Source organism: Ancylomarina longa (assembly GCF_003996985.1).
Taxonomy (GTDB): domain Bacteria; phylum Bacteroidota; class Bacteroidia; order Bacteroidales; family Marinifilaceae; genus Ancylomarina_A; species Ancylomarina_A longa.
The window spans coordinates 1-42,076 of record NZ_RJJX01000028.1 but is presented as its reverse complement, the minus strand read 5'-3'; the positions used below and the strand labels follow the sequence as shown (position 1 = coordinate 42,076).

33 protein-coding genes and 5 tRNA genes are annotated in these 42,076 nt (G+C 36.7%); 20 read left to right on the top strand and 18 right to left on the bottom strand.

Annotation, left to right across the window (positions count from 1 at the left end):
* Window positions 1-247 precede the first annotated feature (247 nt).
* From mutS to DLK05_RS14855, 3 genes are all read left to right on the top strand, one after another.
* Complete coding sequence (gene mutS / locus DLK05_RS14865; RefSeq protein WP_235832016.1) at window positions 248-2,863, top strand: DNA mismatch repair protein MutS; 2,616 nt, start codon at window positions 248-250, stop codon at window positions 2,861-2,863.
* 212 nt (window positions 2,864-3,075) lie between these two features.
* Window positions 3,076-3,148 (top strand) — tRNA-Gly (locus DLK05_RS14860).
* Between the two features lie 17 nt (window positions 3,149-3,165).
* Window positions 3,166-3,249 (top strand) — tRNA-Leu (locus DLK05_RS14855).
* Between the two features lie 168 nt (window positions 3,250-3,417).
* On the opposite strand, the gene DLK05_RS14850 is transcribed toward DLK05_RS14855, so the two are convergent.
* The 13 genes from DLK05_RS14850 to selD all read right to left on the bottom strand — a co-directional run bounded on the left by DLK05_RS14850 (window position 3,418) and on the right by selD (window position 16,310).
* A complete protein-coding gene (locus tag DLK05_RS14850; RefSeq protein WP_127344795.1) occupies window positions 3,418-4,062 on the bottom strand; it encodes an FmdE family protein in 645 nt (214 codons plus the stop codon).
* Between the two features lie 12 nt (window positions 4,063-4,074).
* The gene (locus tag DLK05_RS14845; RefSeq protein ID WP_127344794.1) at window positions 4,075-5,142 is read right to left on the bottom strand and encodes a hypothetical protein; all 1,068 of its coding nucleotides are present in this window, start codon (window positions 5,140-5,142) and stop codon (window positions 4,075-4,077) included.
* A 364-nt stretch (window positions 5,143-5,506) separates the two neighbouring features.
* Window positions 5,507-5,821, bottom strand: coding sequence for a 4Fe-4S dicluster domain-containing protein (locus DLK05_RS14840; RefSeq protein WP_127344793.1), 315 nt, complete (start codon window positions 5,819-5,821; stop codon window positions 5,507-5,509).
* Window positions 5,822-5,832: 11 nt separating this feature from the next.
* Window positions 5,833-6,366 carry a permease gene (locus DLK05_RS14835; protein ID WP_127344792.1) on the bottom strand — a complete coding sequence of 178 codons (534 nt, stop codon included), beginning with the start codon at window positions 6,364-6,366 and terminating at the stop codon, window positions 5,833-5,835.
* A gap of 5 nt (window positions 6,367-6,371) precedes the next feature.
* Complete coding sequence (locus tag DLK05_RS14830; RefSeq protein WP_209319902.1) at window positions 6,372-6,851, bottom strand: permease; 480 nt, start codon at window positions 6,849-6,851, stop codon at window positions 6,372-6,374.
* 6 nt (window positions 6,852-6,857) lie between these two features.
* Window positions 6,858-7,169 carry a hypothetical protein gene (locus DLK05_RS14825; RefSeq protein ID WP_127344791.1) on the bottom strand — a complete coding sequence of 104 codons (312 nt, stop codon included), beginning with the start codon at window positions 7,167-7,169 and terminating at the stop codon, window positions 6,858-6,860.
* Window positions 7,170-7,376: 207 nt separating this feature from the next.
* Window positions 7,377-7,676, bottom strand: coding sequence for an ArsR/SmtB family transcription factor (locus DLK05_RS14820; protein WP_127344790.1), 300 nt, complete (start codon window positions 7,674-7,676; stop codon window positions 7,377-7,379).
* 1,132 nt (window positions 7,677-8,808) lie between these two features.
* Complete coding sequence (gene merA, locus DLK05_RS14815) at window positions 8,809-10,449, bottom strand: mercury(II) reductase (protein WP_209319901.1); 1,641 nt, start codon at window positions 10,447-10,449, stop codon at window positions 8,809-8,811.
* Window positions 10,450-10,501: 52 nt separating this feature from the next.
* Window positions 10,502-11,107 carry a mercuric transport protein MerTP gene (merTP, locus tag DLK05_RS14810; RefSeq protein WP_127344789.1) on the bottom strand — a complete coding sequence of 202 codons (606 nt, stop codon included), beginning with the start codon at window positions 11,105-11,107 and terminating at the stop codon, window positions 10,502-10,504.
* Window positions 11,104-11,487, bottom strand: coding sequence for an ArsR/SmtB family transcription factor (locus DLK05_RS14805; protein WP_127344788.1), 384 nt, complete (start codon window positions 11,485-11,487; stop codon window positions 11,104-11,106). The genes merTP and DLK05_RS14805 overlap by 4 nt, the downstream gene beginning before the upstream one ends.
* A gap of 394 nt (window positions 11,488-11,881) precedes the next feature.
* Window positions 11,882-14,122, bottom strand: a complete 2,241-nt coding sequence (locus DLK05_RS14800; protein ID WP_127344787.1) for a TonB-dependent receptor domain-containing protein — start codon at window positions 14,120-14,122, stop codon at window positions 11,882-11,884.
* 796 nt (window positions 14,123-14,918) lie between these two features.
* A complete protein-coding gene (yedF, locus tag DLK05_RS14795; protein WP_127344786.1) occupies window positions 14,919-15,260 on the bottom strand; it encodes a sulfurtransferase-like selenium metabolism protein YedF in 342 nt (113 codons plus the stop codon).
* 9 nt (window positions 15,261-15,269) lie between these two features.
* Window positions 15,270-16,310 carry a selenide, water dikinase SelD gene (gene selD, locus DLK05_RS14790; protein ID WP_127344785.1) on the bottom strand — a complete coding sequence of 347 codons (1,041 nt, stop codon included), beginning with the start codon at window positions 16,308-16,310 and terminating at the stop codon, window positions 15,270-15,272.
* A 102-nt stretch (window positions 16,311-16,412) separates the two neighbouring features.
* On the opposite strand from selD, the gene DLK05_RS14785 reads away from it, so the two are divergent.
* Complete coding sequence (locus tag DLK05_RS14785) at window positions 16,413-17,186, top strand: histidine phosphatase family protein (protein ID WP_209319900.1); 774 nt, start codon at window positions 16,413-16,415, stop codon at window positions 17,184-17,186.
* Between the two features lie 22 nt (window positions 17,187-17,208).
* Here DLK05_RS14785 and DLK05_RS14780 read toward each other — a convergent pair whose 3' ends face one another.
* Both DLK05_RS14780 and DLK05_RS14775 read right to left on the bottom strand, forming a co-directional pair.
* Window positions 17,209-17,847, bottom strand: a complete 639-nt coding sequence (locus DLK05_RS14780) for an O-methyltransferase (RefSeq protein ID WP_438830186.1) — start codon at window positions 17,845-17,847, stop codon at window positions 17,209-17,211.
* A gap of 6 nt (window positions 17,848-17,853) precedes the next feature.
* Window positions 17,854-19,074, bottom strand: a complete 1,221-nt coding sequence (locus DLK05_RS14775) for a M16 family metallopeptidase (RefSeq protein ID WP_127344782.1) — start codon at window positions 19,072-19,074, stop codon at window positions 17,854-17,856.
* Between the two features lie 128 nt (window positions 19,075-19,202).
* Between DLK05_RS14775 and DLK05_RS14770 the strand changes: the two genes are divergently transcribed.
* Both DLK05_RS14770 and DLK05_RS14765 read left to right on the top strand, forming a co-directional pair.
* A tRNA-Phe gene (locus DLK05_RS14770) sits at window positions 19,203-19,275 on the top strand.
* Between the two features lie 30 nt (window positions 19,276-19,305).
* A tRNA-Phe gene (locus DLK05_RS14765) sits at window positions 19,306-19,378 on the top strand.
* Window positions 19,379-19,434: 56 nt separating this feature from the next.
* Here the strand turns inward: DLK05_RS14765 and DLK05_RS14760 are convergent.
* Complete coding sequence (locus DLK05_RS14760) at window positions 19,435-20,736, bottom strand: S41 family peptidase (protein WP_127344781.1); 1,302 nt, start codon at window positions 20,734-20,736, stop codon at window positions 19,435-19,437.
* A 246-nt stretch (window positions 20,737-20,982) separates the two neighbouring features.
* Between DLK05_RS14760 and DLK05_RS14755 the strand changes: the two genes are divergently transcribed.
* From DLK05_RS14755 to DLK05_RS14735, 5 genes are all read left to right on the top strand, one after another.
* Window positions 20,983-21,055 (top strand) — tRNA-Phe (locus DLK05_RS14755).
* A gap of 230 nt (window positions 21,056-21,285) precedes the next feature.
* Window positions 21,286-22,815 (top strand): 2,3-bisphosphoglycerate-independent phosphoglycerate mutase, encoded by a 1,530-nt coding sequence (gene gpmI / locus DLK05_RS14750; protein ID WP_127344780.1) that lies wholly within the window; start codon window positions 21,286-21,288, stop codon window positions 22,813-22,815.
* Between the two features lie 94 nt (window positions 22,816-22,909).
* A complete protein-coding gene (locus DLK05_RS14745; protein ID WP_127344779.1) occupies window positions 22,910-23,491 on the top strand; it encodes a DUF3109 family protein in 582 nt (193 codons plus the stop codon).
* 184 nt (window positions 23,492-23,675) lie between these two features.
* Window positions 23,676-25,049, top strand: a complete 1,374-nt coding sequence (locus DLK05_RS14740; RefSeq protein WP_127344778.1) for a dipeptidase — start codon at window positions 23,676-23,678, stop codon at window positions 25,047-25,049.
* A 287-nt stretch (window positions 25,050-25,336) separates the two neighbouring features.
* Window positions 25,337-26,056 carry a FadR/GntR family transcriptional regulator gene (locus tag DLK05_RS14735; protein WP_127344777.1) on the top strand — a complete coding sequence of 240 codons (720 nt, stop codon included), beginning with the start codon at window positions 25,337-25,339 and terminating at the stop codon, window positions 26,054-26,056.
* Window positions 26,057-26,123: 67 nt separating this feature from the next.
* On the opposite strand, the gene murQ is transcribed toward DLK05_RS14735, so the two are convergent.
* Together murQ and DLK05_RS14725 are read right to left on the bottom strand one after the other, a co-directional pair.
* A complete protein-coding gene (gene murQ, locus DLK05_RS14730) occupies window positions 26,124-26,942 on the bottom strand; it encodes an N-acetylmuramic acid 6-phosphate etherase (protein ID WP_127344776.1) in 819 nt (272 codons plus the stop codon).
* Window positions 26,943-26,952: 10 nt separating this feature from the next.
* Window positions 26,953-27,783: an ATPase gene (locus DLK05_RS14725; RefSeq protein ID WP_127344775.1), complete on the bottom strand. Its 831-nt coding sequence runs from the start codon at window positions 27,781-27,783 to the stop codon at window positions 26,953-26,955.
* 267 nt (window positions 27,784-28,050) lie between these two features.
* Between DLK05_RS14725 and nagB the strand changes: the two genes are divergently transcribed.
* From nagB to DLK05_RS14680, 9 genes are all read left to right on the top strand, one after another.
* Complete coding sequence (gene nagB, locus DLK05_RS14720) at window positions 28,051-30,033, top strand: glucosamine-6-phosphate deaminase (RefSeq protein WP_127344774.1); 1,983 nt, start codon at window positions 28,051-28,053, stop codon at window positions 30,031-30,033.
* Window positions 30,034-30,110: 77 nt separating this feature from the next.
* Complete coding sequence (locus DLK05_RS14715) at window positions 30,111-33,239, top strand: golvesin C-terminal-like domain-containing protein (RefSeq protein ID WP_127344773.1); 3,129 nt, start codon at window positions 30,111-30,113, stop codon at window positions 33,237-33,239.
* Between the two features lie 21 nt (window positions 33,240-33,260).
* Window positions 33,261-34,721, top strand: a complete 1,461-nt coding sequence (locus tag DLK05_RS14710; protein ID WP_127344772.1) for a glycosyltransferase family 2 protein — start codon at window positions 33,261-33,263, stop codon at window positions 34,719-34,721.
* Window positions 34,722-34,727: 6 nt separating this feature from the next.
* Window positions 34,728-35,615 carry an N-acetylmuramoyl-L-alanine amidase-like domain-containing protein gene (locus DLK05_RS14705; RefSeq protein WP_127344771.1) on the top strand — a complete coding sequence of 296 codons (888 nt, stop codon included), beginning with the start codon at window positions 34,728-34,730 and terminating at the stop codon, window positions 35,613-35,615.
* A gap of 61 nt (window positions 35,616-35,676) precedes the next feature.
* Window positions 35,677-36,678, top strand: a complete 1,002-nt coding sequence (locus tag DLK05_RS14700) for a DUF4922 domain-containing protein (protein ID WP_235832015.1) — start codon at window positions 35,677-35,679, stop codon at window positions 36,676-36,678.
* A gap of 307 nt (window positions 36,679-36,985) precedes the next feature.
* Window positions 36,986-37,897, top strand: coding sequence for a GNAT family N-acetyltransferase (locus DLK05_RS14695; RefSeq protein WP_127344770.1), 912 nt, complete (start codon window positions 36,986-36,988; stop codon window positions 37,895-37,897).
* A 70-nt stretch (window positions 37,898-37,967) separates the two neighbouring features.
* On the top strand, window positions 37,968-39,299 hold the full coding sequence (locus DLK05_RS14690; protein ID WP_127344769.1) for a SpoIID/LytB domain-containing protein: 1,332 nt from the start codon (window positions 37,968-37,970) through the stop codon (window positions 39,297-39,299).
* Window positions 39,300-39,431: 132 nt separating this feature from the next.
* Complete coding sequence (locus DLK05_RS14685; RefSeq protein WP_127344768.1) at window positions 39,432-40,745, top strand: MFS transporter; 1,314 nt, start codon at window positions 39,432-39,434, stop codon at window positions 40,743-40,745.
* Window positions 40,735-41,271, top strand: coding sequence for a GDSL-type esterase/lipase family protein (locus tag DLK05_RS14680; protein WP_127344767.1), 537 nt, complete (start codon window positions 40,735-40,737; stop codon window positions 41,269-41,271). The genes DLK05_RS14685 and DLK05_RS14680 overlap by 11 nt, the downstream gene beginning before the upstream one ends.
* Window positions 41,272-42,076: the final 805 nt, after the last annotated feature.

Genomic DNA, 42,076 nt, shown 5'->3' with positions numbered 1-42,076 from the left:
ATGGCTCGATGAACCTTTTGATCAACCAAAACCAAAGCCTATAATTGCAATCCAGGGGGTGCTATTTTAGAATATGACTTAAATACCACTGAAATGTGCGATTCTAGGTTGAGATAATGATAGTGGAAAAACGTTTAGGACAGGATTGGTCTATAATCTACAATCTATAATTTCAAATCTATTATAAAGGAATGAGTATATTTGTTCGTTGTAGATAGAAAATGAAGTAAATTAAAATATATTTCCCTTGGTAAATCATAAAAGAGCGGTTGAAACTCCCTTAATGAAGCAATATTATCAGATGAAAGAAAAACATCCTGATGCAATATTGCTTTTTCGGGTTGGTGATTTTTACGAGACATTTGAGAGAGACGCTATTCGAGCCTCAGAAATATTAGGAATAACACTTACAAAACGAGCGAATGGATCTGCATCTTATGTCGAGCTAGCTGGTTTTCCACATCATGCAGTAGATACTTATTTACCAAAGTTAGTCCGAGCTGGAATGCGTGTGGCAATTTGCGAGCAGTTAGAAGATCCGAAGAAGACTAAGAAATTGGTGAAACGAGGAATTATAGAATTGGTGACTCCTGGGGTTTCCTATAATGATAATGTGCTGGAATATCGTGAGAATAATTTTTTGGCCTGTATTCATTTAGAGAAAAAATCTGCAGGAATTGCGTTCTTAGATGCTTCAACAGGAGAATTTCTTACTGCAGAGGGAAGTTTTGAATACATCGATAAGCTACTTGGAAATTTTCAGCCTAAAGAGGTTTTATATCAGAAAGGAAAGGAAAAGTTATTTCATGAGTTGTTTGGAGGAAAGTTCTACACTTTCACCATGGACGATTGGGTTTTTACTGAAAGTGCTGCAAAAGATCGTTTATTGCGTCATTTCGAAACTACTTCGCTTAAAGGATTTGGTATTGAAAACTTGCGAAATGGTATTATTGCTTCGGGTGCGGTTTTGCAATATTTAGACTTTACCAAACATGGTCAGGCTGCTCATGTTACAAATCTATCAAGGATAGAAGAAGATTGTTATGTGTGGTTGGATAAATTTACGGTTCGTAATCTGGAACTTTTTGGCGTTATTAATGATGGTGCTAAAACGCTTTCGCAGATCATGGATAGAACCTTAAGTCCGATGGGAGCACGCTTATTGAAACGGTGGATTGCTCTACCGCTTAAAGATATTACCAGAATAAATAGCAGACTTGATGTTGTAAAATTCTTTTATAAAAAGGAAAAAGAATCCTTAACTATTGAAGATGAGATTCGACAGATTGGAGATTTGGAGAGGATTATCTCAAAGGTAGCAGTAGCAAGAGTAAGTCCGAGGGAAATAATACAATTAAAAAATGCATTGATTGCCATTGAGCCTATCCGGAATTTTTGTTTGGATAGTGGAAATGACGGCCTGATTAAAATAGGGGAACAGTTAAATCCCTGTTTGAATGTTCGTGAAAAAATAGAGAATGGAATTCAGGCCGATCCACCAAATATGGTGAGTAAAGGCGGAGTAATTGCGGATGGTGTTTCTGCTGATTTAGATGAATTGAGGAAAATTGCCTTTTCGGGGAAAGATTATCTGCTTCAGATGCAGGTTCGGGAAAGTGAAAGAACAGGAATTCCTTCTCTGAAAATTGGGTTCAATAATGTGTTTGGTTATTATATCGAAGTAAGAAATACTCATAAGGATAAGGTTCCGGAGGAATGGATTCGGAAGCAGACCTTGGTAAGTGCAGAGAGATATATTACTCAGGAATTGAAGGAGTATGAGGAGAAAATTTTGGGTGCCGAAGAGAAAATATTAGCTCTGGAGACTCGCTTGTATAATGAATTGGTTTTGGGTATTGCTGATTATATTACTTCTATTCAATTGAATGCATCATTAATAGCTCGTCTGGATTGTCTGTTAGCCTTTTCAAAATTGGCCAGGGAGAATAATTATACTTGCCCGGAGATGAACGACTCTCAGGTAATTAATATCAAGCAAGGAAGGCATCCGGTAATTGAAAAACAATTGGCAATTGATGAAAAATATATAGCCAACGATGTTTATCTCGATAATGATAATCAACAGGTTATTATTGTTACCGGACCGAATATGGCTGGAAAATCAGCTCTGCTTAGACAAACTGCTTTGATTGTTCTAATGGCTCAAATTGGGAGTTTTGTTCCTGCACAGGAAGCAAAGATTGGTTACGTAGATAAGATTTTTACCCGAGTAGGAGCATCTGATAATATATCTTTAGGCGAATCTACTTTTATGGTGGAGATGAATGAAGCAGCCAGCATCCTGAATAATTTATCCTCGAGAAGTTTGATATTACTGGACGAATTGGGAAGAGGAACCAGTACTTACGATGGAATATCCATAGCTTGGTCAATTGTGGAATACATTCATGAACATCCAAAATCTAAAGCCAAAACTCTTTTTGCAACTCATTATCATGAGCTGAATGAAATGGAAAAATCTTTTTCGAGGGTTAAAAACTTTAATGTTTCGGTGAAGGAGGTGAATAATAAAGTTATTTTTCTGAGGAAGCTAATTCCCGGTGGCTCCAATCATAGTTTTGGAATTCATGTAGCGCGAATGGCTGGAATGCCTAAATCTGTGGTGAAACGTGCAGATGAAATATTAATTCAATTAGAAGGAAAACAAGGTGCTGATGATTTAGCGAAGCCGGTTGGTGAAATTGCCCAGCAAAGGGAAGGTTATCAAATGAGTTTCTTTCAACTCGACGATCCTGTTTTATTGCAAATTAGAAATGAGATAAAGGACATGGACATCAATAATCTGACTCCTCTTGAAGCTTTGAATAAATTAAATGAGATCAAAAAGATCTCCGGAATTTAAAGAATAAAAAACATGATAATTTTTCATTACCCCATTTTTAAAGGCTTTTGTTAGCTAGTGCCTGAAATTCAGAGTATCAGAAAAGGAAGAATTGTAATGGCTCTTATGATGATTAAAAAAAAAACAGGTGAAAAGTTTTTTTTCTTTTGCAGAATCAAAAAATACGTATATATTTGCATCGCAATTGAGAGAACAACGGTTCTTTTGTTAATGCGAGAATAGCTCAGTTGGTAGAGCACAACCTTGCCAAGGTTGGGGTCGCGAGTTCGAGTCTCGTTTCTCGCTCAAATCCTTTTTAGGATGCCCAGGTGGTGGAATTGGTAGACACGCTGGACTTAAAATCCAGTGGCCATTAGGCCGTGCGGGTTCAAGTCCCGCCCCGGGTACAAAAGCCCTCATGAACAGCAATGTTTATGAGGGCTTTGTTTTTTTGGAGCAATTAACAAAATCTCCTGATCCTTGAATACGGATCAATTCGAAAAGTTGGTGCAGAAATAAAATAAATATTTGATCCCCAAGTTTTGTTTTTGATCCCATTCATCCTTAATGAATCTTTATTTATTTTTTGCTATCGGGTGATAAAATACATGTTCCGATGGTTCCTGATTAGAGCAGGGGATACAAGTTTTTTTACCATCTTTTACCCTTAAGTAGCGTTCAAAAGTATATTCGCCACATACTTCACATTTGGCTTTAGCAAAAGAGCCTTTCATCGGTTTATATACAAAATCAGGCAACATTTCGATGGTAAATAATTCGTCAATCGGTGCATTTAGTACCATATTAATGATGTTTTGACGAACTTCGGCAGGTATTTGTGAAGGTTCAATTCCTTTTTTGCGGTAGGTGAAGAACTCATGAGGAGCAAGCTTATCCTGAAAGTTGTTATTAAGAACAATGCGTACTGCACCCTTGTTAGGATAACAGAACGTAGCTGCTACTTTGCCGTAATGCAATTTCTCCATCATTCCCTTGCCGAAAGTGGCTGATGTGGCAGACATAATTCCATCCTGCATACATCCCTGAGGATGGCCTACACCCATTTCAGACAATACGTGCATTTCGTGATCTTTGCAACGTTCAATACCTAGTTTTTCCATTGCCACTGTTCCCATACGGTATCCAATAGGCATAAATGGACATTGATGGCCATGAAACTCATAAGCCCATTCAGGTACTTGAAATTTTTGTGTTTTCATAATACTAATTTTTTAAAATTTATATTCCATATTAAATAAAATTCGGTTTTGAGGTTTTACATTGTCATCGGGTAACCATCCTTGGTAATTCATTGAAAGTTTAACTCCTTTTACAGGAGCAAAAGAGAGGCCTCCCATTAATGTATTTCCATCACCCATTATATTTCCATTGGTATTTTCAGTAATGTTATATAACAATCTATCAAAGCGAGTAAATAGTTCTGTTTTCCTGGTTATATGATAGGCTGTATAGAGGGAGAATCCATAGCTTTTGAGGCCATCAGTATTGTCAAGATTTTTCATGTAGTTAAATTCGCTGCCAATACGAGATTTATCAGTTGGTTTATATCCGATAAATGCAGAAAGCAATTGCTCCGCAGCTGAATTATTTATTCCAGATTGTTTGTTGTGATAAAAAATTCTTGTCTGAATTTTCTGAGAAGGATTAATATCTATTCCGCCGGCAATTTTTACTTTCCCAAAAGAATCTTGTTTTACACGTGAACCTTCTCCATTGGTTATAGCAGCATCAACAGAAAAAAACTTATTGAATTTATAATAAGCTATAAACCCTAAATCGCTACTTGGTATATGCCAGTACAAATCTTGAAAGGTTTGAGCAACATAACGCAAGCCCCAAAAACGTTCCATGGTAATGTAATGATTTTGTAAAATGGCTCCACCTTCAAGTGTCAGTTTATCATTTACTTTCCACTGCAAACTGGCAAATTTCAGCCACATAGTATAATATGAACCTTCTTTTGAAGTATTCTCAATATTGAATTTATTACCGGCAGAATCGCTTACCGTAATTTTTCCAACAGAAGTTGACCTGCCACGATCAAGAATAATTTTCGCATTCCATTTTGCGTTAAATTGATATTGAAATCCTATATGTGCACGACTAAAACTATACTCATATTTATTTTCATCGAAGTTATAAGATGCTGTACCAAATATTTGTACAATAGGCTTGACTTTGTGAAAGTCAAAATTATAAACATTAGTACTGTCCTGCGCTTTAGATGGCAGACTGGATAATAAGAACAGCAATATTGTGGTGTTTAATATTCTTTTCATTTATTACTAATAAATTATTTTATTATAAAGTCTTGAAGTGTACACGCCTTTGCCAGCATATTGGTGATGATTCCGGATTTTACTATATTTTTATGCCAGACTTTAAGTTTTTTTATTGTCATTAATTTTTACATGATTCATTCCTTTTATCATGTACAACTATTTTAACCGAATGATAAGGGATTTCTAATATCCCGGAATATTATGCTGTCAGGGAAACGAGCAGTAATTCAGCAGGATTTAGTAAAACATTATTGCATCCCGAAATAGCATCTAACGAAATTTCAGATTAGTTGCCCCTTGTTTGGGCCGGATCGCTCTGTTCAATAGCTGCATGTTTTATAATTAAGTATAACTTTTGTAATTATGGATTTGTTGGGTTTAATTTTCCTTCGGCTTTCATCTGTTTGGTAACTTTTGCCCATAGGTGTTCCTTTTTGTACGAAGCCCGAAGCTCATTTTTATCGGGGAAAGAAATTGCTTCACCTTTACAAAGATTGGCGCAGGTTGTGCAGCCCACTACACAAGCTAATGGTTTACTAACAACAGGACCTTCTTTTGTCCAAGTATAAACTTGCTTACCGCAGTTCATACACATACCGCATTTAAAACATTTACTAAGATCGATGGTGGGAAACCAATTAATCTTCTCTCTGGGATAATCTGTTAACCATGCCATAATAATTCGTTTTATACTTCATTAATTTTGCAATTATTTCTTTCAAAATATTTTCCCATAATTATTCCAATAAGAATAAATACCGGGATCGTTATTAATATTCTTAGTAATGAAAATTTTAAACCTAGAAAGCCTATCTCGAAAGTAAGCATTGGGATTTTTGCAGTCGTAAAAGCACTTATGTATATGAAAACATTTACGGGTGAACAACCTTTTTTCCATAAAAGATAAGCAACCGGAAAAGCTGCATATAATGGTCCTGCTTGAATAAACGCCAAAAGCATAACTAATAGCATTCCTTTTATTCCCGAAGTATCGCCTATATGTTTTTGAATTCGTTCTTTTGGAATCCATACATCAAAAAGCCCAATCAAGATAAACATCATAGGAAGTAGTATGATCATTTCTTTGAAAAACATCCAAAAATTGGTTTTAAATATTTGAATGCCCGGGTTAAACTGGAAATAGAAAGAAGTTCCTGTAAAAATTACGAAAGCGATAATTACCGGAATATCTAATTTATATTTTTTAAATAATGCTTTCATAAATTTTAAATTAAATAGTAAATAAATGCCATTACTGCACCAACCAGAATAGCCCCGAAGAAACTAAGTGTGTTCCTGATCAAAGTTGTTTTCATGCCAAAGTATTTTGCCTCGATGGGAATGGTTAAAATTCCAATCATCATTAAGGTGGTAATAAACACAGCAATAACCGAATAGCTTACGCCTGATTTAACCAATATTCCTGCAAGTGGGTATGCAATAAAACCTGGGAGTAGGGAAATTGAACCAATAGCTGCTGCTGATATATAAGCTCCCAAACCAGCCCCTTTTCCTAGATATTCCATCAAAAATTCATTAGACACGAAAAATAAAACAATACTTATAATGATAATCACAGATAGAAGCGTGGGTAATATCTTCAGAAATTGCTTTAATCCTTTTTTAATTCCTTTTAGTGTTTTCTTTCGATCAGCAATAAAAGAAATGACAACAAGTGCCACCGTAAGTATCATCATAGATTTCATAGTGTCTTATTTTTCATGTTTTTGAATTTGTATACCCATTAGTTTCGCTCCATTTTCGGTTCTCATTGAAAAAGTAGCGGGTTCTGAAGCCAAACTTTGTTTTTCACTAAGCCTATATTCTTTTCCATTCACAGTAACATCAACCTGCCCGTACATTACAACAAATACCACATGTGCTATCATGTCACATTCGGAGATGGTCCCATTTTCAGGTAAATCGATAATTCGAATTTTAAAATCATCGGTTTTGTAAAGCACATTTTTTTGTCTTTCTGCATAGGGAAACCCGGCTATTTTGGTAAAATCTAAAATTTCCATGATCAATTTTTAGTTTTATTACAAACAAGAATTTTTTTATAAAGCTTTCTTTAAAGAAATATATTAATAAGTAACTGTTTTCATTTTATTACTTTTTCAGGCGATTTGTATTCCTTACATTTTGTTGTAAAATTTTTCACTTTCAAATTTAAAATAAACTTCAAGCATTCGCATTTCGCAGAAATACGAATAATATTTGCAAATTTTTTAAACCTTAAAGAGCTGTTCAAAAAGTTGTTTGGCTTCTATCCAATTTTTTTTATTAATACAGTATTTAATTTTGGGAGATTCAATTTCGCCTTGAATAAGACCTGCGTCTTTTAATTCTTTTAAATGTTGTGATAGTGTTGATTTGGCAATAGGCAGCACATCTGTTAAATCACTACTATAACAACATGCTTGTTTTGAAAGCAACTCAATCACATACATGCGAACCGGATGTCCTAATGCTTTAGCATATCTAGCAATTCTTTGCTGCTTTTCGGTTATACCTGTTTCTAAATTCATATCTATTCGTAATATTACGAACAAATGTATATGTTTCTTTGGAGAAATAGAAATTATTATAACAAATCTCAGGAGAAAACTAAGATTAGCACGAAAGGAATAGTTGAAAACTTAATGGTTTCTTGTACTGTTTGGACTTTTTAGAAATCTCCTAATGTATTGTGATTGTAATTTTTCGATTATTTCTTCTTTGACTTCCGAATTGAAGAATTTTAATCCATCACTCTCTAAACCAATTAGTCCAAATGCAAGTAAAGAATCAGGTATAGCAGTATTTTTAAGAGTTAGCTTGTATTGATTATCCTGTTTCAGGGAATCCGTGATTTGATAATTAGCAAAAACAGAAGTTGGTATAAGTAAGAGGACTAACAAAACTATTCGCATATGGTGCTCCTTAAAAGGTGAATAATATGATGATACTTAATCGTTAAATAAATCATCTAATTGAAAGAGGGTATTTATGGGTGATAAGATTTTTAATCAGCATTTAATATTATTCGTAATAGGCTAAATTGCTTTATTGAACGTCCTGTTTTATAGTTCCTTTATTATTCTGCTTTAGGGAATGATGCGTTAAGAATTCAATAAGTAATTAGATCTCCCTGAGTAAAATCCCTATCCTAAGTTCGACGAAGTACTTCTTTAATAGATTTCTGGTGGTGATATGGATTGACAAAGACCTGAATGAATACCATGCTCCTGGTCCCGAAGCGCGGCGAGTGGCTAACTTAGTCCATCGACTAGCTTCCTATAGGGGATCGCTTAGGTCGGTAAGCTAAAAAAATGACTTGGCGAGCTACTCGTCGGGGTACTTGGTGTAAAAGATCGGGCTTCGGAACCTACTCATTGGGGTAGTAATACTAAAGGGTCGGCTCTCCGAACCTACTCGCTGTGTCTCCAGACCTACTCGCCGGACTTCGCGACCTAAAAATCGGGGTAACTTACCTAAAAATTTGGCTTGGTGACCTAAAAATCTACCTAAACTGATGAATGAATTAATGTTCAATATAAATCGACAAACTAATGTGAATATGGCTGTTTTGTAAAATGAGAACTGAATGTAGTGAGGTAGATTCAGCTCCTTCTTATTAGGCTGAATGCATAAATGATGGGCAAATCGATACATTTTCTTTTATACTGCACAGCAACTTAATTTAGATACATCTTTTCCAAATGTGATAGCAGTCAATTTTATCCCTTCGCCTAATGTTAGGTATGGATATAAACATTCAGCCAGATCTTTAATGGTTATGCCATATTTAATAGCCATACTTAATTGTTGAATTAATTCTCCCCCTTCAGGAGCTACAACTCTTGCACCAATCAATTTATCAGATTTGGTATTGCGGATGAGTTTGATAAAACCACGTGTATCGTTGGCTGCTATGGCTCTTGGTATATTTTTTAATTCCAGTTTAGAAACATCAAAAGGTATGTTTTGAGCTTCTGCCTGTGCCTCATCCAGGCCTGCACCTGCTATTTGTGGGTCTGTAAAAACCACCCATGGTAAAGAAGAATAATCCACCTTTTTTTCTTCTCCCTCAAAAGCATTTGCTATTGCTATGTTACCCTCATTTGCAGCTGTATAAACAAATGGAGGAGTATTTGTTACGTCTCCTGCTGCAAAAATATGTGACAAATTGGTTTCCATTTTTTCATTCACCTGTACCTCACCTTTTGGGGTTAATTGTAAGCCAATATTTTCCAATTTTAATCTTTGAGTATTAGGTTTTATTCCAGTGGCTATCAAAATTTTCTCAGCCTCGAATAATTTTTCTTCTCCGTTTTGTTCTGCTAGCACACTAATTTTATTGATATCTTTTTTTATTTCAATAAAACGAAGACCAGTATGAATTGTCAAACCTTCTTTACGAAGATGACTGGTAAGTTCCTCAGCAATATCTTCCGATTGGCTTGACAGTACATGGGCAGAACGTTGTAATAGAGTTACTTTAGTTCCTAAACGTTGATAAGCTTGTGCAATTTCCAATGCTATATACCCGCCACCTAACACTATCATTGATTCTGCTTGTTTTTCTAAATCGAATAAACTAACATTGGTAAGATAATCTATATCAGACAGTCCCTTTATATTAGGGATTTGTGTTGTCGATCCTGTAGCAATTAAAAATTTAAGAGCCGTATATTTCTCTTTTCCACCGACAATTATGGTTTTATCATCAACAAACTCAGCCCAACCTGTTACCATTTTAAGGTTTTGAAAATCACTTACCACATCTATGTATTTCTTTTCCTGCAGGGTAGCAACTAATTTTTTCTTGTCTTTAATAATCTGGGTAAAATCAATATCAACACCCTTTGGTTTGATACCGGTAAAGTTGGAATGTCTTGCATGATGGGCAGCTTCACCGGCGCGGATTAGGTTTTTTGAAGGTACACAACCTACGTTTACACAAGTTCCGCCAAAATTTAAACCCTCATTTACCATTAAGGTTGACAAGCCTAAACTTTCCGCTTTTATGGCTGCTGAAAATGCGGCCGAGCCACCCCCTATTATAATTAAATCAAAGGGTTTTGACCCAATATTGTTTTTAGGGATTTCCCCAACCACTTTATAATGTCCTGTACTGTTAATGATTTCAGCAATTTCTTCTTTGCTGATTTTGCCGGGGTCGAATTCAAATATTCCATTACCAGATTGGTGACTGACGTTATTTGAAACAATACCGTCCTTGCCCTCAAACTTTTTAGTGATAGTTTGCGCACAATGGTCACAGGTCATGCCTTTTATTTTAAATTCTGTAAATTCCATCTTTTGTTATTTTAGCAAATACTTAAATTAGAAATATAAATTTTTTTTGATGCTAATTTTCACCAACCACCTTGTAAGAGGTTTTGTCTATTGATTGAATAATGGTTTCTGCCGAAGTTTTTGATTTATCGAATTTCACTTCGGCAGTACCTGTTTTATGATCGGCTTTAGCCTCGATAACACCATCCACTTCCTGTGCTGCATAGGCTACATGGCTGTCGCAGGCATCGCAGGTCATGCCTTCAATATCAAGCTTGATAGTTTGAATATCGGCAGTATTTACAGTAATAACTTCATGTTTATTTTTTGGATAAAATACAGGTGAATAATAAGGAAATGCTAACATTAGAGCTGCAAAAACAGTAATAATTCCAAGGAATTTTTTCGATTGCCAGAAGGAAGGCTTCTCGTCTTTCTCGCAGGCACATTCTATTTCCTCTAGTGTTCGGGGTTTCAATTTTTGATACCAGGCAAATCCCAACACCAAAATAGTGAATCCCATTAAATAAGGACGAAAAGGTTCCATCCACGAAAAGGATGATGCTATACCACTTGTTCCGGCAATCAATGCTAAAACCGGAGTAATGCAGCAAAGGGATGCAGCAATAGCGGTGATAATTCCGGAGCCGACTAAGGCTTTGTTCGATTTTGTTTTCATACTGTTTCTGATTTTAAGATTTTACTTTTTGAATTAATAATATTAAAAAATGATTCAAGGATAAGCAGGAAGTCATTTTTGATAAAATAAAAATAGGTCTGTCCTTCTTTACGAACATCCACAATATTTCCTTCTTTTAATTTCCGTAGATGCTGCGAAATAGCGGAGACATTCATGTCTAGAATATCGCTTAAGTCACAGACGCATAGTTCTTTTTCTTCATAAAGTAAATAGAGGATTCTTAGTCTTACTTTGTTTCCGGCTAATCCCAACACAAGCGAAAGCTGCGAAATGCTATTCTCTTTTGAGGCTATCTTGCTTTTGCAATTATTGATTTGGTCAATATCGGCTAGTGCTCTAATACAAACTTGATTATTCATAATACAGTATTTATTATTTCCGTGTTTAAGTAAACGCTAAAATACATTAAATGTTTCGTAAAGAGAAGGTTTTAACATTATTTAAGCATTTGCTTAAATGTATTTTCTTTAATTGACGTGCTGACTGCAACTGCTAAGCATATGATTTTAATAAAATTTTAGGTTGGAGAATTTAGCTCCTTCGGATTTTCAAGTTTTGGCATTGTCATGGCAAAAACTAAATGTGCTGAAATATGTGGTAGTTCTAAATATGTAATTTATTTGTGTTTGTATTCTTGTCATATGAATCCTAAGATTATAGCTTCCTGAGTCTGTCTTTAGTGTTAATGATGGAATTGATAGAAGGGAAACCTAAATGTTGAGGTAGGATCGCCATACCTCAACATTACAAATTTTAGAAGCTAAAGGCAAAAGTGGCATAAAATGTTCTGCCCGGTGCGTAAATAGATAAATTGTCGCTCCCTTTTACCGAGCGCGAAAGATGCTCGTAATAGGTTTTGTCGAATATATTACGAATTCCTGCTTTGCATTGCACATGATCCGAAATAGCATACGATGCTTTAAAATCGAATAAGCTAAATCCGGGACTTACTGTTTCGCCATAATCTTTTGCTATTCTATTTTGCTTTAGAGTGTGACGAAATAAAATCTCAATTTGCAATTTTGCCTTCATCAGCAAAGCTCCTATAGTATATCGTAAATCTAATGGAGGAATTTCTGGCAGAGCCTGGTTGATTTCCTTGTTCTTCCCAAAAGTGTATGCCATATTTATCCGATGAAAGAAATTATTAGTGAGCTTTTGGTTAAAATTGATCTCAAAACCTCTCATTATAGCCTTATCTATGTTGATGTATTGTTTTACACCGGGTGCTGTAGCCATGCGAGGAGTTAGATCTTCACGAATTACTGAACTGATATAGTCATTTATGTAGGAGGAGAAAAGGCTGATTAGTAATTCGCTTTTGGGGCTTTTCCAGGTCAGGTTTAAATCGGCCTGATAATTGATTTCCGGATGTAAATCTGTGTTGCCAATTCTCTCATAAGGATCAACATCTACAGGTAAAAAATTGATGAATCGTTCAGTCAGGCTACCACTTCTTTCGGCTCTGCCCAGCCATAAACCAATTCGGATTTGTTTCGATAAATCGTAGGTTGATCCCAAGCTTAATGAAGTATTCAATCGATTTGAAGCCGCGCTTGAATTTGCATTGATAAATTCACTGGCAGTATCTCTGCTTTTGGCTTCGTTATATTCAAAACGTGCCGAGCTAACAAAATATAAATCTTCCAAGGAGAAATGATATTCTCCAAAAATACTGGTTTTTGATATTTTACTGTCCTGCCAAACATTGTCGAGAAGCGTGTTTCCTGCTTTTGGTCCCATAAGTAGTTCTCTCGATCGGGTTCCTTTGGCTTGTTCCGATTTAAAATCAACACCTGTGTATAGGGTGCTGTTTGTAAACTGAAATGCTGCCTCCGATCTAAGTGCAAAGTTTTTAGTTTTTGCTTTGGTAGTAGCATTCACCATCCTGGGATTTAATTCTTTTCTCAGATTATCCATTTCGTGATCTACAAAGGAGGCGTTTGCTGAGGTGGTGATGGAAGCGATTTGGGATCGGCTAAAATTGATCTTATGCTCCATGCTGATAAGCCATGTGTTGTCTTCTTTTAAATCCATATTGAGCGCAGGAAAATCAACATTCTCGGCAAAATTATTATTCGCTGATATTTTTAGATGCTGAGATTGAGATAGTTTGAGAACACTATTCCAACCAATATTTCTGCGATTAAATTCCGATTTAATGAAATTTCCATCTCCATCTTTATAGTCTGATCCCTTACTGTAAGCTCCATAAATACCTAAGCTATAAAATTTACCTGTTGTTCCTGTTAAAGCTTCGTTGCGAAAAATGTTGCCATTGCTTTCGTAACTCCCACTTAGCCTTCCAAATGCCTTGGGCGATGGGGAAAAGACTGTTGGTTTGGATTTAAAATGAATACTTCCTCCGAATGAATTTCCGAAACGAAGAGAGTAAGGGCCTTTTAGAATTTCAACCCGATCTACCATATTCATGGGGATTTGACTTACCGGCGGATCCATACGGTTGGGGCAAGCGGCTGTAGCACTCAGTCCATTATCCATTATGATGCTGATCTGATCATATTTAAATCCTCGTAAAACGGGATCGAAGCCGTAGCTACCACTTTTTCGAATACCGCCTATCATGGCAGATTGAGCCAGAAATTCTCCTGCGTCATGTGATAATTTATCGCTATTTTCTACCGCCATAATCTCGCTGGTATTTTTGTTTCTTTTTCTGGCTATCACCGTGGCAGGCATCAAGGAAACAAATGTTTTATTTAGGTAGAGAATACCTGTTGCTAAGGCCCTTTCTAACTCCTGACTATCGATTTGAGTTTTGCCGTAATTAACATGTGATATTTTTAGAATAGCTTTTTCCTGTATTTTAATGGTGAATTTTCCATCTAAACTGCTACTTCCTTTTTGATCTTGATATAGAAAATGAACATAAGCAATCGGCTTTTCTGTTTCTTTGTCAAGTAATTGTATGGTATATTGGGCGTATAGCAGGTTTCCGAGTAGTAAGAAAAAGATTAATAATATATTTTTCATTTTGAGTGTGTTGAAATTGAAAACTATATGGTTAGTATTGCCATATCTTAAAAAGATGTCTGACAAATCGGTTTCTTTTTCCGATATGGCATTCTGTCTTTCTGTCTTTCTGTTTTATGAAGTGTGGTATTTTCCACTAGCACTGAGAAAATATTTTTTCATCCTTTAATTGAGCATAGTTCGTTTGTTTCAGCAGTCAGAATTGTAATTAGAAGTTGGCGTAACCACTCTTTTGATACAATTTGCTGTTCGATTGAAATAAACAAGTTTATGTTATAGGTTTAATTTCCTTGGGGGATGAAAAATATCGAAATAGAATATTGGGGGATGAAATTGTGGCGAAAGCAGTTTTAGTAGTCTTGGCTTTTGGTAGAACGGAGGCTTGTAATAATTCTTAGTCGTGAATAAATATAGGAGAGGTTCTTTTTCACTCAGCACCTTTTCGTTGGTGGATTCTTTTTTTTCGTGTTCCAATATCTGCTTTTTTAAATGACATTTACCATTGCAATGCATTTCCGGCTTGTCTTTATTTTCGCATATTTCAAGGTAAAATTTCTGATTGAGTTTGAATTGAAGCATGATAATCACTACTTCAAAACTTTTAATAGAGAAGAGAACAAGTAATAGATATATAAGTAATTGCTTCAAATTAAAATTATCAGATGTTAAAGTATTAAATATAAAGCTTTCTTATTAATCGATTCCTATGTAGTAATAAATAAAAGAATTTATATCAAAAAAAATCCCCGGGAAGTTCAATTCCCAGGGATACATATTTGATATAAATCTATCTCTCTTAAAGGTTAATGATTTTATCTGCTCCAGCTTGTAAGGTAATAATGTCGGGCATGCTTCCAACGACTCCTACTTTTGCTTTATCGATTAAGCCGAAGAAATCTAAACAGGTTTTACAAGCTAACATGCGCACTCCTTTTAGTTCCAGATTTTGCAATGCTTCCAGTGCAGGAGAATCTTCGCAAATTAGTTTTATTCCACCATTATAAAAAACGATTATTTTAGGCAATCTTCCATCAGCATCCAATAGTTTAAAATAGTTGGTGATTAGCTTTAAGCCTAGTTCTTCATCTCCATTTCCCATCCCATTTTGGGTGACCTGAATTAGTGTATTTTTGTGCATTACAATTTTTTATTTGATGTTAATGTAAGCTTCATCTTCGGTATTGCGTTTTACTAATTTTCCGATAGGATTTAAATGGAATCCCTGTGACTTTGCCAATTCAAGAAATTTGTTGATGTGATTGTCATCAACCGCAACCAAAAGTCCGCCACTGGTTTGCGGATCGCATAGTAAAGCCTTTTGATCTTCGGTAATGTCGCCAATTAGGTGACCATAGGAAGCCCAATTTCTTCTGGTACCTCCAGGAGTACATTTTTGCTGGATCAATTCTTCCACACCGTCAATTTTTGGTACTGCCTTAAAATCAATTTCTGCATTAACCTGACTACCTTCACAGATCTCACTTAAATGACCTAATAAACCAAAACCTGTAACATCCGTCATGGATTTGATATAGTCTTGCTGCCCAAATATTTCACCCACCTTGTTGAGTGTACACATTAAATCAACGGCAAGCTGATTGTTTTCGTGAGCAATCAATTTCTTTTTTTCGGCAGTAGTTAACACTCCGATACCTAATGGTTTTGTAAGAAATAGCGTGCAGTTGGGACTTGCGGTATTGTTTTGTTTAATTCTGTTGGTAGCAACAATTCCGTTTACCGAAAGACCAAAAACAGGATCAGAAATATCTATAGAATGACCTCCTGCCAATTGGATGCCGGCATCAGCGCAAACATCTCTGGCACCTTCCACTACTTTTTGAGCAATTTCTGTGGAAAGTTTCTCTAACGGCCAAGCTAATATGGCGAGTGCCATTATTGGTTTGCCTCCCATCGCATATATGTCGCTAATGGCATTGGTTGCAGCAATTCGTCCAAAATCATATGGATCATCTACAATTGGAGTAAAAAAATCAGTGGTGCTGATTAAAGCTTGTCCGTTTCCCAGATCATAAACCGCAGCATCATCTTTGGTATCGTTTCCAACAATTAGCTTAGGATTGGGAACAATTGGTCTGGTGCTTTTTAAAATACATTCCAAATCTTTAGGTGATATCTTGCATCCGCATCCTGCTCCAGGACTGAATTGTGTTAATTTTTTTGTTTCCATGTTTATTTTCCAATCGATTTTTAACGTGGCAAAGATATTATTTTTTCATCGGATAAAATGTTAATTTTGATCTGGCTTTTATCTAATCAAATAGTACTGATATTGAGAAAACTTATTTCTATAACTTTAAGTCTTTTTGTTTTTTGTTTTGTGTTTACCAGTTTTTGCTGTGCGAAAGATTATTATTCCCTTTCAAATACTCGTAAATCGCCACAAAATAAAAGTGATACTACTTATGTGAATGAAGTGGATTCATGCTTGCAGAGCAAACTGAATGCGAATGGGAAAAGGATGTTACAGATTTATCTGATAAGGCACGCAAAGCCTAATTTGAAAAAGGAGTCTTTTTATACCTCATCGGAAGCTCAACAATATATTCACGATTATAATTCGGTTTCAATTACTCCATTCGATCCCTGTTTGGTTAAAGTGAATTTAAAAGCAAATCATATTATTTATTGTTCTAACCTACGTCGGGCTCAGGAGACTGCTCTGGCTATATTTGGAGATAAATATCCGGTAGTTTCGGATACTGTATTTAGAGAATTTGAGATACGGATAATTGAGGCCAATAGCATTTTAAAACTTCCTTTAGGTATTTGGCAGGCTTTTAGTAGAGGTAGCTGGTTATTGGGTTTTAATCACAAGGGAATTGAAAGTTATAAGCAGGCAAAGCAACGGGCTCGCTTTGCAGTGGATAATTTAATTAAGGTAGCGAATGTTGAGGAAACTGCTGTTTTGCTTGCTCATGGTATGCTGAACAGATCCATTGAAAAAGAACTTTCTAAAAGAGGATGGAAAGTGGTTCAAAAGAGAGGGCAAATTAATCTGGGAGCAAGCATTTTAACCAAAATCGTACCCCTTAAGGAGCAATGATTAAATAATTCAGGGAGTTAGTTTATTTTTTCCGGATCATCATCAAGCCATGCCGAATAGGTAACAGTACGTTCTCCACTCGTTCCTCTTTTTGGATGAAATCGTTAAATGCAAGAATCCCCTGGGTTTGTTTGTCGTTGGAATCTATATCCTTTAATACTTTTCCATCCCATAAAACATCATCGGCAACGATAAAACCACCTTGTCTTAGTTTAGGATAAACTGCCTCAAAATAATCGATGTACTGACGCTTGTCGGCATCTATAAAAATCAGGTCAAATGTTTCTTCAATTTTAGGTATTATCTCAAGTGCTTTACCGATATGGAAATGTATTTTCTTTTCAAAGCCGGCCCTTTTGATAAACTTCCGCGTGAATTGTTCCAGTTCATCATTGCAATCTATGGTGTGTATTTTGCAAGATTCTTCTGTTCCCATTGCCATGCTTATTGCTGCATATCCGGTGTAAGTCCCAATTTCCAGAACTCGTTTTGCTTGCAACATCTGGCAAATCATCTTAAGAAATTTTCCTTGCAGGTGTCCCGAAAGCATTCTGGGGCGTAGCATTTTTACATGCGTTTCGCGTGATAAATTTGTTAGCAGTTGATCTTCCTTTTCGGTATGGGAGAGAATGTAATCTTCTAGTTCTTTATTAATTTCCAACATGACTTATTTGTACATCAGCGTAGTTAAACGTTCTTTATTCAGAATCTCATTGGCAACCTCCATAAGCTCTTCTGCGGTAATGATCTCTACCTTTTCATAAATTTCCTTTAAGGAATCTACACGATTATATAGAAGGAAGCTCTTCCCAACATTAAGCATTAGATTTTCGTTATTCTCCGAAGAGATGGCTATTTGTCCAATCATTTGGTTCTTCGCACGTCTTAATTGTCCGGCTCCCAATTTTTTGGTACAAAGCAAATTCATTTCCTTGTAGATTAAACTCAAACATCTATCCAGATATTCCTTATCGGTACCGAAATAAATGCTAAACACACCAGTATCGGCGTAAGGTGTGTAGTTGGATTCTATATTATATGCCAAGCCGTGTTTTTCCCGGAGCGTTAAATTTAATCGGGAATTCATTCCAGGTCCACCTAAAATATTTGTTAGTAGCGATAAAGGAATTCTCCTGTCATCATTTAAATCGTAGGCGATATTACCCAAGATGCAATGACGTTGATAGGTTTTTTTTATTAAAGTCTGTGTTCGGGGAATATAAGAATTTGGTTTAACACGTTTATTTGTGCGGATATTTTCGGGAATATGACCAAAATATTTTTCGACAATTTTAACCAGCTTTTTAAATTCGATGTTTCCAACCGAGCTAATTACCATTTGATCTGTATGGTAATTGTTCTGAATAAAATTTAAAATATCGTCCCTTTTGAATGCTTTGATGTGTTTCGGAGTTCCTAAGATATTTCTTCCGATAGGATCCTGCTTGAAAATTAATTCTTCAAAATCATCAAATATTAGCTCTGAAGGGGAATCTTTATAGGAATTAATCTCGTCCAGAACGATTTCTTTCTCCTTTTCCAGTTCCTTTTCGGGAAAGACAGAATTAAAGGTAATATCACTTATTAATTCCAATGCTCTCTTGTAATCTTTATCTAAAAACGTAGAATAAACACATGTTTCTTCTTTCGTGGTATAGGCATTTAATTCTCCACCAACATCTTCCATGCGGCTTAAAATATGATATGCTTTTCTCTTGGAGGTTCCTTTGAAAACAACATGTTCAATAAAGTGAGCGATACCCCATTCCTCCTCTTTCTCATCACGGGAACCAGTATTCAAAATAATTCCACAATGGGCTACTTTTGCCTTCACCGGACGATGAATTAATCGGATACCATTTGATAATGTGTGCGTTTCGAATACCATATGCTTTTTTATTAGGCTGCAAAGGTAACAAGAACTTTATAATCCGTTGAAAATTTCACTTCTAATTTCATTGGTTTTATTTGGAGGTGTAAATTTTTTACGTACTTTTGCATCGCTCAAGTAAAGAGGGTACCATAGCTCAGTTGGTAGAGCAATGGACTGAAAATCCATGTGTCCCTGGTTCGATTCCAGGTGGTACCACAATCTTTCTTTTTTGAGTTTTATTTAGAGGGTACCATAGCTCAGTTGGTAGAGCAATGGACTGAAAATCCATGTGTCCCTGGTTCGATTCCAGGTGGTACCACAAACAAAGGGAAAAACATTACGTTTTTCCCTTTGTTGCTTCTTATATGTTCGTATTTAAAATGCATCAATCAGTTCATCCAAACCTTTTTTCTTAAATTCTCGTTCGGATGTTGAAATGGATTTTGCCGTAGCGATAACCGGAAAGTTCTGAGTTTTAATAAATTCCAGAGCGCTCCTGAAATTTGATTCTTCTATATTGCCAAAATCACGACTAATATCATCCACTATTTCATAATCAACAGGAATGCCATCAAAATAGCCCCCTTCGTCATTGGCATTGGTAATCGAAAAACTGATGGGAACGATCGCTAAATTTAAATCCTTTTCTTCGAAAACGTACATACCTACTGGTTTGCCATGAGTAGTGCTTCCGATTAAAATAACATTTTCTTTTCCTAAATATGGTTTCAATCCATTAATTACCATTTCGCTGGCAGAAGCTGTAGAAGAAGTTGTTATTATAAATACTCGTTGAAATCCGAATGCGGCAGGTTGATTTTCAAAAGCTTCGCTGAAATCTTCCGATCGCTTCGATTCATTGTGGAAAACTTTCGAGAATATTTCTCCTTCGTATTGATTACCTGTGATTAATGAAGCCAGCTGATTAGCGATATAGGTGCTGCCTCCACCATTATATCTTAGATCCAAAACTAATTCTGATGCATTTTGATCTTTGAAATAGGTGAATGCTTCATTCAGTTCTTCTTCGGATCGTCCAAGGAAACTATCAAAAGCAAGATAAGCCACTTTTATTCCTTCGTAATCAATTACTTCTCGTTTTAATACGGTGTTTTGGTCAAGTTCTTGCTGAGAGGCTATAACTTCTTTTTGTTCTCCTGAATTATTTTCAAAGACAAAGTCTGCATTTGGTTTTCCTAGTTCACTTAATATTTGATTGTCGCTTAAGTTGGATATAGTAAGTTGGTTTATTTTAACTAGTTTCCAGCCTCTGGTAATACCTTCGTTTGCTATTGGCGAGGCATCAAATATAAGTTTCACTCTCAAATCATTGTTCTGATCAAATTTAAAGGATAGACCATATCCTGTGTAGGTTCCATTCTCAAAAAAGGCAAGAAGGTCATCCAGATCGGCAATAAAACTCCAGCGATCCTGACTAACTAATAAGTTTTCAAAATAGGCATTGGCTGAATTGTAATTATTTGAATTGATAGCGGGAAGTTGATCATTCCACAAATACCACTCCTGCATGGTTTTGTCAATTGTTTCGAAAATGTTCGAATTATTTTCTGTTCTAGGGAATTCATTGTTGTTGTTATTGCATGACAGGAGAGTCAGAAGTGCAATTAATGGAAGAAAAATGTTTCTTCTGAGTAAGGTCCAGACAGATTTATACATGTAGTTGTTTGTTTAATAGGTTTGTGACTTTAGAACTAACAAAAATTATACCTCAATTATAAGGAACGTAGTTAATAGGTTTCTATTGCACAGGAATTAGACGGGATATATTTAAAATAAATCTAAATAGAACTGGAAAAAATTGATTCTGAATTGCTTTGGGAGGAAATGCTTTAAATCCTCAAATGGAGTCGCTTTAAATAATTTTGTGAAGATTTATTTTTCTCTATTTTTGTAGCACCAACTGGTACCATAGCTCAGTTGGTAGAGCAATGGACTGAAAATCCATGTGTCCCTGGTTCGATTCCAGGTGGTACCACCCAAAGAGGAGAAACTGTTTTGTTTCTCCTCTTTTTTTGTGATTGATTTTTAATTTGGCTCCGAATTGTTTAAAAATGTTAAAGAAAGAACTTTTTGGGAAGAGCAAACGTTTTCGCTTTAAAATAAAGACATTCAATCCTCTAAGTAATTTTTTTATTTGAATTAATACGATATTTTTGCAAGACAAAGAACGCGTATTTCAGAATTTAAGATATAAAATACTTTAAAATGACAGATAATAGAAAAGCTTTATTAATGATCCTTGATGGATGGGGAATTGGTGATAAATCAAAATCAGATGTGATATCTACAGTAGCTACACCTTATATAGATAGTTTACTAGCAACCTATCCCAATTCACAGTTGCAAGCAGCTGGTGGTTTTGTTGGTTTACCTGATGGACAAATGGGAAACTCTGAAGTTGGTCACTTAAATATTGGTGCCGGTCGTGTAGTTTATCAGGATTTAGTGAAAATAAACAATGCAGTTAAGGACGGTTCCATCAAAGATAATGAGCAAGTGGTGAAGGCATTTACCTATGCAAAAGAGAATAATAAAAAGGTTCATTTGATTGGTTTGATTGGCGATGGAGGAGTTCACTCTCTTAGTTCTCATGCATTGGCTCTGTGTGATGCAGCAAAGGCATTTGGACTAAAGGACGTTTTTGTTCATGGTTTAACCGATGGACGGGATACAGATCCTAAATCTGGTTTGGGTTTTGTGAAAACTGTTGTTGAAGATATTGAGAGTAAGGGAAGTGCAAAATTTGCATCATTAGTGGGACGTTATTATGGAATGGATCGTGATACCAACTGGGATCGAATTAAATTAGCTTACGATCTTTATACTAAAGGAGAAGGAAAAGCAAGTACTAATATTCTTTCTTCGATTGAAGAATCTTATGCGGAAGGAGTAACCGATGAGTTCATTAAACCTATCGTTGTTGTAGATGAGAATGGCAGCCCTCTTGCGAAAATTGAAGAAGGGGATGTTGTTATTTGTTTCAATTTCAGAACCGATCGTTTGCGTGAATTAACTATTGTATTTTCTCAGGAGAATAAAGCAGAATTCGGAATGCATATCATGGATGTTGAATGGTACACCATGACTTGTTATAATGCCAACTTTAAAGATGTGAATGTAATCTATGATAAAGATAACGTTCAAAACACAATGGGCGAGGTGGTTGCAAATGCAGGAAAAAAACAAATTCGTATCGCCGAAACAGAAAAATATGCTCATGTTACTTTCTTTTTCTCTGGTGGCAGGGAAGCTGAATTTGAAGGCGAAAGACGTTTGATGGTGCCATCTCCAAAAGTGGCAACCTACGATTTACAACCTGAAATGTCTGCACCGATTGTTGCTGATAAAATTACTGCTGAGCTAAATGCTCAATCGGCTGATTTTGTTTGTTTGAACTTCGCAAATGGGGATATGGTTGGACATACCGGTGTTTATGAGGCAATTTCAAAGGCAGTGAAAGCAGTAGATAAGTGTGTGGAACAAGTCGTGGAAGCCGCTAAAGCAAATGGATATGATGTGATCATTATTGCAGATCATGGAAATGCTGATTATGCGGTTAATCCTGATGGTTCTCCTAATACTGCTCACTCTTTAAATCCTGTTCCATGTATTTGGGTGACTGAAAATCCTAAACAGCTGGAGAATGGTATTCTTGCCGATGTTGCTCCAACTTTGCTGGATATCATGGGGATAGAACAACCTACAGATATGACTGGAAAATCTTTGATAAAATAAAGATTGTAACTGAAAATAGGAGTTTCCGTACTATCTTTGCGCGATAGTACGGATTTTTTTATGAGTATTCGAAACAGAAATAAATTTTAGATACGTGTTACAAATAGGAAAAGCAATTATTAGTCTCGATGTGATTGAGAAAAAGTTTATTTGCGACATTTCAAAATGTTGTGGAGCTTGTTGTGTGGAAGGTGATTCTGGTGCTCCATTAGAGGAGGAGGAGAAGCAAATTATTGAGGATATTTATCCGGAAATAAAAGGCTACCTAGCCGATAAGGGTATTGAGGAGATTGAAAAACAAGGTACAACAGTAATTGATTCCGATGGAGATTTAGTGACTCCTATTATTAATGGTAAGGAATGCGTTTATACTGTTTTTGAAAATGGAGTTGCACAGTGTGGTATTGAAAAAGCATTTTCTGATGGGAAAATCACTTTTAGGAAACCAATTTCTTGCCAATTATATCCAATTCGTATTGATAAATTTCCAGAATTTGATGCTGTAAATTACAACAAGTGGGATATCTGTAAAGCTGCTCGGGAATTTGGATTTAAAAATGGAACCCCTGTGTATGTGTTTCTGAAAGAGCCATTGATACGAAAATACGGGGAAGATTGGTATAATGAATTAAAATATGCAGCCGAGCATATCGGGGAGATTATGAAGGCTAGATAGGACTGAAGATTTATTTATAAATTCAATGAAATAACAGTGACTTTTAAAGTTGCTGTTTTTTTTGTCCTGATTAGAATAACATGATTTGTAGCTTCTTCCAAATTTATCTTGATTCGTAACAATATTATTAACTGATCTATTGTATATTTATCCTCCGAATATTTAAATATAATAAACACATACTATGGATAATATTAAAACATATATCGAAGAAAATAAAGAACGGTTTCTGGAAGAACTATTTGGTTTGATCCGAATTCCGTCAATAAGTTCTATTGCGGATCATAAACCTGACATGTACAAAGCTGCTGAATACTGGAAACAGTTGATGCTTAATGCCGGTGTAGATAAAGCGGAGATTTTTGAAACAGAAGGTAATCCGGTTATTTATGGGGAGAAGATTATTGACACAAAGCTACCAACAGTAATGGTTTATGGTCACATGGATGTTATGCCAGTAGATCCAATTGATCTTTGGGACACAAATCCTTTTGAACCGATAATTAAAGATGGTAAAATATGGGCTCGTGGTGCTGATGATGACAAAGGACAATCTTTTATGCATGCAAAAGCATTTGAGTACATGGTAAAAAATAATTGTTTGCCATGTAATGTGAAATTTATGATTGAAGGAGAGGAAGAAGTCGGTTCTCCAAACCTTCCCAAATTTTGTGAAGATCATAAAGAAATGTTAAAAGCGGATGTTATTCTGGTTTCTGATACAGGAATGATTGCACCGGATATACCATCTATTACTACTGGATTGCGTGGACTAATGTATTGGGAGGTGGAAGTTACAGGACCTAATCGTGATCTTCATTCTGGTTTATTTGGTGGTGCTGTCGCTAATCCAATTAATGTTTTGGCTAAAATGATTACTCAAATGGTGGATGAGGACGGGCATATTACCATTCCTGGTTTTTACGATGATGTTATCGAAGTTACGACAGAGGAAAGAGTGATGATGGCTGAAGCTCCTTTTGATGTAGAGGAGTATAAAAAAGCAATCGATGTGAAGGAATTAGCTGGGGAAAAAGGATATACTCCTTCTGAACACACAGGTATTCGCCCGTCTTTTGATATTTGTGGTATTTGGGGTGGATACATTGGAGAGGGAGCGAAAACCGTACTACCTTCTCAGGCATTTGCAAAAATATCCACTCGATTGGTACCGAACCAGAACTGGGAGAAAATATCCGTGCTTTTTAAAGATCATTTCGAAGCAATTGCTCCGGATTGCGTTAAAGTTAAAGTAACTCCATTGCATGGTGGACAAGGCTATGTTTGCCCTATTGACGTTCCTGCATATATAGCAGCTGAAAAAGCTTATACGGAAGTTTACGGAAAGCGTCCTGTTCCGGTTAGAAGTGGTGGAAGTATTCCAATCATTTCGTCCTTTGAAGAAATATTAGGGATTAAATCTGTTTTGATGGGATTTGGTTTGGAAAGTGATGCGATTCATTCTCCTAACGAGAATTATCCCTTAGAGCAATTTTTCAATGGAATCAATACTATTCCGCTATTCTATAAGCATTATGCAGATTTATTGAAAAAATAAATGGTAGCATTTTAAATAAAGGGTATTCTTGAAAGGATACCCTTTTTAATTGGAATTCCTATTTTGGTATGATAACTTTGTGATCTATTCGAAAGTAATTGTTATATTTCTTGCCGGATTATGCTAGTTTGGGTTTATGTTCTTATAAACCTTTAATTTAGTTGTTTTAAAACTTTGATGTGAATCAGCATTATTAAATTTTGGATTTAACCTGAAGTAGAGTTGGTATTCTTTTAATCATTGAAGAATTATAAGAGATCATACAGGTTGAAGTAAATTTGTACTACATGGACGAAATATTTGGAAAAATTGGAACAGCACAAACGCTTAGTCAAAAAATTGAGCGTAGGATTGAAGAGGCTATCCGACAAAAAAAATTATTAATAGGTGCGAAACTTCCTTCGGAACGTGAATTGTGTGAGATGTTTGCGGTTAGCCGTACCGCTTTGCGTGAAGCTTTACGTAGACTAAGTGCCAGAGGATTGATTCAAATCAAGAAGGGTAGCGGAATGTACGTTAGCGAATTGAAAATTGAAGATGCTATCGAATCTTTAAACTTATACTACGATTTAAGTTTTGATAGTGGTTTGATTTCGCAAATCATTGAAGTTCGACGGGTTTTTGAGCCTGAAATTGCCCGAATGGCAGCAAATAATAGAACTGATGCAGACTTGGAAATATTAAATCGTAATATTTCAGATCTTGCTGATTGCGATCCGGATAATACTCAAATGGAGGCTGATATTATCAATAAATTTCACTTGAACGTGGCTAAGGCAACAGGAAATCCTATTGTGATAATTACCATGGAACCAATTTATTCCCTTTTGCCTCGAATGCGAAATTTAATATATGCGAATGTCGATGGAGAAAAAGATTTTACGGTGAAGGCGCATAGGGCAATATTAGAATCTATTAGGCAGCAAGATGGAGAAAAGGCATTTCAGGAAATGGTAGTGCAGATAGAGCGTACATTAGAAGTTTATACGCAATATTTGAAAAAATAAGATTTGTTGAGATATAAAAAAGCGACGATTGAGAGAACCTCAATCGTCGCTTTTTTATTGCATTCATTTAGCGGTATGCCTCTATGGCTTTTTGAACTGACCCATACTTTAGGAGCAAAGCCTTCGCTTTTGATTGTTCTAATTTCAATTCATCCATAATCATTCTGGTTCCTCTTTCAATCAATTTCTTATTTGTCAGCTGCATATTTACCATCCGATTTCCTTTTACCCTTCCTAATTTTATCATCAGACTGGTCGTAATCATGTTTAAAATCATTTTTTGAGCTGTGCCTGCTTTTAGCCTTGTACTGCCAGTAACGAATTCTGGTCCAACAACGGCTTCCATAACAATTTCAGCTTCCTTAGAAACCGGTGCTTCCGGATTACAAGTAATACAAGCAGTTAGCAAGCCATTTTCTCTTGCTTTTTTTACTCCACCAATAACGTAGGGAGTTGTTCCTGAGGCTGCAATACCTAAAACGGAGTCATTTTTATTGATTTCGTATTCCTGTAATTCCTTCCATGCTTTTTCCGGATCATCTTCGGCAGCCTCCACAGCATTTCTTAATGCTTTTTCTCCGCCAGCTATTAATCCAATTACAATATTATCTGGTACGCCAAATGTAGGTGGTAATTCTGAAGCATCTAAAACACCAAGTCTTCCACTAGTCCCTGCTCCCAAATAGAAAAGTCGTCCACCTGCATTAATTTGTTCTATAAGCTGACATACAAATTTCTCAATTTCAGGGATTGCCTTCTGAACAGCTAAATGTACCAAAGCATCTTCCTGGTTGATGCCGTTTAATAATTCAGCAACTGACATTTGCTCCAAATCAGAAAAATTGGATGGTGATTCTGTTACTCTGTTTGTTGATTTTTTATTCATTTGATGCTTTTTAATTTTCTGAATGGAATTGAATTAATCCTTCTAATGGACTTTTTAGGATTTTTCCAAGAGTTAAACCTTTTTCTATTGCTGCTTGCTGGAGTTGATCTTTAAAATAATATGCAATACTACCTGTGAAATGTATTGGTAATTCTGAACAGTTTTCGTATTGTTTGATATTGCGTTCGAAAAATTCGATAAAACTTTCTTGTATCAATTCAGATACATACGGATTACTGATCTGCTCAGAAAGAAAGATCGTAAACTGTGCCAGAAACCTACTTGGAGCTTCTTCACTGTATATTTTGTGTATGATCTCCGCATATTTTAAATCGTATTTTTGATAAAACGCGCTTTTGATTTCTTCAGGTGCTATTCCTTTTAATAAATCTGCAATTAATTTTTTCCCCATAACGGCTCCACTGCCTTCATCTCCCAGAATGTAGCCGAGTGGGCGCACATTGTGTTCTATGCTTTCCCCATTGTATAGGCATGAATTTGAGCCGGTACCAATAATACAAGCGATGCCTTTTTGAACACCACATAGAGATCTTGCTGCAGCCAGTATATCGCTGTTTATCTCACAACTAGCATCTGGAAATACTTGCAATAAAGCATTTTTCACTTTTTGTTTTGTATTGTCGATTGCACAGCCAGCTCCGTAAAAGAACACTTGATTTACGGCATGAAAACCATCCAGTGAGCTAATGTTATTAATTATTGAGCTTATGTTTTGATGAAAGGGGTTGATTCCTAACGTTTGTTGGCGTTTGGTTACACCTTTTTTGCTGAGAAGAACCCAGTCAGTTTTGGTTGATCCACTTTCGGCAATTAAGATCATGATTTCATTTTTGTAACATGTATTATAAATGTAGTTTAAGGTGGAATTAAATAGAATGTTTTGTCATTTTACAGATATTTATAGGGGATAAATTATACTAAAATCTTATAACCCCCTTGTGATTTAAGAAACTCCACTTCTTGATGACAAAGATATAAAAATAAAATTTCAGTAAAAGTATTTAGTAACATGTATTACCAATTTTGGAATATTTGTTTTTCTGTTCTATTTTTGGGGTGAAAGTAATTTAAATCAGGAGATAGCTATATGGAAAATCAAATATTTCAATTTGGACGAGAGCTTAATGAGGTTCAGTTGTATTACCAACCTGTAGATGAGTTTGACAAAACAGTGAAAACAAGATATGAGAAAATGTCTGCAGATATTTTCAGAAATGCTGGTGCAGGGGCAAATTGGGTTGCTGGTGAAATTGCGAACTTGATTAAACGTAAAGCGGCTGCAGGTGAGCAATGTATTTTGGGGCTAGCTACCGGAGCTACTCCAATAGGTGTTTATACAGAATTAGTTCGAATGCACAAAGAAGAAGCTTTGTCTTTTAAAAATGTAATTACATTTAATTTGGACGAATATTATCCAATGCTAAATGGAAGTGCTCAGAGCTATAATTTCTATATGGATGATGTATTGTTTAATCATATAGATATTCCAAGAGATCAGGTACATGTTCCGAATGGGGAAATTGATAAGGAAGGAATATTTAATTATTGTAAGCAGTATGAGGCATTAATAGATTCTTTTGGGGGAATAGATTTACAAATATTAGGAATTGGTAGGACAGGACATATTGGTTTCAATGAACCAGGTTCGCAATTGGATTCTCAAACCCGTTTGATTATGCTGGACGCTTTAACCAGAAGAGATGCAGCCAAAGATTTTAATGGTTTGACTAAAGTGCCAAAAGCTGCGATCACCATGGGTGTTGGTACTATTTTTAAAGCAAAACGAGTTTTATTAATGGCTTGGGGAGAAGGGAAGGCTTCTATTGTGAAAAAAGCATTGGAAGAAAGTCAATGTGATGCTGTTCCGGCAAGTTACCTGCAACGTCATCGGGATGTGAAATTTGTTTTAGATGTACCTGCTGCCAGTGAATTAACCAGAGTGAAAAATCCATGGTTGGTTGGGAATGTGGAATGGAACAGGTATTGGATTAGAAAAGCAGTAGTCTGGTTATGCAATAAATTAGAAAAACCCATCTTGAAATTAACCAATCGGGATTACAACGATAATGGCCTTAGCGAGTTGCTGGCATGGTATGGTTCCGCTTACGAGGTAAATATTAAAGTATTTAACGATTTGCAACATACTATCACTGGTTGGCCTGGAGGAAAACCAGATGCAGATGATACTTATCGACCAGAACGAGCCTTACCTGCCAATAAGAAAGTTTTGGTATTTAGTCCGCATCCCGATGATGACGTGATTTCCATGGGAGGAACATTAAAGCGTTTGGTTGATCAAAAGCATGAGGTTCATGTGGCTTATCAAACATCAGGAAACATTGCTGTTGCTGATGATGAGGCGGTTCGTTATTTGTCATTTGTGAAAAGTTTTACCCGAAGTCATGATACGAATGAAGGAAACTTGCAAGATGTGATTGAGGATATTCGTAAATTTTTATTGGAAAATAAGAAGCCAGGAGGGATTGATACTCCCGATGTGAGAAGAATGAAATCTTTAATTCGAAGAGGGGAAGCAAAAGCAGCATGCCGATATGTTGGCATTCGATCAAAAAATATTCATTTTCTGGATCTGCCTTTTTATGAAACAGGTATGGTAAAGAAGAATCCAATTGGTGAAAGAGACGTCCAAATTATAGTAAATCTGTTGCGTAAAGTAAAGCCCAATCAAATATTTGCGGCAGGAGATTGGTCGGACCCTCACGGAACACACAGAGTTTGCTGGGAAGGTATTTATCAGGCATTACAAATAGTAAAGGATGAAGATTGGCTGGACGATTGTTATATCTGGTTGTACCGTGGAGCATGGCAGGAATGGGATTTAGATGAAATACAAATGGCAGTTCCGATTAGTCCGGAAGAATTACAGAATAAACGAAATGCTATCTTACGCCATCAAACACAAATGGAAAGTGCTCCCTTTATGGGAGATGATTCCCGCCTATTCTGGCAGAGATCGGAGGATCGAAATCGTACCACGGCGAATTTATTCAATAAATTAGGCTTATCTGAATATGAAGCGATAGAAGCTTTTGTCAGGTATAATGTTTAGATTTAAACTTGACATTTTATTCGGAATTCTTTTGACTCAAATAGGGTTTGTGTATTTAATTTAATAATGAAATAGAGATGCTTAGTATTATTTCTGGTAAACGATTTTACTTCCTCGTTTTTTTAGTTTTTGTATTAGTTCTGTTTAGCCTCAAAGTCGTCGCTGCTAATTCTTCGGATCGATTGAAGCATAAAGCAGAAAAAGCAGTTCGGGAATTTGTGGAGAATGCTTCTAAGGATGTAGTGTATACTTTTAAGTATGATAGCATTCGATTAAATTCGAGGGAGAAGGAAATGATTCTCTATATGAATTCTACTTTTTCCTATATGCCATTTCGTATCGAAACGGTAAATGCTTTTAAGGAGGATCTGAAAAATAGATTGGGACGGAGGTTTCAAAATTATACGCTTCGTATTCAGAGTATGGGAATGGATATTAGTGAGCTGATTCCAAATTATTATCGAAAAGGTATTGTTCCGGTAGCCAAAGATCGCTTATCTCCTGAAAAGAATGTTTGTAAGCCCTTGGTTCGAAGAGTGGAAGCGCAGCCCGATCCTGTTAAGGGATTAAAAAATAAACATATTGCCTTGTGGCCGAGTCATGGTTGGTATTACGAGAATACTTTGGATCGTTGGGAATGGCAGCGCGCAAGAGTCTTTACCAGTGTAGAAGATTTATGGTCGACGGAATTTGTTTTGCCCTACATTGCTCCGATGTTGGAAAATGCTGGTGCAAATGTGTTGATTCCCCGAGAACGTGATATTCAGAGAAATGAAGTGATTGTAGATCAGGATTGGTCTTCACGAGGAGCGGAGTACAAAGAATTAGACGAAGGTTGGGAGCAGAATTCTCAGTCTGGTTTTGCAAATAAATATCCATTTTATCTGGAAGGAGAAAATCCTTTTGAGATGGGAGAAAGCAGACAGTGTGAGGCAAAAAATAAAGTGAGCTCCACGATTCAATACATTCCATCTTTTCCTGCTGACGGAGCATATGCTGTATATGTTTCCTATTCTGTTGATGATGATAATGTGACAGATGCACATTATACACTTTATTACAACGGTGGTAAAACAGAATTTTTAGTGAACCAAAGTATGGGTGGAAAAACATGGGTGTATCTGGGGACTTTCCAATTTAAAAAAGGAAAGCATCCCGATATAGGTAGATTGGAATTAACCAACCAGAGTGAGGAAGATGGAAATTGGGTTTCTGCCGATGCGGTTCGTTTTGGAGGAGGAATGGGTAATATTGCAAGAGGTAAGGATGCGGATTTGGAAGCGTTGAGAAGGGAAAGAGATCGTTTGGGATTTGAAATGGATTCTTCCATATGGCAAAAATATACCAGTAATCGTCCCAGATACCAGGAAGCCGCCAGATACTATCTGCAATATGCCGGAATGCCGGATTCATTGGTTTATAGTATCAATAAAAAGAATAATAGCAACTATTCTTATCGAGGGAAGGATGCAAGTAAATTTCAGAAACGAGAGAGTGGTAAAACCGATTATAAGGATGATTATATGTGCAGGGGAGAATGGGTTGATTATTTGATTGGTTCGCCTTCCGGGCCCACAAAAAATCCTCAGGTAAAAGGTCTGGGAATTCCGGTAGATATGGCTTTGGCATTTCATACCGATGCCGGATTTACACCAAATGATTCTATTATCGGAACGCTTACAATTTACAATACCACGCACGGAGAAAGTGAATTTCCAAACGGACAATCGAAATGGGCCAGTCGTGATCTTGCCGACATTGTCCAAACTCAGGTTGTAGAAGATATTCGTAAGCTTTACGAACCCAAATGGACCAGAAGAGGAATGTGGAATAAACAATATTCCGAGGCTTTTCGTCCTAAAGTTCCTACCATGCTTTCCGAGATGATGTCGCATCATAATTTTGCAGACATGTATCAGGCAATGGATCCTAAATTTCAATTTAATGTGAGCAGGGCTTATTATAAGGGAATTCTCAAGTTTCTTTCTGCTCAGGATGGGCAGGACTATGTAGTGCAGCCTTTGCCGATTGATCATTTTAGAATTGAGGAAAGAGAAAATGGGATTATTCTTTTCTGGAAAGCTGTGGAAGATCCACTGGAACCTACTGCAAAACCGGAAGCATATAAAGTGTACACCAGAATTGAAGATGGAGGTTTTGATAATGGAACTTTGGCAGAAAATACAGAATATAACATGGTTAATTTAAAGCCTGGTGTGATTTATAGTTTTAAAATTACAGCCATTAATAAGGGGGGAGAGAGCTTTCCTTCAGAGATATTAGCTTATTGTAAATCTAAAGATGGACAAAAACCAGTATTGATTGTAAATGGCTTTGACAGAATAGTTGCGCCACAGGGATTTGATGATGGAAAAAGAGCAGGTTTCATGAGTGCCGAGGATGAAGGGGTAGCCTACAAAAGGAATATTGCTTATGTGGGAGATCAATATGATTTCGACCGAAAATCACCTTGGCTGGATGATGATGCATCGGGGCATGGTTCTTCTTATGCCGATCAGGAAGCGCATATTATTCCAGGTAATAGTTTCGATTATCCATATGTGCATGGAAAAGCATTTCGGAACAATGGCTTTGGATTTGTCTCGATGAGCGATGAAGCTTTTGAAGAAATGAATTGGAATCCCGGGGATTATTCTGTTTTGGATATTTTGTTTGGGGAGGAAAAAACTACAAAACGGATTTATGGGCTGGAGAATAAGGATTTTACTATTTATACTCCAAAAATGATGCAGGCGATTCGTAAATATATCCATACTGATCATGCAAAAATGATTATATCAGGAGCCTATATTGGGACAGATCTGAAAATTTGTGGTGATAGTTTGGCTAAAAATTTTGCAGAACAGGAATTGCATTTTTTATTCCGAACCAACCATGCCAGTAAGTTGGGAGGCTTGTATCATCCGAATGAAGTAAAGGCTGATTTTACCGGAAATTATCAGTTCGAAACAGGATATAATCCTGAAATTTATAAGGTAGAAGCTCCGGATGCAATTGAGCCACTTGGAGATAATGCGAATGTTTTGCTTCGTTACCGGGAAAATAATAAAAGTGCAGGAGTGGTTTACGATGGAGATTATCAATCTATTTTGTTGGGATTTCCATTTGAAACACTGGTAAGCCAACAAGACAGAGATGAGTTGATGAAGCAAATGCTTCAATTTTTTAAGAAGAAGAAAAAATAATAACAGAAATATTATCAGACGATGAGTGCAAAGATTACATGTTTTATACCCTTTGGAACAAAGGAAGAAACAGAAATTACAGTAGGAGAATTGAGAAAATCCAGCATGGTTTCCAAGGTTTATATTTTGGGAGATACCATTGGTAGGCAGATAAATGGAGCTGAGATTTTAGGAAAGGCATCTTTAACAGCGGGAAAGACAATTCAACAGATTGCTGAGAAATCGGATACGCCGTATATATTCATTTATACCAAAACCAGTGCATTAACATTGGGACAATTGGCAATGGAGCGTTTTTATCAAGTTGCAGAGGATACCCAAAGTGGTTTGGTTTATGCTAACTATCGGGCAATTAAAGGTGGAGCAGTAGAGAATCTGCCGGTGATCGATTATCAGGAAGGAAGCCTGAGAGATGATTTTAATTTTGGATCGGTGCTGTTTTGCAATGCTAAATTGGTGAAAGATGCTGTAAAAGATGTGGCTATAAATTATGAACATGCCGGTTTATATGCACTTCGTTTGGCATTGGCAGCGCTTTCGGAGTTTATGAGAATTCCGGAAGTTTTATATACCGAAGAGGAATTGGATACCCGAAAATCAGGAGAAAAGATTTTTGATTATGTGGATCCGAAAAATCGTGCCGTACAAATCGAAATGGAACAGGCTTGTACAGAACATCTGAAACGAATTGGTGCATTTTTAGAACCTAAATTTGCAGATGTTGCCTTTAATGAAGGCAATTTTAAGGTAGAAGCTTCTGTAATTATTCCGGTTCGCGATCGGGCGAAAACCATAGCAGATGCCATAAAATCTGTTTTGGCACAAAAAGCAAAAGTGGATTTCAATTTGATTATTGTGGATAACTATTCAACAGATGGAACTACTGAAATCATTGAAAAATATGCAAAGCTTGATAATCGCATCATCCATATTATTCCCGAAAGAAAGGACTTGGGGATTGGTGGCTGCTGGAACGAAGCAGTGAACCACCCCGCTTGTGGTAAATTTGCAATTCAGTTGGATAGTGATGATTTATATGCCGATGAAACTACGGTGCAACGTGTGGTGGATGCTTTTTATCAGCAGAATTGTGCGATGGTAGTGGGAACCTATCAAATGGTAAATTTTGCTTTGGAAGAAATTCCTCCGGGAGTTATCGATCATAAAGAATGGACTCCGGAAAATGGCAGAAACAATGCGCTTCGCATTAACGGATTAGGTGCTCCGCGCGCATTCTATACTCCGGTGCTTCGTAAAAATCCAATTCCAAATGTGAACTATGGCGAGGATTATGCTTTAGGACTTGCAATTTCCCGGAAATACCAAATTGGCAGAATCTACGACCCAATATATTTATGTCGCCGATGGGATGAAAATTCTGATGCTTCCTTAAGTGTGGAGAAAATGAATGCTCACAATACTTATAAGGATCGTATTCGTACCATCGAGTTGAAGGCGCGGAAATTACTTACTCAAAAATAAAATACGATGAGGAGAAGTTTGCAAATTCTAAGTGTGCTTGTGCTTTTTTTAATTTCCTGTCAGGCGAAAAAATCTGCAAAAGATAATGTAAAAACAAAAAAGGAAATCTCTTTTGAAGATTCTACGGATCAGGCTATTTTTAATTCTTTTAAAGAGATTGCGAAAGAAAATGCTTTGGATTCTCTTGCTTTGGATGCCAGAGTAATTGAGGTTGCTAAAATGTTTATGCAGACTCCTTATGTTGGAGGTACGCTGGAATCGGATGGAAAAGAGAAATTGGTGGTTAATTTCAGGGAACTGGATTGTACTACTTATCTGGAGAATGTAGTGGCTCTTTCGAAAATTATGCAGAAAGATAATTTTCAGGATGCTGATTTTTTGAAAGAACTGGAACATCTTCGCTATCGAAATGGGAAACTTTCCGATTATGCTTCCAGATTACATTATTTTTCGGATTGGATTTATGAGAATGAAAAGAAAGGAATCGTAGAGAATATTACAGCCAGGATCGGTGGTGTGAAATATGATAAAACCATCAATTTTATGAGTACCCACATTGCTAGCTATCCTGCTTTGAAAGCAGATACTTCTTTGGTGAAGCAGATTCAGCAAACCGAGAAGCAGATAAATCAAAGAAATCTGTATTATATCCCGGAAGAGAAAATCCAAAGCATAGAAGAGAAAATTCAAAACGGGGATCTGATTGCAATCACAACAAAAATTAAAGGACTCGATATTTCCCATGTTGGAATAGCCATAAAAATGCAGAATCGTTTGCATTTAATGAATGCTTCCAGTCGTGCACACAAAGTGGTGATTTCCGATTTGCCTCTAGCTGAAATGCTACAGAAAAGTAAACTACAGTCTGGAATTATGGTAGTGAGATTACGCTAAACGAACAGCCTCGGAAATATGTCAGACATGGCATAGGGAATTGAGATCAAAAAAATTAATGATGATAAAAATGGATGTAAACTGCATAGATAAATTGGAGAATTTATTGGAGGAGAAATCCTCAGTGGAGATTTTGGGTGACTTTTTACAGCAACAAATTGGGAGCTGGCCGCTTGCTGCAACAAATTATAAAGGACTAGAGCAAGTTGAGGAACGGGAGTTTGAATTCGATGGCTTTAAAATAAGAGTGCAGTTTAATCCCGAAAGAATCCGATCTTCAGCTGCTAAGGTGGATCCCAAAAGTATTGCAAAGCGTGCTTGTTTTTTGTGTTTGGATAAACTTCCTGCAGAACAACTAGGGATTGCACAGGGGGATGATTTTGTGATTCTGGTAAATCCTTTCCCTATCATAAAGGAACATTTTACGATTCCAAAATTGAATCATGAGGATCAGAGCTTTATGGTAAATGTGGAAAGCATGTTGTCCTTAGCCAAAAGTATGCAGGGATATACTGTTTTTTATAATGGACCAAAATGCGGAGCTTCTGCTCCCGATCACATGCACTTTCAAGCTGGTAAAAGTGGTTTTATGCCGCTGGAAGCCGAATATTTCGAAATAAAAGACAGCTCGTCTGAATTACTGGTTCAGAATAAAGAGGTGGAAGTGCGCGCATTTCATCATTATTTGCGAAAAATGATCTCCATAGAATCTACGGATATCGATAGTATGTTGAAAGCCACAGCTGTTTTTTACAGTAGATTCTCCAGTATGCAAATGGAAGAAAAAGAACCAATGCTCAATGCAATATGCTCTTTCGTGGATGGCAAGTATGTGATGCATTTATTTCCCCGGAAATTGCATCGCCCCAGACAGTACTTCGCCGAAGGGGGGCAACAATTACTGATTAGCCCGGCTTCGGTAGATTTTGGTGGCGTATTCATCACTCCGCGTCGCGAAGATTTTGATAAAATTACAGCAGCCGATATTACTGATATTTTTAGTCAGGTTAGTGTGGAGAAGGATTTTTTCAGCACTCTGTGTCGTGCCATTAAAGAAAATTAGTAAAGCAAATTCATCTTATATCCTATTAAGGAGAAATTAAGATGAGATTCAGAATGGCTCTATTTTTTCTTTAAACTTATAAAAGCCCCGCAGGTGGCTAAATTTGAATAACCACCTGTGAAACGGGTGGTTATTCAAATAGTCAATAATCCCTGAAAGGGGTTAATAATTAAAAAATTCACCCCTTGTCAGGGATGTTCATAAATAAATTTGCATACCACACTTTTAAAAGTGCGCATATTCAAATTCTACCATTACGTGGTATATAATGTTGAATCAATAAAAATCATGTAGAATCTTAAAAGATATGCTTTATACAATCCGACATTATCAAGATACAGACTTTGAGCAGGTCCTTGATCTCTTCCAAAAGAATTTCGAATTCGATTCATTCACCAAAGAATTGTTGCAGGAGAAGATTTATGATGATCCCTTTTTCGATAAGGAAATTATTTGGGTTGCTTGTGAAGAAAATAAAATTCTTGGTTTCCTCATGGGAACCTACAGAATGGAAATCAGGGGAGTGAATTATGGCTATGTGAAATTAATGGTAGTGGATTTGGCGAGCCGAAGAAAGGGAATTGCTAGCGCGATGTATGCTTTGTTGGAGGAGAAATTACGGGAACGAAAAGTAGATGTAATGCGATTGGGAGATGTTCCCATGAACTACTTTATGCCGGGAATCGATCCGAGATATACACCAGCCCTTTGTTTTGCCATGCGTTCGGGTTTTAATCGTTTTACGGATACTGCGAATTTGCGGGTGGACTTGAATAACAGCGCATGGACAGATGAGGAAAAATTAGAATCTTTAAAAGCAGATGATATTGAAGTTTGTCGTGCCGGTGTAGAGGATAAGGCAGAATTGATGGATTTTGTGGCAGAGGAATGGAAGCTTTGGCAGTTTGAATTAGAAATGGCCTATAAGTCGGAGCCTGTTGCAATTCACATCGCCAAAAGGAAAGGAAAGATTAAAGCTTTTGCTGCGCATAGTGCGAATAATATTGGCATGCCCTGGTTTGGTCCTATGGGTACACATCCCGATTTACGGGGAAAAGGTCTTGGTAAAGTTTTATTGTTTCGCTGTTTAAATGATTTTAAAAAAATTGGTTACAATACCGCAATTATTCCTTGGGTGGGGCCAATCGACTTTTATGCACATCATGCCGGGGCAGTTGTTGAAAGGGTATTCTGGCGGTATGAAAAGAAGTTACATTAGCAAACTGTAATAAGGAATTATAAATATTTTGGTATGCCGCTTGAAAATCGGTACTAGAAAATTAGAAAGTATGAAGGAACCACAATTGCGCATTGGAATCATGTACGAAAAAGAAATTTCGTTTCATTTGAACGGGACTTATGTGCTTCAGCAGAATAACAAAGAATATACAGGTAAGCAATCAGTAGCTTACGAAGATGGAATAATTAGCTTTGACGGAATTTCTGTTCCTGTCGAAGCATTAGTATTCTATCCTAAAGATTACAATCAGGGATCATTCGAATTGTTTGATGTTACAATAGGAATTAAATTCCATTGGGAGCGGAAAGAAAATCAAAGCTTCAAAGGTGCCTTGCATTTTATCTGCGAAAACGAAAAAATTACAGCAATCAATGTGCTTGCTTTGGAAGATTATCTAATTAGTGTAATCTCTTCCGAGATGAGTGCTAATAGTAGTTTGGAGCTTTTAAAAGCACATGCAGTTATCTCGCGTTCCTGGTTGATGGCTCAGGTGATTAAAGGGGAAACATTGCAACAATCCGATACAAAATATCAAAGTATTGTAGAAAACGAGGCTGAATATATTCGCTGGTACGATCGAGAAGATCATGTGAACTTTGATGTGTGTGCCGACGATCATTGTCAGCGTTATCAGGGAATCACAAAGCAATCTACCTCCTTGGTGGTGGAGGCAATTAATGCTACTCGTGGATTGGTTCTCACCAGCGAAGGGGAAATTTGCGATGCTCGTTTTTCGAAATGTTGTGGCGGTGTTGCCGAGACTTTCGAGAATGTTTGGGAACCGGTAAATCACAAGTATTTGCAGGCTGTTATTGACAATCCGCATACTCCTGTCGGATATGATATGGATTTGGAAAAGGAAGCTGCCGCTGATAAATGGATCCGCACTTCTCCGGAAGCTTTCTGTAATACAACCGATAAGGAGATTCTTTCCCAGGTATTGAATGATTACGATCAGGAAACTATGGATTTTTATCGCTGGAAAGTAGCATATTCACAAGCGGAAATAGCTGATTTGATAGCAAGAAAAACAGGTAAAGAATTTGGTCAAATTCTGGATCTGATTCCGATAGAAAGAGGAGAATCCGGACGATTGATAAAGTTGAAGATTGTTGGAAGCAAGAGAAGTTTAGTGATCGGAAAAGAATTGGAAATCCGTAAAGTGCTTTCCGAATCGCATTTATACAGTTCCGAATTTGTGGTGGATAAACTTGGAATAGAAAAGGGCGTTCCGGCTCAATTTGTTCTGATAGGTGCTGGCTGGGGACACGGAGTAGGACTCTGCCAGATTGGTGCTGCTGTGATGGGAGCAAAAGGATATAAATACGATGAAATTCTACTTCATTATTTTAGAGGTGCAGCATTGGAAAAAAGATATTAAAGCATCCTCTGCATAAATGCAGGGACAATTGAACTACTCCTGCATTAATGAATTACCCCTGCATTTATGCAGGGGGGAAAAGAAGTAATATAAATTCTCCCTGTATTTATACAAGGGAAAAAATATAAAAAAATGTCAAAAACAAAATCAAGCTCCCGATCTCCGTGGGCATGGATTCCATCTCTCTATTTTGCCGAAGGAATTCCCTATGTAGTGGTAATGACCGTTGCCGTGATCATGTATAAACGTTTGGGAATATCAAACACAGATATTGCCTTATACACTTCCTGGTTGTATTTACCATGGGTGATCAAGCCTTTTTGGAGTCCTATTGTAGATATCCTCAAAAGCAAACGCTGGTGGATTGTAAGTATGCAATTAATGATTGGGGCTGGTTTGGCAGGAGTGGCTTTTACCATTCCAACTACCTTGTTTTTCCAATCGAGTCTGGCATTTTTCTGGTTGTTGGCTTTTAGTTCTGCTACTCACGATATTGCTGCCGATGGTTTTTATATGTATGGTATCGATAAGCACAAACAGGCTTATTTTATTGGTATCAGAAGTACTTTTTATCGTTTGGCAATGATCACCGGACAAGGTTTGCTCATCATTTTGGCAGGATATCTGGAATCTGCCAGACTGTTTGGGAGTACAACAAAGAGCATACCTATGGCATGGTCTATTACCTTCCTTATTATGGCAGCGGGCTTTCTGGTGTTTTGTTTTTATCACAAATACGCTCTTCCTTATCCAAAAGAAGATGCGAATAGGGAAGCAAAGAGTTTTGAAGGGGTATTCGCTGATTTTCGGGAAACCTTTGTGACCTTTTTTTATAAAAAAGATATTTGGAAAATACTCGGTTTACTATTATTCTATCGTTTGGGAGAATCGCAATTGGTGAAAATGGCTTCTCCTTTCCTACTCGATCCTAAAGAAGTAGGTGGTTTGGGTTTAAGTACCAGTGAGGTTGGTGTAATTTATGGAACCATCGGAATTATTTTTCTTACCATAGGAGGATTGTTGGGTGGTTATCTGGCATCCCGAAACGGATTAAAACACTGGATTTGGTGGATGGTAGTTGCCATCAATCTTCCCAATTTGGTTTACGTTTATTTATCCTACGTTTTACCCGATTCTTTTTTGCTGATATGTACTTCGGTAGCGGTGGAACAGTTTGGTTACGGATTTGGTTTTACGGCTTACATGCTTTACCAGATCTATGTTTCCGAAGGCAATCACAAAACGGCACACTTTGCATTTTGTACCGGTTTAATGGCTTTGGGAATGATGATTCCGGGAATGATCTCCGGTTGGTTGCAGGAATTACTCGGTTATCAGCATTTCTTTATATGGGTTATCATATGTACCATACCAAGTTTTATAATGGTGAAATTGATCGATATTGATCCGAAATTTGGAATCAGAACTTCAAAAGATGAGCATTAGAATTGCATTTGTAGGAGATAGTCTTACGCATGGCGGAAGATGGCAGGAGTTTTTTCCCAATCAGGAGATTGCCAATTTTGGAGTTCCTGGAGAAAAGTCCAGCCAGATTCTTGCTCGCTTCGATCAGGTGATCGCCTGGAATCCGAAAAAGATATTCCTGATGATGGGAATTAACGATCTGGGCGAAGGCCTGGGGGTTGAAATCATTCTCCGGCATTATCAGGAAATAATTGCAAGGATTAAAGAAATAGGTCAGGTGGAATTATATGTGCAAAGTTTGTTGCCAATAAATCCCATGCTTTTCACCAATCCTAAATTATCAAAAAATGATATTGTGATGGTGAACTACCGCTTACAGGAGCTTTGTGAAAATGAAAATATAAGCTTCATCAATCTGTACAGCTGCTTTTCGAACTATGGAAACGAACTTATAAGCGAATATACTTATGACGGACTGCATTTGAACGAGGCAGGCTATAAGCTTTGGGTGAACCGTTTGCGATCAGATCAACTTTTACAGGAGTAATACCCGTAAGATACAGGAACGATGATTGTCGTTTCGGATATAAAAAGCCATGCATTTGCGTGGCTTTCTTTTTTTGAAAAGATGTATTTACTCAGCTGTTTTAATTCCCAATAAAGTTGAAATAAAAAATATTGCATCGGTAATCGTATTGTTTGCATGTGGAATAAGCTCCTAATAGAGAAAAATCTGTGACAGAGATAAAAAGAACAACAACAGAGCACCTGATATTAATAACAGAATAAAAAAGTGGAATAACAGGAAATAATAAAATAACGACAGATAAAAAAATATTAATAACAGATAGGAAAAGTTCTATAACAGACAGGAAAAATTGTATGACAGAGTAAGAAAAATCTATAACAGAGAGAAAATAATTTATAACAGACCTGTGCTGAGTCTTATTCCAATCCGGATTTTGTTGTTGTGTTCTATTTTGTTTTTAAAGTTTATCCTTCGTTTTTATTTCCTGATAGAATGATAGATATGCTTTTTTGTTGAGGATCAATATCGTCCCAAATGTTTCTGTTTATTTGTATTTTTTATTGCAAATAAGAAAGGTGGACATCTTCCTGAGGCACGGAGCCGTGGCAATCCGTCTCTTCAATGCTGTTATTGGCAGGAGTTTTTTCAACGACGAAGCAATCTGCCCCAATACGTACCAATCTGTGGTAATTCTCATCTGAATTTATTCATCGCTTTCTTTCATTTTAAGTTTGGGATGGATGAGCCTGAAAGGCTCTAATCCCATAGCCCGGGATAAAGGAGCCATAAGCGACTGCCATCCCGGGATACGGAATATATCTTC

What these genes read in the sequence shown, in the direction of transcription:
- DLK05_RS14850 (WP_127344795.1), bottom strand. Translation starts at nt 4,062, where the DNA reads ATGAAAACACAAAAATTTCAAGTACCTGAATGGGCTTATGAGTTTCAT.
- DLK05_RS14845 (WP_127344794.1), bottom strand. Translation starts at nt 5,142, where the DNA reads ATGAAAAGAATATTAAACACCACAATATTGCTGTTCTTATTATCCAGT.
- DLK05_RS14840 (WP_127344793.1), bottom strand. Translation starts at nt 5,821, where the DNA reads ATGGCATGGTTAACAGATTATCCCAGAGAGAAGATTAATTGGTTTCCC.
- DLK05_RS14835 (WP_127344792.1), bottom strand. Translation starts at nt 6,366, where the DNA reads ATGAAAGCATTATTTAAAAAATATAAATTAGATATTCCGGTAATTATC.
- DLK05_RS14830 (WP_209319902.1), bottom strand. Translation starts at nt 6,851, where the DNA reads ATGAAATCTATGATGATACTTACGGTGGCACTTGTTGTCATTTCTTTT.
- DLK05_RS14825 (WP_127344791.1), bottom strand. Translation starts at nt 7,169, where the DNA reads ATGGAAATTTTAGATTTTACCAAAATAGCCGGGTTTCCCTATGCAGAA.
- DLK05_RS14820 (WP_127344790.1), bottom strand. Translation starts at nt 7,676, where the DNA reads ATGAATTTAGAAACAGGTATAACCGAAAAGCAGCAAAGAATTGCTAGA.
- merA (WP_209319901.1), bottom strand. Translation starts at nt 10,449, where the DNA reads ATGGAATTTACAGAATTTAAAATAAAAGGCATGACCTGTGACCATTGT.
- merTP (WP_127344789.1), bottom strand. Translation starts at nt 11,107, where the DNA reads ATGAAAACAAAATCGAACAAAGCCTTAGTCGGCTCCGGAATTATCACC.
- DLK05_RS14805 (WP_127344788.1), bottom strand. Translation starts at nt 11,487, where the DNA reads ATGAATAATCAAGTTTGTATTAGAGCACTAGCCGATATTGACCAAATC.
- DLK05_RS14800 (WP_127344787.1), bottom strand. Translation starts at nt 14,122, where the DNA reads ATGAAAAATATATTATTAATCTTTTTCTTACTACTCGGAAACCTGCTA.
- yedF (WP_127344786.1), bottom strand. Translation starts at nt 15,260, where the DNA reads ATGCACAAAAATACACTAATTCAGGTCACCCAAAATGGGATGGGAAAT.
- selD (WP_127344785.1), bottom strand. Translation starts at nt 16,310, where the DNA reads ATGGAAACAAAAAAATTAACACAATTCAGTCCTGGAGCAGGATGCGGA.
- DLK05_RS14775 (WP_127344782.1), bottom strand. Translation starts at nt 19,074, where the DNA reads ATGGTATTCGAAACGCACACATTATCAAATGGTATCCGATTAATTCAT.
- DLK05_RS14760 (WP_127344781.1), bottom strand. Translation starts at nt 20,736, where the DNA reads ATGTATAAATCTGTCTGGACCTTACTCAGAAGAAACATTTTTCTTCCA.
- gpmI (WP_127344780.1), top strand. Translation starts at nt 21,286, where the DNA reads ATGACAGATAATAGAAAAGCTTTATTAATGATCCTTGATGGATGGGGA.
- DLK05_RS14740 (WP_127344778.1), top strand. Translation starts at nt 23,676, where the DNA reads ATGGATAATATTAAAACATATATCGAAGAAAATAAAGAACGGTTTCTG.
- DLK05_RS14735 (WP_127344777.1), top strand. Translation starts at nt 25,337, where the DNA reads ATGGACGAAATATTTGGAAAAATTGGAACAGCACAAACGCTTAGTCAA.
- murQ (WP_127344776.1), bottom strand. Translation starts at nt 26,942, where the DNA reads ATGAATAAAAAATCAACAAACAGAGTAACAGAATCACCATCCAATTTT.
- DLK05_RS14725 (WP_127344775.1), bottom strand. Translation starts at nt 27,783, where the DNA reads ATGATCTTAATTGCCGAAAGTGGATCAACCAAAACTGACTGGGTTCTT.
- nagB (WP_127344774.1), top strand. Translation starts at nt 28,051, where the DNA reads ATGGAAAATCAAATATTTCAATTTGGACGAGAGCTTAATGAGGTTCAG.
- DLK05_RS14715 (WP_127344773.1), top strand. Translation starts at nt 30,111, where the DNA reads ATGCTTAGTATTATTTCTGGTAAACGATTTTACTTCCTCGTTTTTTTA.
- DLK05_RS14710 (WP_127344772.1), top strand. Translation starts at nt 33,261, where the DNA reads ATGAGTGCAAAGATTACATGTTTTATACCCTTTGGAACAAAGGAAGAA.
- DLK05_RS14705 (WP_127344771.1), top strand. Translation starts at nt 34,728, where the DNA reads ATGAGGAGAAGTTTGCAAATTCTAAGTGTGCTTGTGCTTTTTTTAATT.
- DLK05_RS14700 (WP_235832015.1), top strand. Translation starts at nt 35,677, where the DNA reads ATGATAAAAATGGATGTAAACTGCATAGATAAATTGGAGAATTTATTG.
- DLK05_RS14695 (WP_127344770.1), top strand. Translation starts at nt 36,986, where the DNA reads ATGCTTTATACAATCCGACATTATCAAGATACAGACTTTGAGCAGGTC.
- DLK05_RS14690 (WP_127344769.1), top strand. Translation starts at nt 37,968, where the DNA reads ATGAAGGAACCACAATTGCGCATTGGAATCATGTACGAAAAAGAAATT.
- DLK05_RS14685 (WP_127344768.1), top strand. Translation starts at nt 39,432, where the DNA reads ATGTCAAAAACAAAATCAAGCTCCCGATCTCCGTGGGCATGGATTCCA.
- DLK05_RS14680 (WP_127344767.1), top strand. Translation starts at nt 40,735, where the DNA reads ATGAGCATTAGAATTGCATTTGTAGGAGATAGTCTTACGCATGGCGGA.